43 protein-coding genes (2 of these 43 cut by a window edge) are annotated in these 57,671 nt (G+C 32.7%); 34 read left to right on the top strand and 9 right to left on the bottom strand.

The annotated features are described in order from the left end of the window. The 7 genes from IMX26_RS08765 to IMX26_RS08735 form a co-directional block, all read left to right on the top strand. Positions 1 to 313, top strand: partial view of a M3 family oligoendopeptidase gene (locus IMX26_RS08765; RefSeq protein WP_195161290.1) — the 3' portion only. The gene continues 1,469 nt to the left of window position 1, outside the view; 313 of the gene's 1,782 nt are visible here — the last part of the coding sequence; the start codon falls outside the window, past its left edge; its stop codon occupies positions 311 to 313. Between the two features lie 1,166 nt (positions 314 to 1,479). Continuing rightward, positions 1,480 to 3,297, top strand: a complete 1,818-nt coding sequence (locus IMX26_RS08760; protein ID WP_195161289.1) for an ABC transporter ATP-binding protein — start codon at positions 1,480 to 1,482, stop codon at positions 3,295 to 3,297. Further along, on the top strand, positions 3,290 to 5,113 hold the full coding sequence (locus tag IMX26_RS08755; protein WP_195161288.1) for an ABC transporter ATP-binding protein: 1,824 nt from the start codon (positions 3,290 to 3,292) through the stop codon (positions 5,111 to 5,113). The genes IMX26_RS08760 and IMX26_RS08755 overlap by 8 nt, the downstream gene beginning before the upstream one ends. 671 nt (positions 5,114 to 5,784) lie before the next feature. After that, positions 5,785 to 7,653, top strand: a complete 1,869-nt coding sequence (locus tag IMX26_RS08750; RefSeq protein WP_195161287.1) for a DEAD/DEAH box helicase family protein — start codon at positions 5,785 to 5,787, stop codon at positions 7,651 to 7,653. A gap of 64 nt (positions 7,654 to 7,717) precedes the next feature. Beyond that, on the top strand, positions 7,718 to 8,020 hold the full coding sequence (locus tag IMX26_RS08745) for a hypothetical protein (protein ID WP_195161286.1): 303 nt from the start codon (positions 7,718 to 7,720) through the stop codon (positions 8,018 to 8,020). 514 nt (positions 8,021 to 8,534) lie between these two features. Next, positions 8,535 to 10,328, top strand: a complete 1,794-nt coding sequence (locus tag IMX26_RS08740; protein ID WP_195161285.1) for an N-6 DNA methylase — start codon at positions 8,535 to 8,537, stop codon at positions 10,326 to 10,328. A gap of 248 nt (positions 10,329 to 10,576) precedes the next feature. Beyond that, complete coding sequence (locus IMX26_RS08735) at positions 10,577 to 11,659, top strand: topoisomerase (protein WP_195161284.1); 1,083 nt, start codon at positions 10,577 to 10,579, stop codon at positions 11,657 to 11,659. Positions 11,660 to 11,854: 195 nt separating this feature from the next. On the opposite strand, the gene IMX26_RS08730 is transcribed toward IMX26_RS08735, so the two are convergent. The 5 genes from IMX26_RS08730 to IMX26_RS08710 form a co-directional block, all read right to left on the bottom strand. Further along, positions 11,855 to 13,054: a hypothetical protein gene (locus IMX26_RS08730; protein ID WP_195161283.1), complete on the bottom strand. Its 1,200-nt coding sequence runs from the start codon at positions 13,052 to 13,054 to the stop codon at positions 11,855 to 11,857. A gap of 379 nt (positions 13,055 to 13,433) precedes the next feature. Continuing rightward, positions 13,434 to 14,861 (bottom strand): monomeric [FeFe] hydrogenase, encoded by a 1,428-nt coding sequence (locus IMX26_RS08725; RefSeq protein WP_195161282.1) that lies wholly within the window; start codon positions 14,859 to 14,861, stop codon positions 13,434 to 13,436. Beyond that, positions 14,848 to 16,035 (bottom strand): SpoIIE family protein phosphatase, encoded by a 1,188-nt coding sequence (locus IMX26_RS08720; protein ID WP_195161281.1) that lies wholly within the window; start codon positions 16,033 to 16,035, stop codon positions 14,848 to 14,850. Before IMX26_RS08720 ends, IMX26_RS08725 begins: the two co-directional genes overlap by 14 nt. 3 nt (positions 16,036 to 16,038) lie before the next feature. After that, positions 16,039 to 17,721: a [Fe-Fe] hydrogenase large subunit C-terminal domain-containing protein gene (locus IMX26_RS08715; protein WP_195161280.1), complete on the bottom strand. Its 1,683-nt coding sequence runs from the start codon at positions 17,719 to 17,721 to the stop codon at positions 16,039 to 16,041. Positions 17,722 to 17,744: 23 nt separating this feature from the next. After that, the gene (locus IMX26_RS08710) at positions 17,745 to 17,987 is read right to left on the bottom strand and encodes a (2Fe-2S) ferredoxin domain-containing protein (protein WP_195161279.1); all 243 of its coding nucleotides are present in this window, start codon (positions 17,985 to 17,987) and stop codon (positions 17,745 to 17,747) included. A 165-nt stretch (positions 17,988 to 18,152) separates the two neighbouring features. Between IMX26_RS08710 and IMX26_RS08705 the strand changes: the two genes are divergently transcribed. The 3 genes from IMX26_RS08705 (at position 18,153) to IMX26_RS17865 (ending at position 20,819) form a co-directional block, all read left to right on the top strand. Then, complete coding sequence (locus IMX26_RS08705) at positions 18,153 to 18,986, top strand: AraC family transcriptional regulator (protein ID WP_195161278.1); 834 nt, start codon at positions 18,153 to 18,155, stop codon at positions 18,984 to 18,986. A 498-nt stretch (positions 18,987 to 19,484) separates the two neighbouring features. Next, a complete protein-coding gene (gene ltrA / locus IMX26_RS17870; protein ID WP_243259109.1) occupies positions 19,485 to 20,348 on the top strand; it encodes a group II intron reverse transcriptase/maturase in 864 nt (287 codons plus the stop codon). A 45-nt stretch (positions 20,349 to 20,393) separates the two neighbouring features. Continuing rightward, the gene (locus IMX26_RS17865) at positions 20,394 to 20,819 is read left to right on the top strand and encodes a group II intron maturase-specific domain-containing protein (RefSeq protein WP_347707862.1); all 426 of its coding nucleotides are present in this window, start codon (positions 20,394 to 20,396) and stop codon (positions 20,817 to 20,819) included. 198 nt (positions 20,820 to 21,017) lie between these two features. Here IMX26_RS17865 and IMX26_RS08695 read toward each other — a convergent pair whose 3' ends face one another. Then, entirely contained in the window at positions 21,018 to 21,935 is a 918-nt protein-coding gene (locus IMX26_RS08695) for a hypothetical protein (RefSeq protein WP_195161277.1), read from the bottom strand. Between the two features lie 559 nt (positions 21,936 to 22,494). On the opposite strand from IMX26_RS08695, the gene IMX26_RS08690 reads away from it, so the two are divergent. From IMX26_RS08690 to IMX26_RS08650, 9 genes are all read left to right on the top strand, one after another. Then, positions 22,495 to 24,207: an ABC transporter ATP-binding protein gene (locus tag IMX26_RS08690; RefSeq protein ID WP_195161276.1), complete on the top strand. Its 1,713-nt coding sequence runs from the start codon at positions 22,495 to 22,497 to the stop codon at positions 24,205 to 24,207. 27 nt (positions 24,208 to 24,234) lie between these two features. Continuing rightward, positions 24,235 to 25,191, top strand: coding sequence for an aminoglycoside phosphotransferase family protein (locus tag IMX26_RS08685; protein ID WP_195161275.1), 957 nt, complete (start codon positions 24,235 to 24,237; stop codon positions 25,189 to 25,191). Positions 25,192 to 25,535: 344 nt separating this feature from the next. After that, the gene (locus IMX26_RS08680) at positions 25,536 to 29,426 is read left to right on the top strand and encodes a leucine-rich repeat protein (RefSeq protein ID WP_195161274.1); all 3,891 of its coding nucleotides are present in this window, start codon (positions 25,536 to 25,538) and stop codon (positions 29,424 to 29,426) included. A gap of 11 nt (positions 29,427 to 29,437) precedes the next feature. After that, the gene (locus IMX26_RS08675; RefSeq protein WP_195161273.1) at positions 29,438 to 31,090 is read left to right on the top strand and encodes a copper amine oxidase N-terminal domain-containing protein; all 1,653 of its coding nucleotides are present in this window, start codon (positions 29,438 to 29,440) and stop codon (positions 31,088 to 31,090) included. 357 nt (positions 31,091 to 31,447) lie between these two features. Next, positions 31,448 to 31,879 (top strand): NUDIX domain-containing protein, encoded by a 432-nt coding sequence (locus IMX26_RS08670; RefSeq protein WP_195161272.1) that lies wholly within the window; start codon positions 31,448 to 31,450, stop codon positions 31,877 to 31,879. A 371-nt stretch (positions 31,880 to 32,250) separates the two neighbouring features. Beyond that, positions 32,251 to 32,706 (top strand): NUDIX hydrolase, encoded by a 456-nt coding sequence (locus IMX26_RS08665; RefSeq protein ID WP_195161271.1) that lies wholly within the window; start codon positions 32,251 to 32,253, stop codon positions 32,704 to 32,706. A 53-nt stretch (positions 32,707 to 32,759) separates the two neighbouring features. Further along, positions 32,760 to 33,683, top strand: coding sequence for a hypothetical protein (locus IMX26_RS08660; RefSeq protein ID WP_195161270.1), 924 nt, complete (start codon positions 32,760 to 32,762; stop codon positions 33,681 to 33,683). 369 nt (positions 33,684 to 34,052) lie between these two features. Next, a complete protein-coding gene (locus tag IMX26_RS08655) occupies positions 34,053 to 35,489 on the top strand; it encodes a hypothetical protein (RefSeq protein ID WP_195161269.1) in 1,437 nt (478 codons plus the stop codon). A 273-nt stretch (positions 35,490 to 35,762) separates the two neighbouring features. After that, positions 35,763 to 36,347, top strand: a complete 585-nt coding sequence (locus IMX26_RS08650) for a hypothetical protein (RefSeq protein WP_195161268.1) — start codon at positions 35,763 to 35,765, stop codon at positions 36,345 to 36,347. On the opposite strand, the gene IMX26_RS08645 is transcribed toward IMX26_RS08650, so the two are convergent. Both IMX26_RS08645 and IMX26_RS08640 read right to left on the bottom strand, forming a co-directional pair. Further along, positions 36,340 to 37,203 carry an IS3 family transposase gene (locus IMX26_RS08645; protein WP_195161372.1) on the bottom strand — a complete coding sequence of 288 codons (864 nt, stop codon included), beginning with the start codon at positions 37,201 to 37,203 and terminating at the stop codon, positions 36,340 to 36,342. The genes IMX26_RS08650 and IMX26_RS08645 overlap by 8 nt on opposite strands. Before the next feature lie 8 nt (positions 37,204 to 37,211). Further along, entirely contained in the window at positions 37,212 to 37,502 is a 291-nt protein-coding gene (locus tag IMX26_RS08640) for a transposase (RefSeq protein ID WP_195159611.1), read from the bottom strand. A gap of 164 nt (positions 37,503 to 37,666) precedes the next feature. Here IMX26_RS08640 and IMX26_RS08635 point away from each other — a divergent pair, with 164 nt between their 5' ends. Continuing rightward, complete coding sequence (locus IMX26_RS08635; RefSeq protein ID WP_195161267.1) at positions 37,667 to 37,843, top strand: hypothetical protein; 177 nt, start codon at positions 37,667 to 37,669, stop codon at positions 37,841 to 37,843. 380 nt (positions 37,844 to 38,223) lie between these two features. On the opposite strand, the gene IMX26_RS08630 is transcribed toward IMX26_RS08635, so the two are convergent. Further along, positions 38,224 to 38,955 carry a PHP domain-containing protein gene (locus IMX26_RS08630; RefSeq protein ID WP_243259333.1) on the bottom strand — a complete coding sequence of 244 codons (732 nt, stop codon included), beginning with the start codon at positions 38,953 to 38,955 and terminating at the stop codon, positions 38,224 to 38,226. Positions 38,956 to 39,132: 177 nt separating this feature from the next. Between IMX26_RS08630 and IMX26_RS08625 the strand changes: the two genes are divergently transcribed. From IMX26_RS08625 to IMX26_RS08560, 14 genes are all read left to right on the top strand, one after another. Continuing rightward, entirely contained in the window at positions 39,133 to 40,002 is an 870-nt protein-coding gene (locus IMX26_RS08625; protein ID WP_195161266.1) for a hypothetical protein, read from the top strand. Positions 40,003 to 40,042: 40 nt separating this feature from the next. Next, complete coding sequence (locus tag IMX26_RS08620) at positions 40,043 to 42,247, top strand: DUF3160 domain-containing protein (protein WP_195161265.1); 2,205 nt, start codon at positions 40,043 to 40,045, stop codon at positions 42,245 to 42,247. A gap of 87 nt (positions 42,248 to 42,334) precedes the next feature. After that, complete coding sequence (locus IMX26_RS08615) at positions 42,335 to 43,360, top strand: CapA family protein (RefSeq protein WP_195161264.1); 1,026 nt, start codon at positions 42,335 to 42,337, stop codon at positions 43,358 to 43,360. A gap of 262 nt (positions 43,361 to 43,622) precedes the next feature. Next, positions 43,623 to 44,744: a C45 family peptidase gene (locus IMX26_RS08610; protein WP_195161263.1), complete on the top strand. Its 1,122-nt coding sequence runs from the start codon at positions 43,623 to 43,625 to the stop codon at positions 44,742 to 44,744. A gap of 316 nt (positions 44,745 to 45,060) precedes the next feature. Next, positions 45,061 to 45,690: a PHP domain-containing protein gene (locus tag IMX26_RS08605; protein ID WP_195161262.1), complete on the top strand. Its 630-nt coding sequence runs from the start codon at positions 45,061 to 45,063 to the stop codon at positions 45,688 to 45,690. A 2-nt stretch (positions 45,691 to 45,692) separates the two neighbouring features. After that, positions 45,693 to 46,760: an ABC transporter substrate-binding protein gene (locus tag IMX26_RS08600; RefSeq protein WP_195161261.1), complete on the top strand. Its 1,068-nt coding sequence runs from the start codon at positions 45,693 to 45,695 to the stop codon at positions 46,758 to 46,760. 79 nt (positions 46,761 to 46,839) lie between these two features. Then, entirely contained in the window at positions 46,840 to 48,510 is a 1,671-nt protein-coding gene (locus IMX26_RS08595; RefSeq protein ID WP_195161260.1) for an iron ABC transporter permease, read from the top strand. Continuing rightward, a complete protein-coding gene (locus IMX26_RS08590) occupies positions 48,500 to 48,979 on the top strand; it encodes an ABC transporter ATP-binding protein (RefSeq protein ID WP_195161259.1) in 480 nt (159 codons plus the stop codon). Before IMX26_RS08595 ends, IMX26_RS08590 begins: the two co-directional genes overlap by 11 nt. A 28-nt stretch (positions 48,980 to 49,007) precedes the next feature. After that, positions 49,008 to 49,532: a TOBE domain-containing protein gene (locus IMX26_RS08585; protein ID WP_195161258.1), complete on the top strand. Its 525-nt coding sequence runs from the start codon at positions 49,008 to 49,010 to the stop codon at positions 49,530 to 49,532. A 510-nt stretch (positions 49,533 to 50,042) separates the two neighbouring features. Continuing rightward, entirely contained in the window at positions 50,043 to 52,460 is a 2,418-nt protein-coding gene (locus tag IMX26_RS08580) for a S8 family serine peptidase (RefSeq protein WP_195161257.1), read from the top strand. Between the two features lie 231 nt (positions 52,461 to 52,691). After that, positions 52,692 to 53,417 (top strand): TraX family protein, encoded by a 726-nt coding sequence (locus IMX26_RS08575; protein ID WP_195161256.1) that lies wholly within the window; start codon positions 52,692 to 52,694, stop codon positions 53,415 to 53,417. 375 nt (positions 53,418 to 53,792) lie between these two features. Then, positions 53,793 to 54,509: a TraX family protein gene (locus IMX26_RS08570; protein WP_243259351.1), complete on the top strand. Its 717-nt coding sequence runs from the start codon at positions 53,793 to 53,795 to the stop codon at positions 54,507 to 54,509. Between the two features lie 328 nt (positions 54,510 to 54,837). Continuing rightward, positions 54,838 to 55,083, top strand: a complete 246-nt coding sequence (locus tag IMX26_RS08565) for a phage tail protein (RefSeq protein ID WP_195161254.1) — start codon at positions 54,838 to 54,840, stop codon at positions 55,081 to 55,083. Positions 55,084 to 55,140: 57 nt separating this feature from the next. Then, positions 55,141 to 57,671 carry the 5' end (the start) of a stalk domain-containing protein gene (locus tag IMX26_RS08560; protein ID WP_195161253.1) on the top strand. 6,838 nt of this gene lie beyond the right edge of the window, so the window shows 2,531 of its 9,369 coding nt (coding positions 1-2,531); the start codon lies at positions 55,141 to 55,143; its stop codon lies off the right edge, out of view.

Genomic DNA, 57,671 nt, shown 5'->3' with positions numbered 1-57,671 from the left:
TGATTCACTAGATGAGTACCATCCATACTTCTGGGCATCATTACTACATTTTTATTTAACAAGAGTACCGTTTTATCACTTCCCTTATACTTTTGGGTTTTTATTTAGCGCTGGTATATATGCTCAATCTAAGGCGCAAGGAGATGAGTTTGAGCAAAATTATATTAATCTTTTACGTGATACGGGCAGAATGAGAGTTGAAGACTTAGCTATGAAGTATTTGGGTGTAGACTTAGAAGAAGAGAAGTTTTGGAAAGATGCTATTGATATTGTTTTGAGTGGCATAGATGAGTTTATGGAACTAACCAAGTAAATGAGCCATCCAAAAGATAATATAAAGAACATAATATTGTGCTGCATAAATGTAAAAATTTCAAGTGCAGTTTTAAGATGAGGAGAAGGGAGTAACTAATACTGGTGCCTTAGTAGGTTGCGTTGGTTCTGTGAGGTGTGCTTAGTCTTAATCTACTCACGTAATATTGAGAGAGAATTTAAGAAACATTTGGGAGAGTTACTATAAACCGTTGAAGTAATGTTCTTAGAAAATCGCAATGATAATAAGGAAAATAGAGTCATAATTAAAAACTCTACTACTGAAATATTGACTGTATATGTATTAAATACAGATTCTTTTGAGGAGCAATCTACATATGAGTAAATCCATACCGCGGGTATCAAACTAGTACTACCGAAAGCCATGTAGCAAGATTGAGCTTCGTACTAAGCTTAACCACCACTCTATCAGAGAAAACTTGTTTTTTGTGCCAGGAAATATGCAATACGTAAAACATAAATCTAAATTAAACGCTAAAAATAATAGATTAGCATACGCTGTCTATATAAAAAACCTTAATCAGTCAATTAATTGGTTGAGGTTTTTTAATGAAGTTTGCCTGCGACAAGTGAAGTGTACTACCCACATGAAGGCGCTATCGCTATGATGCTAGAATTTAAATCTAAACACGAAAATCCTTAAAGTAGATATAATTAGAAAATCAGATAAGGAGAAAGAGAAGATGGGTAAAGTTTTATTCGTAGTAAGCCACTCTTTAGGATAATGCATGCATAGAATCCTTTCATGCTTATTAAAAGAGAGTGGCATAGTTTGTTATTAAGCATATTAACCATGCTCACTAATTAGTTTTTGAATATATAGAATGCATCTATAATACTACTAAAATTCATAGTCATTGCAATATGAAGGCACCACATGAAGAACAATATTGTTACCTAATTTTAAGGATTTTTGGCTGAGTTGTACTTTTTCTTAACCTAGGACAATACTTCTGCGTCCCTGTGTTATAGTTAGCAGTGCCCATATCGGTTCTTCTTTCTATAAGTGCTTTCTTAAATTACATCTTATCACAGAAGACTTCGCTATGGACTTTATGTTAGATCAACTTCATTTTACTATTGAACGTTTATTTATAATAGAAAAAATTTTCATCATTGTTGATAATTGTGTAAAGGAGTTGTTTTATGAAACGTATTTTTAAAGCATATAGTGAATTGCTACGCATCCTGTATTCTGAAAGCCCTTTTGTAGTTATATCAATTTTTGGGTCAGCAATTATAACTGGTGTTGTCACACCAATTTCTGTTTGGGTGAACAGTCAAATTTTAAATCTTGGTTTAGCTGTGGCATCAGGTAATTTGGAATTTGTTAGTTATGTTCCATATTTAATATTATTTGTTGTTTTAGCCCTGTTGCCGGTCGTAGTCGGTGATTTATTTAATTCATCGTATATAAGACCACGTTGCGAGCTTATCATACGAACAGCATATAAAGGCAAAATGCTACAAAAGTTAAAAAAACTGCGCTACGAGCATTTAGAAAACGAAGCTTCAATGAAAATAATCGACAATGTCTACAGAAAAGATAATGGTGCTGAAGAAGCTGCCAGTAATATGTCCCGAATTTATCTAAGAAATCTTATTTCATCAACAATAGCATCAATCGGTATATTGTATATCATTGCTTCTATAAAATGGTGGTTGCTTTTAACCATACTTTTACCCTTTGCATTGGATACCTATATCTCTTTAAAATTCTCTCAAAACATTTACTCTGAGATGAAAAAATTCTGGAAAAAAGACCGTCAATACGGAATTCTCGGGAAGATGCTCATGTCACGGGGATTTATTAGGGAAAACATTCTGCTCGGAGCTTCCAGGTTTTTAATTGATACCTACCGAAAAAGATTTGCCTTACGGAACCGAGAATATGAACATTATTTTATCAAACATATGCGCCAAAAACTCTTAGGAAAAATTATCATAAGTATTGCCCAGATTGTAAATGCTGCGATTTTACTAAGGCTGTATTTAAACGGCAGCTTGAGTATCGGCATTATGATTTCTCTTACTCTTGTAATATTTTCTGGCTTATTCAACGCTTTAAAAGGAGTCACTGATTTTTTCCAATCAAGTGGATTGCATATAATTACTTTTGAATTCTATGAAAAATATTTTGCATTGTCTGAAGATGAATATGGTGACGATAATGATTTTCCGGCCAAAATGACCATTGAGTTTGATGACGTACATTTTACATATCCGGGTACTGAGAAAAAAGTTTTAAACGGGCTTAGTTTTAAAATCAATCATGGTGAAAAGGTTTCCATCGTTGGGGAAAATGGCGAAGGCAAGACCACAATGATAAAATTATTACTCGGTTTATTCCAGCCAGATAGTGGAAAAATACGTATTGGCGGCAAACCGCTTAACAACTACTCTCAAAATGTACGAAGGCGGTTGTTTGGTCCGATATTTCAAGATTTTATAAAATACAGTATGACAATTGGTGAAAATGTTGGGATGGGCGATATAGCAAATATTGATGATAACGAGGCGATAATTACCGCTATGCGTAAAGCCAAGGTTGATACTTTTGCAAAAGCTCTTGCAGATGGAACTGACACTCTGCTCGGACGTGATTTTGAGGGGGGCGTTGACCTGTCAGGCGGTCAATGGCAGCGCATCGCCATAGCACGGGCATTTATGGGTAATAAGCCTATTCTGATACTTGATGAACCCACAAGCCAGCTTGACCCAATGGCAGAGAGCCGAATTTATTCTGAATTTGCTGAAATGTCGAAGGATAGAACAGCGATTTTTATTACACATCGGCTTGCCTCGACTGTGATAACCGATCATATCTTTGTTATTGCGAACGGGCGGGTAGCTTTAAGCGGCTCACATGATGAACTTATGAAACAAGGCGGATTATATGCCGATATGTTCAATTCACAAAAACAATGGTATATAAAAAGTGAGGAGAAGGTCGAACATGCTTAATGATAAAACAAGAGGTATTGAACACGATGTACAATCCGAGCAAAAACCCAAAGCCAAACACCTTTTTAAGTTGTTCTTGTACGTATTTTCTACTACAAAAGCAATTAGTCTTATTTATCTTGGCTTATATATTGTCTTATCATTACTGCGTCCGGTATTAGCTTTTATGTGGGGTAGGTATATTCAAACAGCTAAAGGACTTACTCATGTAGACAATATTTTTCCTGCCATTTTATTGCTGCTGTCATATTTTATTATAAATTTTATTATAGGTTTAATTGATCGTTACGTTGGAGTATATGAAAGAATTGAAATGCTCAATATTGTACAAGCAAATCACCAAGCTGAGTTGTTAAGGTCAAAAATGTATGAAAAGTTTGCATCAATTTCGCCTGAGTATTATGAAATTCCAAAAATAAATGACAATATGACGCAAGTCTTTAATTTTGTTAGTAGCCAATGGAGAGGAATAAATACAACAGTTATGATGCAGGGTTATATCGTAATAGCAAAAGCCATTTCTATAGTAACTATTGCAGCATCGCTATATATATTCAATCCATTGCTCTGTTTAATTGTACTTGTCGCTCCGCTGCCAACACTATGGTCACTCACAATAGGGCAAAAGATACGATTTAAGTTCGTTAAAGATAATGTTAAGCTGAAACGAAGAGCAGAATATTTTCAAGGTGTAATGCTCTCATCTGCAGGGAAAGAACTCAAGGTTCTTGGCCTGCACGATTTTTTCTACAAAAAATGGAAAGATATAGCTGATGAATACACCCTTAAAGAAAAGAAGTTAATCCGAACCCAAGCTATTTTACAGATAATCAATTACTTTTTATTGAGTCTTGCAAATGTGGGTGGCTGTATTTTTGCAATTGTCTTGATGGCTATGGGCAGATTAACATTGGGCGCTTTAGGAGCGGTGCTTTCACTTGTATCTACTTTGGTAAACGATACAAAAGAATTACTAGTTGGGTTTGTTACGGTATATATGAAAAAAAATGAAGCCGCGCAGTTCTTTGATCTCATGGAATTACCGGAGCAAAAAAACGAGGGTGAGGACTTGGGCAAATTTAATGTGATAGAAGCAAAGCGACTGAAGTACCGTTATCCGCTGACCAAAAGATATGTTCTTGATGACATCAACTTGCGTATCCGCAAAGGTGAAAAAGTAGCTTTCGTTGGTGAGAATGGAATGGGCAAGACTACTTTTGTAAAATTGATTACCGGAACGCTCACACCATCAGACGGTGAACTGTTAATAAACGATGCCTTAATAGAGCAAATCAATCCAATCGTTTGGTATAACAACATTAGTGCTGTCGTGCAAGACCCTGCGCGATATATCACCTTTAGCATAGCCGATAATGTTTTTCTCGGAGATACAGTGAAGCCTCGGAATGAAGTTGATATCGACAAAGCTTTGTCTTTTTCAGGATTAAATGGTGTTGAAAGGAACAACCTGCTTGGTAAGGATATTGGCGGAACGGAACTATCCGGTGGACAGTGGCAAAAACTGTCGATTGCACGGGCAGCATATCGTAATAAGGATTTTATTATTTTGGATGAACCGACCAGCAATCTCGACCCATTAGCCGAAACGGATGTTTTTCAAAAGTATATTTCATTGGCAAAAGATAAAACGGTTATTTTTGTAACGCATAGGATAAGTGTAGCCTCATTAGCTGATCGGATCGTTGTTTTTGCTGATGGCAGAATTATTCAAGATGGAACTCATGAAGATTTAATAGCTCAAGGGGGAGAGTATTCACGATTATATAGGGAACAAGCAAAATGGTATAACAGGTAGAGGAAAATCGATAGTGAAAGCTTGTTTTCTCGCCCGTTTTTTTCTGTGGAGGTGGTATGGGGGTCATAATAAACAGAAATGTTGAGGTTTTTAGTTATATGAATTGTACCAGTTTATGATATTTCTCCATAGTCGAGTGATATGCACTTTGTGCGTGATATACGCTTACGCGTGTTGTGTTCATATAATATCATTTAACTACATGTAGTTAAATATCACTATGGCTTTGGCAATAATAGCACAGAGCGAAAGCTGTATAATTAAAACACTATTAAGTAAATAACAGACTCAGCCAGAAATGGTCGGTTTTTTTTAGTTTATATGGAAGTAGTCAAACCCAAGGTGTGACTGCAACTTTCTATATGGTAATACAGTCTATCTTTTAACGGTTGGTTATGATTATTAACTAGTAAGACAATGCTCAGAATATGTTCGTTGATTTTTTACGTTAATTAATTAACGCAAGAGGGGGAGAGACCATTTTTTCAATATTGCAGAGGGTTTTGAGAATGATCTAATTATTTATGTCACTTTTATAAAATTATTATTTCAAAGTATAGTATTTATAATTATATAATGATAAAATTGTAAATACAGGAAACTGTTTTCGTCTAGTTTATCTAGAAAAATTAATTTTAGTATAAAATAATTATACATTTTAGGAGGGTACAATGAGCTATTTTATTTCTACTGAAGTAAAAATTAATGATAACCCTTATTTACGAAAGCCTCAAAAATATGGTTATATAAGACTTAATAATCATTTTGTATCAGAAAAAAAAGATAAGCATGCGTTAATTGTACTTCCAACTGGTGTTGGTAAAACTGGTTTAATGGCTATAGCTCCATACAATATTTCTGAAAAGAAAGTACTCATAATTGCTCCCCAGACAACTATTAGGGATGGTTTAGAAAAATCGCTAGATCCAAGTAACCCTCATAATTTTTATTTAAAGTATAAAGTAATTGAAAATCCAAATGATTTACCTTCTTTAATAGTATATGACAGTAAAACTACTTTTGAAGAACTGTGTATAGCGGATATTGTAATCATAAACATTCAAAAACTGCAACAACGCCTTGATAATTCTTTAATTAATAGATTACCAAGAGATTTTTTCGATATGATAATAATTGATGAAGCTCACCATTCTCCAGCTAAAACATGGGTTGAAACGTGTAATTATTTTTTAGATGCAAAGGTGTTAAAAGTAACTGCTACACCTTTTAGGTCTGATGATTCTGAAATAGCTGGAGAACTAATATATAGATATACTCTAGGACAAGCTATGGAAGAAGGATATGTTAAACAGTTAAAAGACATAACATACGTACCAGATAAATTATATTTGACTATTGAAGAGGAAGGTCGACAATATACAGTTGATGAAATCTATCGGTTAGATTTGAAAGATTCAGAATGGATATCTAGATCTGTGGCATATAGTAATGATTGCTCAAGAAGTGTTGTAGAAGCTAGTATTAGCATGCTTCAAGAGAAGAGAGATAAATCAGATGTTCCTCATAAGATTATTGCTGTTGCATGTAGTATGAAACATGCTGAAGAAGTATGTGAAATATATAGAGAATATAATTTAAGAGCAAAAGTAATCCATAGTGACTTAAATAAGAATGTAAAAAATGAGATTTTAAGTGATTTAGAGAATCATAGAATTGATGTAATTGTAAATGTACATATGCTGTCTGAGGGCTTTGATCATAAGTATTTATCCATAGGTGCTATCTTTAGACCATTTAGAAGCTTGTTACCATATTCCCAGTTTGTTGGACGTCTACTTAGAGTTATCCCAGATGATGAAATTAGTGATAAAGATGATAATGTAGCATGCATTATATCTCACAATAATCTTTACTTACATAAGCTATGGGAATTATATCAAAAAGAAGTACAAGAAGCAGAAATTATTAAACACCTTAAAGAAATTGATGATTTAATTACTAATATAGATAACGAAGGAAATTCTATAAATCAAGGAAATGTGATTGACTTTGGTGAAGCAAAAGAAACTGGTTATGGTACATTAACAATTAGGGATTATTTTAATGACGATATCCAAGAGAATGTAAAGCAAAGGAATCAGTTATACGAAGAAGAAATCAAAAGGATTATGGAAGAAAATAAAACAGATCAAGAAACTGCTATCAAGATTTATAACATCCTTAATAAAAAAGATAAAAAAATACTTAGACCAGATTTACTTAGGAAATTCAATCATAGTACTTTAGATGATACAATAAGGTATAATTATGTTCCAAGTATTATATCAAGCCTTAATCTAAATCTTAAGGGTAGAGATATCCAAGGATGTAAATTATTTATCAAGAATTTTTCATGGATAGGTAGAGATCCAAAATTTGACAATTCTGCTATGTTAGCTATATACTTTAATCAACATCTAAAACAATATATTAATCGGTCAAGAGATAAATGGGTAATTAGTGATTTCGAACGTGCGTGGAATTATTTAGATGATTTAAAAGAATTTATTTTATTAACATTGAAACACTATAAAAAATAATAGATGTGTACTATAATATACTTGAGGTGAAAATATGAATTCATTAAATAAATTAATTGAACTTATGACATCTACACAAGTACATCCATATTGGTTAGTTGATAATATTAAAGTTGAAAATTATAAGTCTGTAAGTTTTTATAAGCATAATGATGGAATTAAGTGCATCATTGTATATGAAGAAAGTTATAAAGATATAGAGTTCCATTATGTTTTTGATTCAAACGATTGCCTTCTTTCTTTATACTCAATAGACGATAAAGAAACTAAATTATTGTTTGATAGGGATTATGAAATTAATATTGAAACTGGCAACTATATTATGGATATGATGGATAGTAACAAAGTATGTAAGAGAGCAATGTAAACTGGGTAAATCAAGTATATTATAAGTTAAAATAATATATTGTGTTATTTATACTGATACGGATAACTAGTATTAAATTGAAAGATCCTTCTCTTAGTAGGGTCTTTTGTTGTTTGATATGGTTGAAGGTTATAGATTATAGAGCTAACTGCATAAAGATTTTAAAGGTATTGGATAATTTTAAGACGCAAACGGAGTACACTTGTCATTAGTGTCGGGAGTTATGCACCCGTAAAACATAAACAATTAAGAGATCGTAAATGAGGGGAGTATGTTAGCTGAGTAAAATGATAACTTAATTAATAATACTTATACAAGAATTGAGTGACCTCTACTAGTTATTATTATATCTACGAAAATATACTAGAACTCATAATATACAATCTCAAAAAAAACTTTATTATGTATTGACATACATAATAAAGTTTGATAGTCTTATATCAAGAGCAGTTAATCTGCTTATTTTTAATAAAAATAATATTTAATTATGTGCATACATAGAAAGGATGGTTATATGTATAACATGTACGAGAGGTTATTGTATGAGATGGAAGATAAACTAAGAGGAATAGTTAGTAGTCATGATAGTAGGAATGTTATTTCAAGTATCCTATTAATAAAATGGTTCATGTTTTATGACGCAATTATTCTTGACGTAGGGAATAACTTTAAAAATAGTTTACTTTACGTAGTTAAGGATATTGAGCAAACCTATACTCATTTAAATGGAGTATTAACAACATTGTTAATAGAAAAAATTGGTTATAAAAAAGATAATTATAATGTGATTCGAGAAATATTTAATACACTAAATCATTATTATAGTCTATCTGCACAAGATGTTAAATACATGATAAATCATCTTCTTACTGAAATTGATTTAGATGATGATCTATTTGTTACTCCTGATTCAATTAAGGAAATAATGATTCAATTAGTAGAACCTGAAGAAGGACTAAAAGTGGCAGATTATTTCACAGGTATTGGTAGTATTTCTTTGAGATTAAAGCAAATATTTAGCAACTATGATATATGCTTATATGGAGAGGAAATTAATCGTGAAACATATTTAATATCTCAATTATTAATGACTGTTAATGAAATTCAAGGATACTGCTTTCACAATAAAGATGTATATGATTTTAGCAATGTTAAGAAACATCAATTTGATTTTGTCTTTATGGATGCCCCTTTCTCGTTTAACAAGCAATTATATCGAAACGAAGTACTTTCTTATGGAGTGCCAAAAAAACAGGCAATTGATTGGGCAAATTATCAATTAGCATTGTATACATTAAAAGATATGGGTAAAGCCGTTGTTACTACAACAACAGGTGCGCTATTCAGAACTAGAGATGAAATCATTCGTAAAGGAATTGTAAATGACGACAAAATTGAGGCTGTAATTCAATTACCAAATAGCTTATACTCAAACACTGCTATTGAAACAGCAATAATACTTTTTAATAACAATAAAAGAAGTAATAGAAAAAATACAATAATTTTTATTAATGCTTCAAAAGAGTTTCTACGAAAAAACAGAAGGCAAAATACCATACCTAAAGATGTTTTAACAAAAATAATAAGCTGTATTAAACTAGGCAATGAAATTGAAGGTTTTAGTACAATAATTGATACTTATAAAGTTTTAGAGAATAATTGTAATCTAATACCTAACTATTATATTAATTCAAAGATAATTGACAAAAGACTTAAAAATGGATTGACATTAAAAGAAGTAGCTAAAGTGTTACCTGGTGTTCAAATAAGCAGTAAAGATATGAAGACATTAAAGCAAGATCCAACTCATTATTATTTAAATGTTAAGAATATTCAAGATAATGACATTTTATATGACGATACTGAAAAAATAAGAGAAAAAAAAATAAATTGGTGTGGTAAATATGATATTAAAGCAGGAGATATTATCATTACAACACGTGGTACATTATTAAGAATGATTGTAGTTCCGGAAGATTATAAAAAATCATTTATTTCAGTTAACTTAACTATTATAAGGATAAATCCAGATAAGTATAATCCGTATGTACTAGTAAAATATCTTGAAAGTGACATTGGTAAGCTTGTTCTAGAGAACATCACATCAGGAACTACAATTAAAGTTATAAACGCCAAAAAGCTTGCTAATATATTAGTTCCTAATTATGATACTGTAACATTACAATCTTTAGGCGAGAGAATAAAGAGGAACGAAATGGAGCTTAAGCAGATGATAAAAAAAGCTAATCAAGAGTATCATGGAAATAATACTAAAATTATAAAAGCTTTGAATCTTCATAGGCTTTAAGGTATACATTTTACATTGTTAATATCAACCTCAATACAATACTTTTTCTAGTGAAGGGCATATTATTTTAAGAACAAGATATATGTTAACTAATAAGTATATTGATTCATATATAAGACTCTATAGCACAAAAGAAAAATGTTGAAAATTACACTGTCATGGTATAGTGAGAGCAAAAATAGTTATTAATCATATATGTGTATAACAGTTTTTATTATAATAGATGAAATTATATGGAAGGAAAGGAAATGGCTAAAAAAGATAGAAGAAAAACTATTAGAAACAAAAGAATCAAAGAAATTACAGATGAGTTAAATGAAATTGTTGATCAGGTACTTGAAATCACAGGATATAATAACAAGCTATCGTTAAACGCAAAGATAGGTGGTAAGCATGCAGATTTTTACGATGTTAGACATGAAGTTATTAAAACTCCAGAGCAATATATTTCATTATGGCTTGATGGGCTTATGCACTACCTAGATAACTGTTGTTCTAAAGAACAGAGTAATAACTATAAGCTATTAAAGTATATGCAAAATAATAAAGTTGTTATGAATTATGTAACATTATTTTTAGAACGGACCTTTTTACGGAAGTATGAACAGTTATCGAAAGTTAGACCTAGGCCAGAAGAGGCTACTATATGGATAGGACAGGAAAATGCAAATTATGGATTATTAGTGTCTCCTAGATTTAGAGATGGAGCATGGGAAAATGATGGTAGTGAAATAAGAAAATTCAAAGCAAACTATTTTACTATTGGCCATATACTTGAAACAGGGTTAGTAATACCTCAGGAAGATGATAAAATTACTTTTGATAATGTAGAGTATTATATGAATTTTTTCAAAAATGTTCTAGTAAGAAGTTCAGGGTCAAAATATGAAAAGAATATTGCAAAATTATACTGTGAACTTGTGGAAAATAGTGAAAATCCAAAAGATGTACCGTTGTTAATTCCAGAGTTTAGATATGGAGGTATTGAGAGAAGACACAGATATAGACTTGATTTTACTGTGATTAACCCTTATACATTAGATAAATATGGATTTGAGCTATCTCCTTGGTCATCACATGGATACTTGGGTGGAATTAAGGGAAAAACTCAAAAGCAAGTTAATGAAGAGGCAAAGAAAAATTTTGAAAAAGAAATGAGAAAACATAAGGACTACTATAGAAAATATGGAGTTTACTCTTTTATATATACAGATTCAGATTTAAAAGAAATTGAAATAGTGTTTAATGATATAAAAAAATACCTTGAACCTCCTAAGATGCATATACAGCTTAAACTACATACTTTAGATGAATTCTATAATTATAATTAAATCATGAAATCTTTATTATTTTTATTTTAAGAGTACAACTAACATACTATACTTATATATCAATATTTCTTAACATAATATCACTAAGAAGCGTACTATACGTAAAACACCAGACTTATCAATGTATTTTTTTAGAACTAAGTACTAAAAAAGCGGTTTTAAACATAGTTCCAAAACCGCTTTTTTACTGAATAATTAATTTTCAACAACTGATAAAAACTTATAACCATCTTCTTCTAAAAGTATTTCATAAACTTTAGTGTAAAGGAACTCAAATTTGTCAAAGGCATCATAAAGCTTAACGCTTTTAAATAGTGTATATTCTTTTGTATCATAAAACTCAATTTCAAGTGTTAGAATATTATCTTTAATATTTCGATTAATAATTTTACCTCTTATACCAGAGTCGTCAGGTAACATAAAATGAGCGGTATTAGATCTCTTAATTATTAAATCTTTTTTTGGATCATAATCAGCATAAGTAGCAGTGTCAAAGTTATATTCACAAAAATATCTATCAAGAACACGTTTTACTTCATGAAAAGGTACATTATAGTATCTATTATGATCAGTGTACCAATATTTTATATCATGGAATATCTTGATATCAGTACTTTCCCTTTCAGAAAATATCCTATATAACATATCATTGGAGAGCTCTAAAGGATTATTAAATAATAACTTACCATTAGTATGTATTTCTAGTAGTTCTAGACCCAAATATTTTAACAATTCTTTTTCTGTAAGAGAATTTATATAAGTAATTTGGTCATTTAAGCTATCTCCTTGCTTTTCTTTTTCGGTTACAGATAAGAACTTATACCCATTTTCTTCGATTAAAATTGTGTATGTCTTTATACCCCTATAGGGATAGGACATATCACAATAAAACTCTACTTCCAAAGTTAAAATATTATCTATAAGTTGCTTACTTAAGATATTACCTGTAAAATAACCACCCCAACCAGTTATGGTAGGGGTTATTATAGAGTTTGAATTTTTGTCATAGTTCTTAATTTCTTCTGGACTGAAATTATACTCTATTAGATAAGTGCTAAGTATTTTCTCTATATCACTAATTGGGATATGAAGATTATTATCATTATAATTATACCATGTTTGGCATAAATTACATTCAGGATCTATTGCATCCATTCTCTCAATAAAAAATCCATATAGAGTTTCTGTTGTTAAGTCTAAAGGTGTTTTAAAGAGAAAGTCAGCAAAAATATTACAAACATGTTCGGCATGAGCTATATGAAATTCTGTTAATAAATCCTCATTGCTCATTTCATTAATTCTTTCAAGAAAAGCTGGTAACTGGGTGTTTTTATCACAGGCAGAAAAACACCCAATAAAGACAACTATTAATAATAAGAAAATTATTTTTTTCATATGATATCCCCTTGTATAAAGTAATTATATTTAACTATGTACATTATATGGAATATTATAACATGCTTTTAAGGTAGGTTTTAAGATATTACTTATTTTATTATTTTGTATTTCACTTATCTAATAGAATATTTTTTAGTATCTTGTTTACATTATAAGAAAACATCTCTCTTTATATTATAGAGGCTGTGCACATATCAATGAAACTGATTAAGAAGATAATGTAATGTTTACTGTGAAAGTATAATGATTGATAATAAGTCTGGAAGGCTCTCAATAAGGGCTGGTTGTCTCGTTTAGGTACGAAACAACCAGCCCTTTTTTATACAGGTAGTAAAACTCTTTCTTTCAGTTTGTGAAAACTGCAAAACGACACTTTTTATTGCCTGTCTAGCGGAATCTCAGCGGTAGAAATAATTCTCACTGCGGTATCTGGACTTTCTTCCGTAGCTTGGCTGCAATACTTCTCCAATGCTTTTTTGTTGGTCTTTCCGTAGTGAATGCTAACGGGACCTTTAACACAGCCGCCTTTACAAGCCATGCCCTCAATGAAAGCCCGTTTAATCTTTCCTGCTTTTAGCAGTCTTAGAGTCTTATCAATTTCTGCAAAGCCATCACAAACAATAACTTGAAAAGGACTTATATCGTCACGGTCTTTTAGTTCGTTTTGGATTGCTCCCGCAACACCACCGGTGGCTGCAAATCTTCTGCCGAAATACGATGCATTATCGAGTGGGGAGGGCTCGAAGTCATCAATTTTATCTAGGTCGATCATTCCGCTGAGTTCTTCAAATGTTAATACATAATCAACGCAGCTGCCTTTCATCTCTTCCTTTTTAGCTACACAGGGCCCAAAAAACACAACTTTACTGTTTGGCTCAACTGATTTAATCAGCAAGGCAGACGCTATCATGGGAGAGACTGATTTTGAGATATACTTACTCAGCTCAGGGTATTTTTTATTAATGTAGCTTACAAAAGCTGGGCAACACGAGCTGGTCATGACGCCGTCTTCTTTTAGCACCTCTAGAAATTCACGTGTTTCATGCTGAATAATCATATCTGCACCCAGTGCCACCTCAACAACATCCTTGAAGCCGATGCTCTTTATGGCACTTACAACTTTGCCCACCTCTGTATATCCAAAGGAGTCGGCAAGAGCAGGTGCAACCATCGCAATAACGGGCGTATCAGGCTTTTTTAACTGTTCAATAACTTGAACAATTTGAGATTTATCCTGAGCTGCACCGAAGGGACAAATGTAGACACATGCTCCGCACTGAATACATTTTTTTTCATCTATTTGAGCCTGGTTGTTTGCAGTGACGGTGATAGCGCCAGTAGGGCACACCCTCATACACGGACGCAAAATATCCGCAATTGCGTCATACGGACAGGCAGCCTTGCACCTCCCGCATTCAATGCATTTTTCACTGTCAATCAGAGCTTTATTGTTGACAATGCTTATTGCACCAACTGGGCAGCTTTGCTGACATCTGTGGGATATGCATCCCCTGCATAAATCTGAAACGGCATATCGGTTCACCTGACATCCATCACAGGCACTGTCCAGAATATCAATTATGTTGCTGCTTTCATTTATGCCTGAGATGCTCGATTTAACCCGTTCATTGGTAACCGCTCTTTCATGATAAATACAGCATCTAAACCTGGGGTTGGGGCCTGGATCAATTACTTTTGATATATCTGCCTTCTTATCCTCCAATTCATCTGAAAATGCCAGTTTCGCAACTTCTGTATATACTTCGTTCTTAACCTTTTGAACGTGATTTTCAAATACTCTCATAATTTACCTCCGAAATATACTCGATGGTGATTTCTTTACCTAGACTTTTCAGTGCTGAAATCAATTGATTTACAACATTAATTTTCAAACTAAGAGTTTGAGGAAAGCCAAAGTGCTGATGGGCACCATTTACCGATTTTCCGAACCAGATTTTAATATTAGTGCTCTCCTCCAGAAACATTCGCAGCATTCTTGTTGCGCCGTCCTGAAGCTCGAAGTTGACCTGTCTATAATCTTCTTTAAACTTTTCGATCAGCTCCACACATTTTGACATGGTAACAATTCCTTCAGTAACCAGATTTACTCCCTTAATTCTTGCGGTAACGGGGATCTCGGGATTAATATATTCTAATTCTGTAATAAGCTTTTTATTGGTTTCTCTGGCGTATATTTGGGCTGCAGTACCGCCACATATCATTTTTTTACCGTTTAGATTGTTAAAATACTCCACAAACGGTTTGTCCAAATCTTTTACAACAGGCGGACCCGTAAAGATATGGAGATTCTGTGGATGACGGATTTTCACCGCCACAACCGTGGTATCGTCATCGGGCATGTCTTCATACAGCTCGTTACAAGCATTTAGCAATTTATTGCAAAGATGAAAAGATGCCAAAGCCTGCTGACCAATAAGGTACTTGCCGACATCTTCCCATTGCCAGCCAAAAGGCAGATATCTGCCGACTCCGGCATGTACAACACCGTCGCTGCACAAATACAGAACATCGCTGATTTCAAGCTTAAACCTACTTACAAAAACTTCTTTGTTATGAATTATAATAGATTCTTTTTCGGGCTTCATTATTTTGTAGTTACGGATGAAAAAGAAAGCTGGATTATCATATTCATAAATTTGGCAGTTAAGATCTTTGTCGATTTCCACAATACTAAATGTAGAATAGGCGATTTTCCGCACGCTGCAAACCGGCAAGGTGTGGATGATTGTATCAACAACTTCGTGGATGCTGGCATTACGTTTCAGCATAGTCAAAGCAATCTGGGATGTTAAGGTAGCTAAAATATTAGCTTTAACACCACTTCCTAGTCCGTCTGCGAGAACGATTATAGTGCGATCTTCGCCTTTGTATAGCTGTACTTTGTCGCCACATAGGTTCTCATTCTTTTTATTCAGATAATTATAGGAGACATCTATATAGTTCATTGATGACATCATACATTACTCCCTAATTATTAAATCGCGAAGCTCGTTGAGGCTCATTTTGGTTTCAGCGGTGGTCTCACCAAGCAAGCCAGCAATTTTTTGTACAACACGCATTTGTTTATAGATTACTTCACTGGTTTTTTCCAGTGTGTCTTGTTTCATACGTTCCAGTTCCATCTTATTCTTTTCATGGGAGGATATATCCGTAAAGAATACAATGGTTTGATTCTTAGTAGAATCATGAATTGTGTTTACCAAAAAGTACTTGTCTAATGCTTTTTCGTAAATTTTCTTTGATGAAATATTTTTGCCTTTACTAAACAAGGTGTCGATTTCATCACTGCTTACCATGAAATCAATGGGCAATCCAACAGAGCTAATGCCGTTGATTCGGTTAAACAGCAAATCAAATTTTGGGTTAGTTAGTTTTACAATGTTCTCAGCGTCTAGTACACAGATGCCATTAGGGCTGTTTTCGATTAGAAGCGAGTGTTCTTCCTCAGCAATCTCCCTTAGATACGGCATACAGTCTGTACAGTTTGAAGCTTCATTAAACACGGATATAGCTTTATTGACGCAGGTGTCATAGCCACATGCACCGCAGTTGAGTTGGTCTTTTTCTGAATACTTTCTCATTTTTCTAAGAATTGCGTTAAGCTCTTCTTCAGTGGGCATGTTTGTACGGATATCCCTACGGTGAAACACTCTAGTTAAATCCAAATCATTAATCATGATGTCCGTATTGATTTCGCGCTGACTCAATGTTTTTAAGTGTTTTTGCATTCTCAATTTTTTTACATAATGACTCTCCTCGGACACTGGCATCTCAGGTCCGTTGATGCAGCTACCTTCACAGATATTCAGTTCTATGCTTAATCCAGAAACCCGTTGCATGATAATGTCATCCAAAATTTTTTTGCAGTTTTCTATGCCATCTACATGAAGGTATTGATATTTTTCGTTTTCAACTACGCAACCTAGGGGAAAAGCCTTTCCAGTAAGGGAACCGTATCTATCACATGGTACCGGAGTCTGGCTCTGCAGATCGATGTTTTTTGCTTTCAGCCAATCATCCAGTTGGGCAAAGGTTAACACAGCATCTACATCTCCTGCACTCTCGTGTGCTTCTACAATTTTGGCAAGGCAAGGGCCTATGAACACAACGAAGCAGTCATCACCATAGCGCCGTTTTATATCTTTACCATGCGCTGTCATAGGTGAAACAACTTTTAGCATAGAATCGATTAAATTGGGGTAATGGCTCTCCACCAAATATGTTGCTGATGGGCAACAGGTGGTAATAACATTAGGAGTTGTGGATTTCTTGATTTCTTCACTGTACTTTTTATAGACAATTTCAGCTCCAATAGAAGTTTCCTCAACATAATCAAAGCCAATTTCTTTTAATGCAGCTACAATTTTATACGGTTTGTCAATATCAAAAGCTGAAACATATGAAGGTGCAAGAGACACTACCGTTTTTTTAGCTGATGCTATAGCAGATTTTACTACGCTGTACTGATCGACTACCTCCAAGGCATTCTGTGAACATTGTGAGTGGCATAATCCACATTTAATACACATATCATCGTCAATGATTCGCTCGTTATTATGAAATTTAATTGCCTTTGTAGGACAGACTCTTAAGCACTTAAAGCAGTTATCACACAGGTTTTTGTTAATTCTTATTAAGTTCATAGTAAGTTATCTCCGTATTGCGGTTAGCTTAATTTTTCCAAGAGAGATTGGAAAAACTGTTCGCAGTTATCGGGTTTAATCCATACTAAATCTTTATTGTCAATTCGCAAACTGACTCCGTCGCCACAGTGACCCATGCAGAAACAAGCCTTTAATTCAATCTTAGATTCAAGGCTGTGTTCTTTTATTAATCGCTTTAGGGTTTCCACAACATCGTAGGCTCCTTTAATATGACATGAGCTCCCGATACAAATCTCGATAGTCATTTCAAACACTCCTTTTTAAGGCCTTTGGCCCAATGGTTGACTGATTGATAATTGTGACATATAATCCACATGTAATAGGTAAAATTATATCGATAAAAAAATACTTAATCTACTCAGAATTTTACATAATGCTTTGTTTTTTATACAGAAAGGTGGTGGAATATTATGACTAATATTGTTCATGACAGTCTTAAGAATAGGCACTCTTACAAGATGGGCAATTCCTCAATAACATATTACGAGTTGATGCAGAATTACAGATGCGGCTACAAAACCAAAGATCGAATACAACTGATTGCTGTTCTGTGGGGGAAGATTGAATATTTGTTTGGCAGTGAAAGCATATGCCAGAAGAATACGGAGATGATGTTGCTGCCTTTCTATTCTGATTTAACAGTGCGTGCGCAGAAGCCCACCAAAATGATGGTTATTGAAGTATGCGATGAATTGACTAAGTCGGTTTTCAGCAATATTGAGAATAAGCAGCCGTTTAATAATGCCATATACGATCCTAGGCCATATGTTCCCATTAAGTATGACAGCATACTCTACAAGAGCGTGCAAAGTATCCACAGTGAATATGTCGAGAATTCTGAGAATCCGTATTTAGTGGAGCTTAACATACGTAGGCTGATTTACAATCTGCTGAAAACCGAGTATTCAAGCTATTTATTTTCTATTAAAGCCAAACATCCAATGGAGCAGGTAAAGCAGTATATAGCTAGGAATGTAAATCGTAATATCAAAATCAGTGATTTAGCCGATTTGGTAGGCATGCACAGCTCAAATTTTACCAACACGTTTAAACGCAACTTTAAAATGACACCTATGAACTATATTCATGAAGTGAAAATGAAATTAGCTGAACAGTTGCTAAAAGAGAATTCGGTAACAGAGGTGGCTTATGAACTGGGATTTGAAAATGTCTCGTCGTTTATAAGCCAGTTCAAAAAAATCTACCATATTACGCCAAAACAATATCAGATAAAGAATTTATAACCATAAAAAACCTCAACAGAGACGTTGAGGTTTTTAGTTAGTGCGCCTGGCATATTCACAATCTATAGGGTGAAAGTCCCGAGCGGTGAAGTTAGTATAGCCGTTAGCTGAAAACAAGGGTGTCCTTCGCGAGGAGGAATCTGAAGGAAGTTGGAGGCAAATTTCTGGTCTGAGGAACACGAATCACATGAGGCTAATGCAAACTGGATGAGTTTGCTAATCAAAACAAAATCCGTACTAACCGAAGGGTGTGTTAGTAAATGTGGCAGATATATGGAAAGAAAGAGTGTGGACTTACCCAGGGAGGTCTCGCATCCTAAACCAAACGCTACTCAGTGATGAGCAGAGGGGATGAGAGAAGTCAGCAGAAGTCATAGTACTGAAATTATTTTTTTTTCAGGAAGGGCTGAACAATAACAGTTTTGTAAACTATGAGACCTAAGAGTACGAAAAAAAAACTAGACAACCTCGAAAGAGGGCTTATCTCAGGAGGATAAAGTGGAACTTAAAAGTAATGAGAGAGCAGTTAGTGCTCAAGGGATTCAACAAGAGCAAAAGCAAAACACAAATCAACTGATGGAAGAAGTGGTATCGTATCCGAATATGATGAAAGCTTATGGTCATGTTAAAAGTAATAATGGAAGCCATGGGGTAGACGGTATGAAAGTTTCTGAGTTCTCAGAATGGTATCTCAGGTACTTAGAAAACCTCACCCAAGAGCTGCTAGAAGTGACGTACAAGCCTAGTCCAGTAAGAAGAGTGGAAATACCAAAAGACAATGGTAAGACTAGAAAACTAGGAATACCAACGGTCATAGACCGAGTAATTCAACAAGCCATTAATCAAGTGCTATCGCCAATATTTGAGGAGAAATTTTCAGAATACAGCTATGGATTTAGACCAGAGCGTAGTGCCCATGATGCACTTCAACAATGCAAACGGTATATAGAAGCAGGTTACACGTGGATAGTAGATATAGACTTAGCATCATACTTTGACACAGTCAACCATAACAAACTTATGCATCAAATGTACCTAGAGATAGAAGATAGCAGAGTTTTAAGACTCATCAGGAAATATCTTCTATCAGGAGTTGTAATAGATGGTAAATATGAAAAGACTCGACAAGGGGTTCCACAAGGAGGTCCATTATCGCCATTGCTTAGCAATATAATGCTTGACAAGTTAGATAAGGAACTAGAGAGAAGAGGGCATAAGTTCGTTAGATACGCTGATGACTGTTCAATCTATGTAAAAAGTAGAAAAGCAGCAGAGCGTACCTTAACGAATGTAACCAAATTTCTTGAAAAGGAATTAAAGCTTGTCGTCAATCGAGATAAAAGCAAAATTAGTCGACCCTGAAAGACCAAATTTCTAGGGTACTCCTTTTACATATCTGCTAATGGTGTGCAATTTAGAGTGCACCAGAAAAGCAAGAAGAAACTCAAAGAGAAAATCAAGGCACTGTTAACAAGTCGAAAAGTACAAAACATCAAAACTTTGTATATCAGACTGAAAAGAATGTGCCAAGGTTGGATTAATTATTTCATACTTGCAAATATGAAGCAATTCTTAATGGAGCTAGACCAATGGATAAGGCGAAGAATAAGAATGATATATTGGCGGAGATGGAAAAGGATAAGGACTAAAATTCGGAACTTAACAAAACTAGGGTGTCCTCCTCAGAAAGCATACGAGTATGGAAATACTAGAAAGGGAGCATGGCGGACAGCTAAAAGTCCCATACTCCATAAAACGATAACAAATAAGAGACTAGCAAAAGCTGGTCTCTTATCACTGCATTCTTACTACATTAGTAGGCTTGGTTATTGAACCGCCGTGATACGGATCCGTACGTCCGGTGGTGTGAGAGGTCGGCTAATCAACTAATGATTAGCCTCCTACTCGATTATTAAATGTACCAGTTCTTGATATTACTCCATAGTGGAGTGATATGTACTTTGTGCGTGAAATACGCTTACGTGTGTGTTTCAAGGCAGGTAGGTGGAAGGGGTACCGTATAGATTATCTTCAATTCTTTGATTTCTCCCAATTTAAGCTATCATCTAAAAAGATAATATTTTTGAGCCAAAGTGCATCAAGACTTTCATCATGTTTCACTTGTATTAAATTATAGGGAACAGATTTATGTTCAAACACAAACTCTTTGTTATACTCTTTCCGAACAATTATATCAAAAGTTTTTTGACTTATTGAAGTAGCTGGTGTTACTATCTCTTTTCTCCAATCTATTGCATCAATAGTCACATTAAAAGGAGGTTCTCCTTTTTTACCAGCAATTATAATATAACTAGTTTTTTTATTATTTAAGCCAGATGGTTTACAGAAACCTTTTACATCTCCCCATTTCATACTGAAATCATCATCAATAAATTGAGGTAATTGATCTTTAGAATATATAACTTCACAGGACCATTTCTTACTTTGAAATAACCTTTTATCATCACCCCACCAGCGATTTACATTCAACGTTTTTTTACTATTTATTTTAATCCAGTATCTCTTTGCCTTACCAGAAAGTTTAAATACAACAAAGGGATATTGAGAATCATCACAATATTCATATGTGGTAGAAGAGTCTTTTTCAGTAATATCTAGCTCATAATAGCCATATATTGGTTTTTTCTCTGAATCCTCAACCACAGAATAATACTTATGACTATTAATATTAACATCATATCCAGTTATGTATTCCTCTCCTGCACAAATTACTACATATGTATCTCCTTTGGTAAAAGTATTTGAAAAAAAGTAGACACCTCTTTGCAAATCATATTCAGCTAAAGCATTTTGTATTGTAGTTGGTAATTTTGAGGCTTGTGTAATTTTTTCATATTCAAAATCAATAACTGCATCTCGTAATCCTAAAAAAATAATTATAAAAAAAGCTATTATTATAATTTTATTTAAATAGTTATTTTTTTTCATTTTAACCCCCTATTTATAATGATACCATATAAAATGTGTTATGTTGAGTTTGGTATATTTTAGATAATATAATATTAAATATATTAAAATCTCACAGTAATATTTTTACAAAACAATTAGAATATATTATTATACAGTTATAAACCTTTTACCCTAGATGTAATCAAGATACTTTGCAGCCCTAAAGAAAAATACTATAATAAAGTTGCAAAATGCATATATACACTTTACTATATTTATAGGTTAAATAAAGACAGTAAATGTTAATGTAGGTATATTATAATAAAAATTAATGATAGTGTAGTAAATGGTAATTGAGGTTAGCTCAAAAGATTAATAAACAAAATAAGTAAAATATAATTATTATGATTACTTCTGAACTTAAGAAAATTAATATAATAACACTTTTACGACTTTTTTAGGTATTACATATGCTTATAAATATTCTACTAATTATGACTATTGTTATGATGTTTATTTTAGATACTTTTAACAGCTTACATTACAATAAGAATTATATCTACTATAACCAGTTTGTTATCTATAGGGAGAAAGTTATATGAAATTTCTAAAACGAGTAACATCTTTTTATACAAAATCTTATTTTTATATTTGGCTATTAATATTAATAAATATAGTGTATATTCCAATAGCTCTTTTTGAACCAAAAATCGCTAGTAAATTAACTAATATAGTAACTAATAACGTAGATATGTATTTAATTAAGCGTTTAAGTATCTTATTTGTTTGTTTACTAGTTATTCGTTTAGGCTTAGATATTTTTCGTCAATCTATAGCATTAAAAATAAAGCTACGAGTCTGGAAATATGTAAGACAGAGATTGTTTAATAAGCTTCTGCGTTTAGAAGTAACGTATTTTGATACCACGCCACCAGGTTATATACTTTCTCGTCAAGTTAACGATAGTGAGGGAATTGAAGGATTACTACCAGATTTTCTTATAACTGTTGCAGCATCTTTAATCGAAAGTATTCTGATATTTGTTTTTATTTTTAACATTGATTGGCGCTTAACATTTGTTACAGCAATTCTATTAATCTCTACTTTTTATGTGCAGTTTGTTTTCCCCTTAAAAAAACTATATCAAGAACATAATGAAGCAAGAGCTATCGTAAGCTCTTTTATTCAGGGTCAAATTGACAAGATAAACCTTATAAAAGCCAATCACAGATATAAATATCATGAGAAGGAATATGAAAGCATAATTGATACATATCTTAGTGCTAGAAGATTGAGAGATAAAGCGAACATAATGAGAAGTAATGTTAGTAAAGCAATTGCTGCTATGTCGTATCCAATTACATTATTATGTGGTTTAGTGCTAATCTCTCAAAATCAAATTAATATTGGACAGCTTATTGCTTTTACACTATATCAGTCTCGTTTATTCTCAAATATTACACCCTTAATAAATGCTGTTCCTTTAATTACTTTAGCTAATGTTAGCTTTAAAAGAATATTTGCAGTTCTTGATTTGCCAGAGGAAAAGAATGGGCAAAGAGTTGTTGAGTTAAATGAACAAGCTGTTGAACTTAAAAATATTTATTTTTATGACAACGAAAATAAAATATTAGATAACATAAATTTAAAAGTTAAATTAGGAGAAAGTGTAGCATTGGTTGGCGAGAGTGGTAGCGGTAAATCTACTATAATGAAATTATTAATTGGGTTTTATAGACCAAGTGAAGGGGATATACACATTCATAATATCAGCAGTAGTACTCTTAACCTAAAAGATTGGCGAAAAAATATAAGTTATTTATCACAAAAACCAGTTTTGTTTAATAAAACTTTAAGATATAACCTTAGTTATGGAAACCCTAACATAAGCGATGAAGATATAATTAAACTATTATTAAAACTACGTTTAGGAGAAGTACTTAAAAGGTTGCCTTATGGGCTAGATACAACCATAGAAGTTGATGGCAGCAACTTCTCAGGTGGGGAGCAACAAAGACTATGTTTGGCACGTGAATTACTGAGAGAGACTTCAATTATTCTTTTAGATGAAGCAACCTCTGCATTAGATAAAAAAACAGAAATTGCAACCTTACAGACCATACAGAATTATGCTAAGGGAAAGAGTTGTATCTTAATTACACATAGGTTAGAGTTGTTAAGTAATGTTGATAAAATAATAGTGTTGTCGAAAGGCAAGATTATAGAGGTCGGTTCATATAATGAACTTAATACGCCAGGTAAGCATTTTTACGATTTAAATATTAAGTGTGTAACAGAACGGGTTAAGTAAGAATCATATTTAAAATAGGAGAAATGCATGAAAGATATAAATTATATGTTAAAAACAGCATACGGAATAAACTGTCGATCCATTGTTTTACAACAAGGAGGATGGTCAGCTTTGGCGTATAAAGTATTCGATGGGGCAAAAAACTACTTTCTTAAAGCATATGAAGTTAGCAGATCCTCTACTTCCAAATTAACCTCTATGATTGATATATATGTTCCAGTAACTATGTGGTTAAATCAAAACCCAAATCTGTCTGGCAAACTTCCAATGTTAGTATTAACAAAAAACGGTGATTTTAAATATAAAGACAAACATGCAATTTACCTGTTGTATGAGTATATTGAAGGTGAAACTATAGGTAATGGTACTTTAACAGAAAAAGAAGTGGAACAGTTTTGCAACATGATTGCAGAGCTTCATTGTTTTAATGAAGTGAACATGTTTTTTGATGTTAAGAAAATAAAGGAGACTTTTAACTTACCATTTTTACAGCCATTAAAGGAAAATCTAATTCAATATTGTGACAATCTTCCAGAAGATTTAAAAGCATTGCTTATTAATCATTTAAATATTGTTGATAGACTAATACACAGCACAGAAAAGCTGGCTTTATCCCTTATTAAGAATACACCCAGAATGGTCTTATGCCATACAGATCTTCATAATTGGAATTTAATGCGAACCAAAAATACCCTGATATTAATTGATTGGGAAGGATTGAAGATCGCACCGCCCGAAGCGGATATTATGTTTTTGAAGGATAAACCTTACTATCATCGTTTTTTAAAAATCTACCAGAAGAGACATCGGGATTTTAGAGTAAACCCCGATGCATTACAGTTTTATATAGCGAGACGTAAACTGGAGGATATCTGGGAATTTGTTGAACAATTATTATTTGATTCTCAAGATAAAGAGAGCCGTTCCCAAACCTTTCAATACCTAAAAATGGAGTTAGAAGATATAGTAGCAAATCCATTATAGATATTAAATAAACAAATCAAAAGTTAGCAATAGTTGTTTTTATAAGGTCTTACCTATATTGCTTTTATTACTACTTTTCTCACATAATTCTCTACTATATAGCTATGTTACAATATTACCTACTTCTCTAAAAGTTCTTAAAAAAAAAGACTAAATAATATGAAATATCATTTTAAAACCTCCCATTTAACAAAACCCAAAGCAAAAAAATCAACTATTATTTACATAATAATTTTAAAAAACCATCCGTTTGGCACATGTAAACCTAAAAATTTCTCTCTATACTCAATAACTAGAAGGCTAGGCATATGTAAGTATTAAAAAAAGTGAGAGAGGGATAAAAAATGAAAATCAATAAGACAAAGTGTTATAAAAGGATTTTAGCTTTAGCTACAGTTGTAATATTGTTAGCTCAGCTTTTTAATGTTGTGTTAGCTGAACCTAACGCACCACTTGAGGTGTATGTATCTACAGCAGGTGATGATAATAATGATGGTTCAGCAGGCAATCCAGTTGCAACAATAACAAAGGCTATTGAACTGGTTGCTGAAGGTGGTACTGTTTATGTTAAAGCAGGAACCTATCAAGAAAACTTAAGTATAAATAAAAGTGTAACTCTAGAGGGCACAGATCAAAATACTACTATTATAGATGGTGGAAATATAAATAGAGTAATATCAATAACAGACGGTAATGTAGATATTTTAAAATTTACAATTACAAAAGGTAAAGCTGAGGATGGTGTACTTAATAGCCCTTTTGGTGAACATGGTGGAGGTATTTTTATTACTGGTAATGGAGTTGTAAATATTAGTGATTGTAGTATTACAGAAAATTGCGCTGGAAATGGCGTGATTAGTGTTTTTTATAACAAATCTAATAAAGGTGGTAATGGTGGTAATGGAGGGGCTATATACTATAGCGGTAGCAGTACAATAAATGTTAATAACTGCATTATAAAAAATAATAAAGCAGGTAATGGTAGCAATGGCGGTGATGAGATTAGTACTATTACTTTTGTGGAATTTAATGCCGGAAATGGCGGTACTGGTGGAAGTGGAGGTGCAGTCTATATTGAAAATGGAACAATGAGTATAAGTAATTGTCTATTCATGAAGAACAAAGTGGGTAATGGAGGAGCAGGTGGCAAAGGTAAAATAAAACCTAATGGTACAGCAGGTGCTGTTGGATTAGAAAATAATATATATAATAATAATGCAAATCTAGTTAAAAATAATATTTACATATATAAAGAATCCGGCATGATAGAAGAGTGCTATACAACAGATAGTGAGGTAGAGATTCCAGCTACTTTAGGTAGTAGTACAGTAACAAGCATAGGAGAGCTTGCTTTTAAGAATAACACTGCATTAACTAAAGTTACATTACCTAAAAGTATAATACATATTGGCAAAGATGCTTTTACTGGCTGTACTAACCTTACTAGTGTCTATTTTAAAGGCAATCCACCAACCTCTTATGGTGATAATATATTTCCATCAAATATTAAAATATATTACCCCGAAGGGAATACCATGTGGACAAACCCATGGAATAATTATCAAACATTATCATATAAAATGCCTTTAACTGTAACCTATAAAGTAGCTGAGAATGGAAGCTTCTCTGGAAAATTAATTGAAAACGAAATCGTATATTATGGATTAATGTCAGCTAATATACCTACTCTAACACCTAATACCGGATATGTTTTTAAAGAGTGGCATGATAAGTTAGGCAATAAAGTAAACCCTCAGCAACAAAAAGTTTTTGAAGATACCACTTATACAGCAATATTCGAACCCATTGCTCATAATGAACCAGTAGTTTCTGGAATATCTTTAACGAATGATACAACTCCAACATGGTCTTGGCTATCAGGCAGTAATGTAGGCAGTGGACAATATCGATATAAATTAAATAACAATGATTATGTAATAACAACATCTACAAGTTTCACACCTGCAGAAGCATTGTCAAATGGCTCTTATACTTTATATGTACAGGAGAGCAATTTAGAAGCAGTTTGGTCTAATAGTGGTAGCTTTGAAATTACTATAGACCAAGTAGTTCCTCAAGTTGTTTCGTTTGAAAACACTAGTAATACTGCGTTAGTAGAAGTAGCTGACAATTTACTAATAAACTTTAATGAAAAAGTGGTAACAGATAGCGGTAGTATTAATATTAAACTAAAAAGCGATGATTCATTAATAGAAACCATAGATGTTAATAACTTAACTGGTGCCGGAACAACTACTATTGAAATAAACCCAAACAATCTGGTTGAAGCAACTGAGTATTATGTACAAATAGATTCTACAGCAATAAAAGATTTAGCAGAGAATTACTTTGCAGGAATCACAGATAAAGAAACTTGGAGCTTTAAAACAGCTTTAGGCTTAAATTCTCAAGTAAATAGCGTTACAGACTATAATGGGCTAGATGGATCTATAACAGCTACAGCATCAGGTGGAACAGCTCCATACCAGTATAAATTAGAGGGTATAGCAGACTTTACAGATAATAACCAATTTTTTAACTTGGCGGCAGGTAACTACCAAGTACAAGCACAAGACAGTTTAGGAAATTTATCTAATATCCACTTAGTTACAGTAACCCAACCACCATTAGAGGTATATGTTTCAACAAGTGGTAAAGATTCAAATAATGGAAAACAGGACAATCCATTAAAAACAATTACTAAAGCAATTGAAATAGCTGCTTCTAATGGTACGGTGTATATAGAACAAGGTATTTACAAAGAAAACCTTACTATATCAAAAAATATTACCTTAAAAGGTGCAGCAGAGAGCAGTACAATACTTGACGGAAATAAACAAGATAGAGTTATAAATATAGGTGCTGGAAATAAAGTTAACATCGATTCAGTAACAATCACTAATGGAAAAACCAGTGTTCGTCAGTCAGGTGGTGGTATCTTAAATAGAGGAGAATTAAGACTAACCTCATGCTCTATAATAGGTAATAGAACTGGTGATGGTACTCCAGGCCAAACAGGAGTTATGTTTAAAAATGGCACTAGTGGAACCTCTGCTGGTTCTGGTGGAGCAATAATTAATTATAATAAATTAACAATTATTGATTGCACCATTATAGATAATGTAGCTGGTAATGGTGGCACAGGTGGACAAGGTGGATTCTCGGAGGGATCTAGAACTCCTAACTTGGGCGGCAGTGGAGGCAATGGAGGTTTTGGTGGGGGCATTTATAACGTTGGTACACTAAATATAGAAAATAGTACTATAGCAGGTAATCGTGCTGGAAATGGTGGTGCTGGTGGTCTTGGAGGTTTTCATTTTAAAGATGGTGGAAGAGGCGGAAACGGTGGACAAGGTAGCCATGGTGGAGCCATATATAATCAGGCGGGAGCAATTACGATAAGAAACAGCACAATAACAGGTTCTGCTGGTAAAGGCGGAATTGGTGGTTTCGGCGGAAATCGTACGTATGATAATATTGGACCTAACGGTGCAAACGGTGGTAATGGTGCTGGAGATGCAATTTTTAATGGCTGTAGTACAGCCATTGATGCCAAAAATAACTGGTGGGGAACTACTAACCAGCAGTATATAAGTAGTAAAATACATGGTAATGTAGACACTAGCAATTGTCTTACTTCAAAGCCATCTACAACACAACCACTAGAAATATTAACAGAACACCTTTTTGCAGGAATAATTAATCATAATTATAGTGTGGCATTACAAGCTAGTGGAGGCACAGGTCAGTATAATTGGCAGGCCAATAACTTGCCAAATGGACTCAATATTAGTAGTACAGGCAACATCACTGGTACTGCAACTACTAAGGGTAGCTATAACGTAGATGTTACGCTTACAGATGGAGAAAACACTTTAACTAAAAGTTTTAAAATAATAATAGATGAGCCATGTGGTAATGGAGGCTATATAGTAATTCCTGAAAGCAATTACACTAATACAAATGACATACCAATTATAACAGTAGGGCAAAGTACGGGGTTACAATATTTTACCGCAAATATCTATGCTGTAACTGGGCATAGTGGAACAGAGGTAGCAATATTTGTACATATGAGAGATGGAGTACAAATAGGACTCTCTGCTACTCAAGCAGATTTTGAAACAATAAATATTGCTAAAGCAGCTTTTAATGTACTGCCAGGTGATGTTATAAAGGTATATATAGTAGATAGTTTAAATAACGGTAGCAGTAGTAACCCTAACTTATTGTAGGGGGTGTTGAAATGAATAAAAGAATTTATATTATAATTTCAATCTTACTACTTTTTATCACAGGAAGTGTGTATGTCTCAGCATCCTCTATTTCTTTGATTATAAATACCAACAATGCAGTAGTAGGAGAGCGTGTAGAGTTAACTGGTGTGGCTAATTCTAATGCTAATATTATTGTAAAAGTAACAGACTGTAATGATGCTGTAGTGTATTTCAGTACTATTAAAACCAGTAGTAGTGGAGACTATAATCATAGTTTTATAGTTCCATATATGTCAGTAGGTACAGCAAAGGTCGTTGTAGGTTATGGTAGTAATGTAGCAAGTGAAGAGCTAAATATTACGCTACCACCAGATACAACACCACCAACAATAACTACAAGTTTAGTAAATGGTTTTACATATAGTAGTAGTAAAACCTTTACTATAAGTGTTACAGACAATATAGATACTAACCCAAGAGTTACAGTTAAACTAGCAAACAACACTATCACTGCAAATAGTGATGGCTCATACACAGTTAATTTAACAATGGGAACTAATTTAATTAATATTATAGCTACAGATATATGTAATAACACTAACACAGAAATTATTCAAATAATAAGAGAGAGTAAGCCAGTAGTAGATGATGATGGACACGAAGAAGAGTCAGATAATACAATTGTTAGCGAAGAACAGCTTCAAAAAATAGCTATTAAAGAAACCGACCAGATTAAAAAAATAACTGTAGATATAACAATAAAACAGGCAGTATTAGGGGGCTCAATTAGAGCAGCTAAAAAAAAGCAACAACCAGTTTATATAATTCTACCTAGTATAGAGCCTCAAGAGGTTAATGCAGAAAGCGTAAAGCAAGTAACAAACTTAGGTTTTACAACTCATCAGGTGAGTCAGGTAAAAGAGGTTGGTTTAAAAATAACAGGTCCGCAGGGCACTCAGATAGAGCTTTCTAAGCAACTCCTTGAAACAATGGCTAAGGCCAGTCAAGACTTAAACCTCCAACTAAGTACAGTACCTGTTAAAGAGGTAAATGAGTACTTTAGTGAAAAAGATAGTGTTTATGAAGCCAAAGAGATAAATACAAACTTTAGTGGTGAAACAAAACTAAGGTTTAAGGCACCTCAAGATGTTGACTCAGCAAAACTAAAAATTAAGGTAATTCACAGTAATGGAACTATAGAAGAAATAATACCTATAATAGTTACTAATGAACAAGATAATACCTATTTAGAGTTTACAATAAATAGCTTTAGTACATTTATTATTTACAAACCAGCACCAAAAGCAAAAACAATAATTAAGCTAACAATAGATAAAGCCCTAGTTACTGTTAACAATACAGAAATAAACCTAGATGCTACTGCATTTATAAAAGATACAACTAACCGAACTTTAGTACCAGTACGTTTTGTATCAGAGGCACTAGGCTCTAAGGTTGAATGGTTGCCTAAAACAAGGCAGGTAAAGATAATAAATAGTAAAGAAATATTACTAACAATTGACTCAACTGAAGTACAAGTAGCAGAAGAAATAATAAAGATAGATAGCCCAGCAGAAATAGTAAACACCAGAACCTTTGTACCATTAAGATTTGTAAGTGAATCACTAGGAGCTGAGGTCAGCTATAATGCTAAAACAAGAGAAATAACTATAATAAAGTAGAAAAAACTCCTTCCCTTAAACAAAAAAGTCTGCTAAACATAGTAGGCTTTTTTGTTATTTGATGAATTAAGTTTGCCTGTGGCAAGTGAAGTATGCCTTAAGAGAATGAATTGAATGAGTCATATAAGTTAAATGTATTTTTGGTAATTTATATAATAATGGTTATGCTTAAACATTATTATATCGATATTACTAAATTAATATTGAATAAAGATAAATTGTATAAAATTTTAGTAATATGAAGGTAATAACAAAGTGTTACCGAAATTGTAAACGTTAAATATACATACTATATCTAAAGTGAACTATAGTTTTTTATATGTGTAATGTAGAAATTTATATTTTCGGAGGTGAAACATGGAGTTTAAAGTGCATCCTTTTAATACATTTAAGGATTATTTTTGTGTGGATATTATGGCATTGTATAAGGGTAAGTGGATATTTTGCAAGCACAAAAAAAGGAATACGTGGGAAAATCCAGGCGGACATATTGAAGCAGGCGAAACATCACTCGAAGCTGCAAAAAGAGAACTATATGAAGAAACGGGAGCAATTAATTTTGATATTGAACCGCTTTGTGATTATTATATTAACGGAGAAGTAGACGGCAGATATTTCAAAGGAAATGTGCAGGTTTATTTTGCAATCGTTCATATTTTGGGTGAATTACCGTCCAACAGCGAAATGGAATTAATAAATTTTTTTGATTCGTTTCCTAACGAATTAAAATTTCCAATGTCACGCGATTTTTTTCCGATAGCCTTAGAAAAGAAACAGCGAACAGTATAGGCATTCATAACATACTAGACCTTGCAAGCAAGGTTGTGTGGCAGGGAGTTGCCTGCAACCCTGTTTTTTAAGCGAACTGCTGCAAATACTCTTAAACATCTTGTCATCTTCTTTAGGAGGACATGCTGTAATTGGAGTTGATTTAGATTACACTTAGTTTTCAAGTAACCGAACTGCAATAATTCTTAGTGGTATGGTAGTTAAACTTAAAAAGCATTTATGTAGGTAAAATAGAGTAGGTTAATTAGTGTTCTAATTCTTCATGATAGATATTGTTAATACTTGTTGTTTATTAAATGGTAAAATTTATTTGGTTAGGAGAATTTAGATGAATAATATAACAAAGCGTTTAAAAGGGTATGTAAAAAATTATGAGTGATACCTATTGCTTATTTAATATAAGGGTAACTGGTGTATTAATTGATAAAGGGAAAATATTATTAGTACAACAGTATGTTGATGATAATAGAAAATGGTCTTTACCCGGGGGAAGAGTAGAAAAGAGAGAAAGTATTCAACAAGCATTAGTTAGAGAAATGTTTGAGGAAACAGGATTGCAAATAAAGTGTGATAAATTACTTTACATTTGTGAAAAAATTGATCAAGAACCAGCATTAATACATATAACATTTTTAGTTAAGAAAATGTCTGGCGAGATTACTCTTCCTTCTAATGCGTTTGATGAAAATCCAATAAACGATGTGAAATTTTTTAAGTTCAAAGATTTAGCTAGAATAGGTTTTACTAATAAGTTTATTGACATCTTAGAACGTGACTTTCCATTAAAAGGATCATATATGGGAGATAAAAAAAATATAGGTTTATAATTAGGGATTATCAAAAAAACAGCTAATAATAACATGGAGACAATACAATACATATGATAAACGTAGTTAAGCAGAAAAGTAATGATAATAAATTGCGAATAACTAAAGTTTGGATATTATTCTTGCTATTTATGGTATTGATTAACTTGGTATGTTTATGTACACAAGCTAAAGTAACCAAAGTACTTAAAGTTGCAGAGGTACCCCAAAAAATACTTGAGGAAGTAAAAAACATGCCTTTAGAGACTGGTTATTACTTTTTTGAGGCTAGTTATGCAGGCAAAGCCATTTTATTACTATGTGGTGAAAAAGACCAACCCTTTGATATAGAAATAGATAACGTAGAGTATGTTAAACTTAATGAGAACAAATATAGGTTATATATAGAGCTAAGCAAAGTTGATAAATTAAGAACAATAGATACACAGGAGTACTCACTACCTGTTGTTTTTTTAGCTATTGATAATAGAACAGAATTAATTAGTGAAGTCAGTTGTGACAGTTTAAAATTTAAAGGCTGGCGTTCTACTGAGCTTGCTAATACTAGTGATAGTCGGGTAGATGTGCAAATTATTCAGCAAGAGGCAGAGATACCTGAGGAAATATGGAACTACATGATTGAACATGATTTAGATAGAGGGGTATATGAAATTCTTTCAGAGAACTCTAAATTAGATACACAGTACTATATTATAAGTGGAGGTGATTTTAATCCACAGTATTGTAATGCTAAAATTTATGCCTTTGATGTCTTAATGCGTAATTTAACATATGAATGTGTGGAATTTGGACTTGGAATTCATTTTCTTACTTCAACATCTGATTCAATTTCTTATTCTCAAACACTGAATAAACCATATGTTGTATTTAGTGTAATTGATAATGAGGGTATGGATGTTGAATCACAAACAATTAATGGACCAACTGTTCTTGATATAAAGGGAAGTATGCAGAAAGAAGTTTTAATTATAGAGTGATTCTTCAAGTTACACTTAAATAGTGTTTTAGGATTAGTAATAAAAGCGATTTTAAAGAAAGGTGTAAAATAAAAAAAATTCTCTTACAAAAATTATACTAGTAATATTAATAATAACTAATTACATAAATAACCTACTCTCACAACAAAGCATATATAACCAACCTCAATCTCAGATATTCCTATTTATTCTAAATTAAGCTAATATTTATAAATTTATAGATAACTTATATGAATACTACTAAAAGAAATGTGAAAATTAAGAATAAGTAAACAATAAACTAACCCTGTAGTAGCCAGTTTTGCTCCAGAGCTATGATATAATAAAAATAGTAATTAAATAAAAAGTATTATTAGGGAGGGAACACTTATGTTAAAAACTGATATTTTTACCCCTTCTCGATTTACGGGAGAAGGAAGCATTATTTTACGTGGTCAGGAAATACCCTACCATACTGTGAGTGAGGATAATGTTTTTTATGATGATGAAGGTAAAGCATTAGCCTCGATTTTTTCTTATTCATATTTTCGTTCTGATGTAGAAGACACAAAGTCACGTCCGGTTTTATTTGGTTTTAATGGTGGACCAGGTACATCTTCTATGATGGTGCATGTTGGTTTTTTGGGTACCAAAAGGGTTAAGTACGGCGAAGCCGATGATGGTGCTTTACCACTACCACCTTATGAATCTTGCGATAATGACCAATGCCTACTAGACATAGCCGATTTAGTGCTTATTGACCCTGTAGGAACAGGTTTTGGTCGTTTATTAGATGAATCTAAAAAAGATATGTTTTTTGGAATTGAGCAGGATGCCGAAGCAATTCTTACCTTTATTCAGGCTTGGCTAGCTCGTTATAATCGCTGGCAAAGTCCTAAATACTTAATGGGTGAAAGTTATGGATGCACACGTGCAAGTACAGTTGCTGGCATGGGTTCTCTCTCTGGTTCAGATCGTGCATACAGCGTAACTTTTGATGGCCTAATTATGATTGGCAATACTGTTACTTTAGGTAAATCTTTTGGAGATAAACCCCCTATTTATCCAGCTGTTTTGGCTTTTCCAACTTTGGCTGCTGTAAATTGGTATCATAATAAGCCTTGTAATCAAACTATAGATGAATTTGTGGCAGAGGCCAAACAGTTTGCTGATACCGAGTATTTACTTGCTTTATATAAAGGAAAAAATTTAGTAGGAGAAGCTCGTGAACATATTATTAACCGAGTAATCTACTATACTGGAGTTTCTCGAGAGTATTTAGAAAAAAGAGCCCTATTTTTGGATGCTGTTGAGTATCGTAGTGAAGTTGCACGCAATAAAAATAGTGCAGTATCACGTTTAGACGGACGTATTACTCGACCATTACACACACCAAGTTTAAGCGAAGAAAAATGGGGTCCTGGTGATGATGGAGCTGAAGGTAAGTATAATCCCTTCTTCCAAGCAGTGCTTTGTGGTGAAGTATTTCCGTTACTAGGTATTCACTGGGATCGTAACTTTGTTAATTCTCACACCCTATGGACCAGTTGGAATAACGATATTAAAGGACAAAACACATCCGAGAGTTTGAGTTCTGCCATGCGCCGAACACCAACCATGCGTACCTTCTTTATTAATGGCTGGTATGATATCTGCACTCAAATTGGTATTCTTTATTATACTTTAGATCATAGTGATTTGCCTATGGATAGGGTTTTTGTTAAAGGATATGAAGCCGGTCATATGGCATATTTGGGGGAAGAAAACATTCAAGCTGTAACAGATGATATGTATGCCTTTATTCAGGGTGAAGACCCCACTAAATAAATAATATTTAATGATAAAAACCTGCTTATACGGCAGGTTTTTTTACTTGGCAGATTAAAATACTCTTTATTTTGTACTATAAATCTATGAGCCATATATTTTGGGTAAAAATTTATAAGGAAAATAGTTCTTATTGAAATATATTAACGAAAACTATATTTAATATATTACATTTATTATTTTTAACTATTAATATACTATTAATTGGAATATAATAATTTTAATACTAAAGATTTTGCAATAGATTAAATGTTAAAAAGGGAGTAAAGGTTTATGGATTATAATTTACTGATGCAAGTAATAGTTAGTGAAGCCAATAATGCAAACTTAAAACTTAATCAAGAAATTGGTCATATGGATTATATTAAAAAGCGTAAAAATGGATATAAGTTTAATTTTAGTGAACATGTACGCGGTATGATTTATTCTTTTCTTACTAATCAGCGACCTTGGTATAAAATTGTGCCCCAATTAAGTAAAATTGATGATCTGTTTTTTTATTATGATTATAATAAAATATTAAAAAAGGATTCACATTACTATGTTGATGGAATACGTTCTCTTAAATGTGGCAATTTAGCTATCCATAAACAAATGGCATCTCTTGAAAGTAATATTAATAGACTTTTAGAAATTAAAGAAATGCATGGGAATTTAGATGAATTTGTAACAAGTGATACACCATATAATATTGCTAAAAAATTAGCGAGTGAAAAAACATATAAAATTAAATTCTTTGGAATAGCTTTAGCGCTGGAGTATTTACGTAATGTTGGTATAGATGCCATAAAACCAGATGTGGTCCTAGGTCAAGAAAAAGGACAACTTAAAAGCGAAAAAATCCTTAATATTAGATAGCTATATTATTTTCAAAGTCATGTGGTGACATCATATTGCAATGGCTGTGAATTCTAGTAGTATTATAAAAGCACTCTATATACTCGAAAACTAATTTGTGAGCATGGTTAATATGCTTAATAACAAATCTATTAAGCCACTCTCTTTTAATAAGGGCATGAAAAGATTCTATACATGCATTATCCCAAGGGGTGGCTTTTGCAGAATAGCTGCGTATAAAGCTACTTGATGGAGTTTCAGCAATGTAAGCATCAGAAATATATTGGCATCCACGGTCACTATGAATAATTACTGGTTCATCAATCTTACGGCTAATTTTGGCTTTTTGAATTGCTTTAATAACACCAGATGTACATAAGCTATTAGATATATGCCATCCAATTATTTTACGTGAAAATAAGTCCATTATAGATATTAAATAAGCAAATCCTTCAATTGTATATACATATGTTATATCTGTAACCCAAACTGAATTAGGCCTACTAGGGTTAAATTGCCTAGCTAAAATATTCTTTAGTTTAGAATCAAAGTCAGGGTCAATTGTCGTTTTTATATATGAACTTACCCATATAGCTTTTATCCCTGCTTCTCTAATATAATTACCTACCGTCTTTTCAGCTATCTTATAACCTCTAGCATTAAGTATAGTAGTTATCTTTGGAGCTCCATATATCTGTTTGCTCTCATTGTATATTTGTACAATTTCTTCAGTGATCTTCTTTTTTCTCTCTGCTTGTTTTGAAGGAGTTCTGTTTTTCCAACTATAATAACCAGAGGTTGAAACGCTTAGTAATCTAAGCACACCGCTAACTGAAATCTTGCGTTTCTTTGATGTCTCAAATGTTTGAGTGTATATTACTTCAGTTACTTGTTCAGTATGCCTATAGCCTTTTTTAGTATTTCTAAGGCATCCTTATGGTCTCTTAATTCTTTTTTTAGTCTTGCTATCTCTTTTTCAGCATCTGTGCTATAGTTCCCCGACCCTCTATGCACTACAGCTCCATTATTTTTCTCTGCTTTTGCTATCCATTCATGTAATGTTGTTAATCCTACTTTAAGTTCTCTTGCTACCTCTGTCTTTGTTTTTCCTGATGATTGATAATAGTCAACTGCATCTTGCTTGAACTCTGGTGTGAAATATCTCTTTTTCCCCATCTTCTAGTTCTCCTTATCTGATTATCTTATTATATCTCATTTAAGGATTTTCGTATTTAACCTGTCTGTTTTAAATTCTAGCATCAGATGTTCATATAAAACGAATCTTAAGTTCACATAGATTAGGCATTTGTTGCTCTAAAAATCCAACTGAAAAAGAAGCAGTGAATGCAATAAGTGTAATTTCAAGTAAAACGGGGTACTCTGTTTCAGAAATTGATGCTTATTTATGGATGTATTGTGCTAAAGGCTATTTAGATATCTGTAATGCAAAGCCAAAATGTACATTATGTTTATTAAAAGAGTTATGTTTAAAAAATAATTCTAGTTTACAAAATTAACGTAGTATTTTTTAAAACCACCAAGTATACAAAGGGAAAAGAAATATGTTATACGTAATAAAATGAAGTATAGGCATTACCTAAAAATATCAATAAACAGAATGGGGCAGGTTTATCATAATCCTTACACCCCAGCACCTTCATCTGTGGTTTTTTATATGTTTATATTAGTTTAAATAGATCTTTTCTTTGTAGAGTTAGTGGCTATAGCCCCAAGCTAACACTAAAAAGATTGACATTTTAATTCAGATATCCAGCTTTTTAGTATTTTAACTGGAATATAAACTCCAGGTATACTTTCACCTAGTTTAACAGTTGGTTTTAACTTACCATGATAATCACTGCCACCTGATGAGTATAGGTGTTTTTCGTTGCAGTAATTAAGTAGATATTTTGTTTTTATCTACTGAATGAAGAGAATGATAACACTCTAAGCCATCAAGTACATTTAATGAGGTGACTGAATTTAATAATTCACTATAATCGTTTACTAAATAACCATAGAGATGAGCAAGAAATGCTTTACCACCAGCATTTTTTATTAAGCTTGTAACTTCATTTACAGTTGGATAATTTTCAGTTTTATTTATGTAAAAAGGATTATTTTCGTTACAAACACATAGTCTATAAAAGGCATTGACATTATCCCATATTTTCTTAGCGAAGTATTTTTCATTTTCAGGATATTTCTTTAAGTCAGAGTGTAATACTTGTGTTGCAAAATATTTACTACCTTTTATTGATAAAGTTTTACTATATGTAAGATTAAGATTTTGACATACCTTTAACATTTTTTTTAGATTCTTGTTTTCTCGCTCAAAAAAATTCTCATCAGAAATAATTCCCATTGAATCTATTGCTTCAATATCTATACCATATCCCAATATTTCAATTGGTCTTCCATTATGGATAGCAGCAAACTCACAACCAGGAATAATTTGACCATTATAATAACTCTTCAAGTTAATGTCTTTTAACTTTTTATAGGCCCCAATAGAGTTATGATCTGTAATAGAAATATACTTAAGTCCTAATGACTGTGCCTTAATAAGAATGTTTTTCGGTTCATCTGAACCATCTGATGAAGTTGTATGAATATGTAAGTCTATCATTTTACTCACCCCCTGTGTCATTGTACAATAGTTTATGTTTAGCGACAAAGTTTTTAATAACAACAGGTAAGTAAACAAGTATTATTTGAGCTTGTATTAAAGGAGTATTAGATAAAATGCAGAACTATAAATTGATATAATTTAGTAATATGTGGTATATGATAAGGAGACAGTGTATTGAGACATAATAGCTTAATTCTCAAAAAAGTATTAATCATTTTTATAGTAGCTTTATCACTTGCTTTAGTTTTAAGCCTTAACCTAAAAAATATAATAAAAGCAAACAATATACTAGGCAAGTCTAAAACAATACATATTAAAGATAATGACTATGCCTTAACGTGTTCGGCAGAAAGTTTAATAATTACTTCTTTAGATGGAAAACAAACTATATTAGATTCGGTGAGCGTAGTAGCAGATAATGAGAAAATTATAAGTTATTGTATAGCAGATATTAATAAAGATTGTACTGATGAAATACTAATGATTATAGGGGCTAAAGGTAGTGAATTTGGCAGGAATTTTGTTATTTATTCATTCAATAGTGAGTTACAAAAAACCTACTCTAAGTCTTTTAAAGAGATGAATCCTTGGAAGGTACAAACCTGTGATGTAGATGGAGATGGCAATTTAGAGATATCAATTGCTATGTATAAAAAAACTAAATTCTATCCAGTTTTAGAAAAAAGACCGTATATATATGACTGGATAGATAATAGCCTTTTTCCCAAGTGGAGAGGTTCAAGACTTTCAAAACCTTTTGATGATTACATTTTTTTAGATATAGATAAAGATGGCTCTGATGAATTATTAGCTATTGAGCTATTACAAAATGGCAATAAGGTAATTAACTCTTATAAGTGGATAGGCTTTGGCTTTGAAGGCTTAGTGGAGAGTAAAGAGTATGAAGATATATTCATTATTAAAAAGTCTGAACACAAGAGCGATATCATAAATGTACATATAAAAGCTAGTTCTAAAAGCAAATGGATAGCAATTAAATATGATAGTGGAGATTTTTTAGAACAAGCAATAATAAAGCAATAGAATAAAGCTTAGTAGTTAAAAATAATAGAGGTGATTAAAAGTGTTTTTAAAAAAAGTAGTTAGTTACATTTTATGTTTTACTATTTTAACATCTGTTCTGGTACTGCCAACGGGTTGTACTAATAGATTTAATAACATTTCAAGCAAAGACAATAATAATCCAGTACATAAAATTGATAATGTAAAAGAGCAAGACTTAAAACCGCAAGAAAAAGTTCAATTTGCCAGTAAAAGAAAAGAAAAAAACATTAACGTTCCGTATACTGCTTCAAGTTTTGAGACTTTAGTTAAACCCTATAAGGTAAAAGAAGATTTATCAAATATCGAAAACCTTGACCAGTTTGAAGGCTTAACTGATAACCAAAAAAAGCTTATTTGCCAAAACGGGTTTGTGGTTATGCCTAGCAAAGAAGAACAGCTATTTTACATATATGAGAATAATGAGTACCGTGAGATACCGTCATTTATTACCACAGATTCTGTACTTCAGGTGTACCATGTTTTTTATAATTACTCACTAAGAACTTTAGAAAAGGATACGCTAATAGGTTACACAGAACAGCTTACAGAGAGCATGATGCAGAAATCTGTATCGTTATATATCAAAGTAATTAATAAAGAGGTTAAGCAAGCCCTACTTAAAAATATATCTTTTTTTGCAACAGCATGGCTTACATTAGAGAAAGAACTGCCTGATTATATACCTAAAGAAGCCGCTAATCTTGCTACTGCAGAGTATGAACTAATACTTGGCGAAGGTGGATTTTTAAAGTCAAAAATATTTCCATTTGAGTTGGATTATAGCCAATATAAACCAAGAGGGCATTATACCAGAGATAATGATTTTAAGAGATATTTTAGAACTATGATGTGGTACGGTCAAGTGCCTTATCCTTTATATAATATTAAAAGTAATGGCGAAAAAGAGCGAAATGTAAAGCAAACTCTTCAAGCGTTACTTATAACATACACTGTGTTTTTAGAGAATAAAAACTCAAATGATATAGATTTATGGGAGGGTATTTTTGAGCCAACTAATTTTTATGTGGGAGCCTGTGACGATTTAACTATCTATCATTACAAAGATTTATTAACAAATGTTTATGGAGATAGTCCAGATATTAATACACTTACAGATGAAAATAAACTTAACAAACTGTATTTAGAAGCAAAAAAATTACCTGAACCCAAAATTAGAGCTAAATACACAAGGGTGTCTACTCCGGTATCAAAACAAATGAGATTTATGGGTCAAAGATATGTTCCAGATTCCGAAATAATTCAACAGTTAGTAAAGCCAATTCAAAGACCAGTTCCTTCTGGTCTCGATGTAATGGCAGCTTTGGGTTCAAGTAGAGCACATGATATTCAAATAGAAGTTAACGAAGAAGATAAAAAATGGTCAAAGTATCCAATCATTTTAGAAGAGCTGAAAGATAAATTTAGTAAATTAAATCAAGATGAATGGCAGTCAAATATGTATTATGGATGGATGTGGACACTAAAGGGATTATTAAAAAAACATGAGTCTGGCTACCCCTCATTTATGACTAATCAAGCCTGGCAAGATAAATCTTTAACCACAGCTTTAGCAAGTTGGTCTGAGCTAAAGCATGATACAATATTATATGGAAAATTTTGTGGTGCAGAATGTGGTGGAGGATATACCCCAATTACTAAAGGATATGTTGAACCCAGTATTGAGGTATATGATAAGTTATTATGGTTAACAAAGTATTCAAGAGAAAATCTAAAACAAAGAGGTATTCTTTCAGGGGGTCTTGAAAGTAAGCTGCAGAGATTTGAAGATTTACTACAATTTTTAATTACTTGCTCAATTAAACAGCTTAAAAATGAACAACTTACGGAGCAAGAATATGATAAAATAATGACTTATGGTGGTACTTTAGAGTACTTAACTAGTTCCTTTGCCGGAGATGGTATAAGATGGTTTGAAATAACTTCTGAGACCGATAAAAATATGGCTGTAATTGCCGATATTCACACCATTGCTCCTAATGAGTTCTCAGATGGGGGTTATTTAGAAGTTGGGGTTGGTCCCGCTCATGAGATATTTGTGGTTGTACCGATAGATGGTAGTTTATACCTCACTAGGGGTGCGGTATTTAGCTATTATGAATTTTTATCAAAAGTAAGACTTACAGATGAAGAATGGCAGAAAACACTAAAAGAAGACAATCAACCAGCTCAGCTTGAGTGGATGAAGCAGCATATAGATTACTAATATCAGCAAATACTTAATCAGTAGAGCCTTATTCTCAATACTGCATAAACTATAAATAATGATACAGACACTCATTGGGAGTATCTTATGAAAAAGCTATTAATATTTATAATTTTTACTATTGTAATGTCTATGACAGTTTTTTGTGCGTTAAAAACAACTGAAAATGAAATACATCTGGTGGCAGTTGGAGATATCTTATTATCACGGGATGTTGAGAAAAAAATGATCAAAGAAGGACTAAATTATCCCTACAAACAAGTTGAAAAGTGCTTTATTAAAAAAGACATTGTACTTGGCAATCTGGAAAATCCAATTTATGAAGGCAATAATCCAGTTTGTAAAAACTCTAATTTAATTTTTAAGGCAAAGAACGCAAATGCTACAAAACTAAAAGAAGCTGGATTTACAATCCTTAATCTTGCAAACAATCATACAATGGATTATAAAGAAGCTGGTTTAGCTAATACCATGCAAGCCCTACATAATAATGGCATTAGTTATATTGGTGCAGGCGTAAAAAATAACGAAGCAAGAAAACCATTAGTTATAGAAAAAGAGGGGTATAAAATTGGGTTTCTTGGTTATAGCATGTTTTCACCTAGGGGCTATATTTACAACAAAGATAAAGCAGATATATGTAGGGTAAAAGATAATATTGCTATTGAGATAAAAAAAGCGAAGGCGCAGTGTGATTTTTTAGTAGTAACAGTTCATTGGGGAAATGAGTTTGATTTTTTTCCTAGTGAAAAACAAAAAAAATTAGCTCATGAAATTATAGATAGTGGAGCTGATTTAATACTTGGACACCACCCTCACGTACTTCAAGGCATAGAGCAGTACAAAGATAAGTATATCTTTTATAGTCTTGGAAATTTTGTGTTTGATAAACAAATACAAAAAGGAACTGATGAATCAATTATTCTTGATTTAACTATTAAAAATAAAGATATCAAAAAAATTAAACTAATACCTATAAAAATAATTGATTGTCAGCCCACTTTAGCTACAGGAGATGTGGGGGGCTATATTCTGCAAAGGTTGCAGAAGTACTCTAGTGAAATGAGTATAGAGATTAAGATTAAACAATGTTTAGGTGAAATAATACCCTAATACGATAAATAAGAGTGAGTTATAGTCAGATAAGTAAAAAGAAACCATGATAAAATAAATCATCATGGTTTTTTTAGATACATAGATTAAAACTTGGGTGAATATTAAAACTACTGCTTAAAGATTTAGATATTATTAAAGATTATAAAACTAGCTAATATAAAATTGAGTTTAATAATATGACATGCCGTTGGCATATTGACTTTATTATAATGTAATTAGTTCTTAACTAAACTAAATTTATATTGAAAGGAAAGTTAAAATGGATAATATTAATAATTACAAACAACTCAAATTCGAACATATAGTTATGCAAGGAACTCATTATGAAATTGGGCAGTTTAGAGGTGAAACAATTAAAAAATATGCCAATGAGGTTGATTTTTTTACTTCGCCATTTAAAGGTGAAGAATTTTTATCCTTAGCTGAAGTAAATAAAATTATGAAAGTATATGATGAGTTTTGCCGTGAGTTAAACCAAGAAATTTTAGGCTTTGCTCATAGCTTAGGTATTGAGCAAGAGAAAGTAGTGTATTATGCTAATTCATTTGGTACATCATGTAACTGTAGTCAAATGGTTGTTATTCCTGCTATAACAAAAAATCACCATACCTATGTAGGGCGAAGTTATGAATACTTTATTAATGATGAACTAAGGCTTTGTACTACACGAGTAACAGGAAAAGCCGCACATATAGGTTTTTCGTTGTTTCTTTTTGGCAGGTTTGATGGAATAAACGAACATGGTTTATGTGTTACCATGTCAGCCTCAACACCTGGTAAACTACCACAGAGTAAAGGCTGTACTTTTTGGGTTGTTATTAGAAGTTTGCTCGATAATTGTAAAGATGTTAGTGATGCATTACAGCTAATAAAAAGCATGCCTATATCAGCTAATACAAACTTCCTGTTGGCTGATAAAAGTGGACAGGCTGTGTTAGTTGAGGTTGCTTGTTTCAATGGAAAAACAATAATTGGAATTAAAAATAGCAAAGAATATTTAGTTTCTACAAATCACTATACTTCTAAAAATACCATGCCATATACTGTAAATAAAATGTGGCAATCTGAAAAGCGCTACAATATAATGGACTCAACAATTAAAAATAATGTGCAAAATATCAATAAAGAAACATTAAAAAATATCTTATCGAAAGAAATGCCAAATGGTGTTTGTTGCCATCAGTATGATGATGGTCTTGGTACACTAAGGTCAATGTTGTTTGATGTTACTAACCAAGTTGTTGATATCTGCTTTGGCCCCCCAAGTATAAATAAGTGGAAGTCGTTTGGATTTAATGATGCCATTGGTACTAAACAATATTCTGCCAACTATTATAATGAGTCTGCTCAAAATCCAGAAACATTTTGGAGTAAAATGTAAATGTTGAATCTTAATCATATTTTTTTATTTACAAATATAAATGCTGGCGATGTATAAAGCGGTTGTTGAAACTGCTTTTTTTGTTTTAAATACTACCGTAAAAAAAATTAAAAAGAATGAAAACTGATAGGTTGCTAAAAGTATGGCAATAATCCTCAATAATAACTGGTGTCTCTATTTATGTATATTTTAGATGTATAAACTTATACAATTTAAGATTAATTTTAAGTATTTATAGAAAACACAAAAATACTTCTTGATATAAAAATAATTTATTGATAAGATAAGCAAAGGTTTTTATAGATAGGAGGTAAATATGTTAATAGATTTACATCTTCACACATCAGAGTTCTCTACATGTAGCAGGGTTAGCTTTAATCAGATTGTTGAAGAAGCATTGAGAAAGGGTTTAAAAGGCATATGCATCACAGATCACGACACAATGGCGGCCAAGAAGTTTCTTAATGATAAACTGCCTAATGATTTATTAGTAATCGTTGGTACGGAGGTTTTAACATTAGATGGTGATATTTTAGTTTTTGGTGTGCCAGAAATACCAAAAAAGAGACTGACTGCTCAAGAGCTTGTAGATTATGTATCATGTAAAGGAGGGGCTTGTATAGCGGCTCACCCATATCGAAAAAACCTGCGAGGCATTGGAGATAAGATAAAAAGCCTCGATAAACTAACAGCAATAGAAGGATATAACGGTAATACTATAAGCGAAAACAATATAAAGGCCGCTCAGTCAGCAAAAAAGAAAAATAAGCCAGTTACTGGGGCTAGTGATGCACACTCTATTGATAGAGTGGGTTGTTTTGCAACATATTTCTATAACCGAATTAATAATGAGCAAGAATTAATAGCTGAGCTGAAAAAGGGTCAGTTTATGCCTATGTATTACGATGAAAATACAAATAAGTATAAGGAGATTAAGGGGCAATAAATATGAAAAAATTTGCAGTTTTATTATTAGTAGTTTTAACTATATTCACAGTTACAGCATGTACTAAAGATGCAAGCGGTGACGATGTCAGTAATGCAGATATCCAGCTCAAGTTTGAGACTGAGCACTATTCACCAGACATGAAAGGCACAACTCTAAGTCTATATGGTGTAACAGACAAAGTTAGACCAATTTTAGATGTGTTTGAAGAGGACACAGGGATTGTGGTTGAGCATTTAACAATGAAAAATGGAGAAATACTACAACGCCTTGGTAATGAAAAGCAGTCTGGAGTTAATATAGCTGATCTTTGGTTTACTGGCGGAGCAGATACTTTTATTAACGCCGCAGATAATGGCTTACTAGAAAAATACGTTACACCTCAGGCTGAAAACTTAGAGGAAAATATGAAAGATGAAGAGGGATATTGGCACGGTACATCTCTTACACTGGTTAATTGGATTGTAAACAAACAGTTAATAGAGGAGAAAAACTTAGAAATGCCTTCTACATGGGATGATTTACTTCAAGAGAAGCTTAAGGATGAGGTATCAATGCCTAACCCTACATCATCAGGTACAGCTTATAATGTAGTAACAGCTATTTTACAAACTAAAGGTGAAGAAAAAGGTTGGGAATATCTAGATAAGTTAATTGATCAGGTGCCGTTCTTTACAGCAAGAGGAAGCGACCCTAAAAATTTAGTTATTAACGGAGAAGCTATTGTAGGCATTAATGCTAGTAATGGTGATTTTGAAATTGAAAAAGAATATGATCATATTAAAGTTGTTTACCCTAAAGACGGCACTGGGTGGTGGCCACAGCCCGTAGCAATTGTAGCTGGTACAGATAATTTAGCTGAAGCAAAGGTCTTTATTGATTGGATCATGTCTAAGCGAGGCATGCAAGTAATTACTGAAAAGAGATATGCTGCAGTTGCAAGAACTGATGTAGATATACCTGAAGGTATTGTTGATATCAATGAAATCGAACTATTTCCTGCTGATTTTAAAGCTGGAGCTGAAAACAGAGATTCAATTTTAGAAACATGGTCATCAAAAGTGGAATAGATAGTATTGGGGCCTTGTAAAATAGAGGTTTAGAACCTTTTTTTACAGCCCCTTTGCTCCATTAAAGGATTGATTAATTATGAATAGACTCATTAAACATTTTAGCGTATTTAAGGTACTATATTTTGTAATTGCACTTTTTGTAGTATACTTCGCTTTTCTCCCTATCATTAGTGTAGTTACTTCAAGTATTGGAAGTGGCTTTGAGCTAAGTAGCAAACAATGGAGCTCTATTTTTAAACACTTGTATAGGAGCCTAAAGCTGTCAATTCCAGTTACTATGGTTGTAACAGCTCTTGGAACAGTCATTGCCTTTACCTTAAGACGAATCAGTTTTAAAGGTAGAAATTTCTTAAAGGTGGTTTCCCTAATACCTTTAATCAATCCACCCTTTGTGGGCAGTTTATCCTTCATTATGCTGTTTGGTAAAAGAGGGTTAATCTCTCATGATCTTTTAGGGTTAACAAGGAGCCCCTATGGCTATACGGGTATACTACTGTTACAGGTTTTAGGGTTAACATCATTTGCATATTTACTAATTAGCAGTTCGCTAGGTAGAACAGACACCTCTCTGGAGCAGGCTGCCTTAAATTTAGGTGCCTCACCAGGACAGGTACTTAAGGAAATAACTCTACCTTTAATGATTCCAGAAATCACAAGCACGGCATTGTTAATCTTCTTGTCCTCTATGGCAGATTTTACTACACCATTAATTATTGGAGGAAACTATCAAACCCTATCATCATATTTATACATACAAATAACGGGTTTGTATGACTTGAATATGGCTTCGTTATCGGGTCTTATTCTGTTAATTCCTTGTCTACTTGTTTTTTTTCTACACAGGTGTTTTGTAAAAAAGAAAAAATACTATAGTGAAAAAAATTATAATAGTGATATTGAGTTTAAACAGTTAAACCCTCTAACACGTAGAATTTTTATTATTATAACAGTGTTGTTTTTAAGCTTTGTAGTAGCTAAGTATGCCTTTATTGTGATTGGAGCTATTACTAAGCAATGGGGTTACAATTATACCTTAACTACAGCACATTTTGCCAAGGCCTTGTCCGAAGATATCACTCCTCTTTTTAACAGCTTAAAGCTGGCAATAACGATTGCTATTACCTCATCATTTATAGGAGTTTTGCTGGCTTACATTATAAAAACTAAAACAGTTCGGTTAAAAAAACTAATTGATTTAATTGCAACAATACCAGCAGCTGTTCCAGGAATATTGTTTGGGATTGGCTATTTGCTGACTTTTAAACACCCTTTATTTGGGGTTGGTAGGTATATATTAATTGGAGTTAAGCCCTTAATATTGTTAGGAACAGGAGTCATTGTCTATATTATATGTATTGCAAGGTACTTAAATATAGGACTAAAGGCAGGTTTTGCTTTACTAGAACACCTCAATCCACATTTAGAGGAGGCCTCGTATAACCTAGGAGTATCAGAATCAAAAACTTTTCTGCGAGTGTCCTTGCCCCTAGTTAGTCCAGCTTTTACAACGGCTTTTTTCAAAAATTTTACATCAACAATGACAACATTAGGAGCAATCATTTTTTTGCTGCTACCAAGTAATAAGGTGGCTGTTCAACAGATTTTTCAGAGAATTACCAGCTCAGAAATTGGGGTTGCAGCAGCAATGGGAGTGATTTTGTCATTAACTAGTTTAACATTTTTGGGTATTTTCTATTTAGTATTTAATTTTAAAGCACTTAAAAGGTGGTTCAAAAATGATGGTTGAGATAAAAAACATAATAAAAAAGTATAATAACATTAATGCTGTTAACAATGTATCTCTGGAGGTTAACCAGGGTGATTTACTAGCTCTTTTAGGGCCCTCTGGCTGTGGTAAAACTACACTGCTGAGAATTATTGCTGGCTTGGCTAAACCCGATTCAGGACGTATTCTTATTAATGGCAAAGATATTACTAACCTTCCCCCACAAAAGCGAAATACGGCTTTAGTATTTCAGTCTTATGCACTTTTTCCGCATTTAAATGTAGCAGAGAATATTGCCTACGGACTTAAAAATAAAGATTTGAGTAAAAAGGTAATAAATCAAAAATTACAGCAAATTGCAGATATTATTGAGCTAAAGGGGCTACTGAATAGGCAGATATTTGAATTAAGTGGCGGACAACAGCAAAGAGTAGCATTAGCAAGAGCCCTTGTGTTAGAACCAGATATCTTGTGTTTGATGAGCCATTAAGTAATCTAGATGAAAAACTCGGGTTAATATGCGGCAGGAAATAAAGAGAATTCAAAGCGAGCTTAATATCACCAGCATTTATGTAACGCATGATCAGAAAGAAGCCTTAGCTATTGCCAATAAAATAGCAGTAATGAATAGCGGTGTAATAGAGCAACTAGGTAGCTCTAATGAGATATATCATCACCCAGTTAATTCGTTTGTATCAAACTTTATTGGAGAATCAAATTTAGTTAAACCCCAAATAGTTAAGAGGTCTAAAAACAGCTGTATAATAAAGGTGCTAGACTTACAGGTAGAAATTAATACTGCTAGCGATGAGTTTCTGTGCCTAATTCGCCCTGAGGAGATTTATCCTACTCAGCACAATGGGATTGAAGTTAAGGTGAAGTGGGTCGAGAATATGGGAAATATAGTACGTTATACTTTAAGCGTAGGTAACGATATACTGATTATGGATAGACTAAACAAATTAAGCAATAAAAAATATGAAATTGGAGAAAAGCTAACTGTTTTTTTCGAAAAGCAGGCTGTGAAAATTGTTGAGGTGTAGACGCTGAGAGCATAATTTATGATTACTTTTATCCTTATAAACTAAAAGAGACACAATCAGTAATGATTGTGTCTTTAATGTTAATTAAACTATTAACTTGAAAAGTTCTCACCATAACTCATCATTCTTAATGAAAGATAAATATAAGCAACTATTCTCTCACCAAAAAGGCTGCCTAATTAGCTCCACCTGAATGTGTACTACACCCCCACTTTGATTTATCTATTCAAAAAGTTCCTTCTTTAATTATGTTCTGTTTAGCTCTCACTAGTCCAAAATAAATCTTTATTGCCAAAGTGAACCTATTCAATTTTTCTATAAATTGTAAATAAATATAAAAATAATGTAAAATATCCGAAAAATAAAAGGGTTTTTGTCTATAAATGTGTAATATATTCCATTGAATGCAATTATATATTGCAAAACAATAAATGAGAGGAGGTTTATGTTGTTAGCAGTTAAGTGTTTTACTATTTTGCGGATAACAATTAAAAATAAGGGGGTACTTTAATGAACAAGCAGATTAAAAGATTAATGATTTTAACGTTAACCTTAGTTTTTGTTTTTTCTACACTTACATTAGGGGCATTTGCCACACCCGAAGATACAGTTAGTATTTTCTCTGAACAGCCAGCTAAAATATATGGGGATATAGATTTATCATCACAAGATTTAATTACAGTAATAGTAGAATTAAAAGAAGTATCTAAGGCTGAGGCACAGTTTAAGGGACTAAGCAAAGATGTAAATATGTTATCACAAGTACGTAATAGTGCCATGAATGAAGTATTAGGTAAAACTAGAGGATCACAAATTAAAAGACAGTACGAGCATGTATTCTCTGGGTTCTCTATAAAACTTCCTGCAAATGAAGTATTAAAGATGTTAACTGTTCCTGGAGTAAAAGCTGTTTATCCTAACTTAACTTATACTAAAACTCAAGTTGGAGATGCTACTATTCTTAATCAAGAAGTATTTACACCAGATATGGTTAATAGTGGACCTTTTGTAGGTGCCAATGATGCATGGGATTTAGGCTATACAGGAGAAGGAGTAACTGTAGCTGTTATTGATACAGGTGTAGATTATACCCATCCTGATTTAGCTCATGCCTTTGGAAGTTATAAAGGTTATGACTTTGTAGATGACGATTTTGATCCCCAAGAGGGAACTTATAATGGAGAAAAACAACACCACGGAACTCATGTATCTGGAACTATAGCTGCTAATGGAGTTATTAAAGGTATTGCTCCAGATGCTAATCTATTATGTTACCGAGTATTGGGTGAACATGGTGGTACAACCGAAGATATAGTTGCAGCTATTGAATTAGCAATAATTGATGGCGCTGATGTTATGAATCTTTCATTAGGAAATAGCTTAAATTATCCAGATTGGCCAACAAGCATTGCTTTAGATTGGGCTATGTATTTGGGTGTTGTAGCTGTAACATCTAATGGTAACGCTGGACCAGCTAACTGGACAGTTGGATCACCAGGTACCTCAAGAAGAGCTATCTCTGCAGGTGCTACTCAATTACCATACGATATTTATAGTTCAGCTATTTTTACAACCGATTCCGTAACTTATGATAGCGCTAAAGTTTTAGGATATCGCTTAACTGATGAGATTGAGGCCTTAAATGGTAACACTTATGAGTTTGTAGATGCTGGTTTAGGTGGCGTAGATGATTTTACTGGTATTGATGTAACTGGTAAAGTTGCCTTAATAAGTAGAGGTTCTTATGCATTTGTAGATAAAGCCGCTAATGCTAAAGCTGCTGGTGCTATTGCAACTATAATTTATAATCACAGCGCTGGCGAAATTCCTTATGAAATACCTGGTATGGCTATTCCATCAATTAAGTTAACTCAAGAAGATGGCCAAAAAATGCTAACAGAATTAGAGAATGGTAACAATCAAGTTACATTCAATATTAATTATGTAGAAACACTAGGAGAGATAGTTGCAGACTTTTCATCTAGAGGACCTGTAGCAGGTACTTGGATGATAAAACCTGATTTATCAGCTCCAGGGGTAGACATTGTAAGTACCTTCCCAGATAATTCATATGCATCGCTACAAGGAACAAGTATGTCTTCTCCTCACATCGCTGGTGCTAGTGCTATCTTATTACAGGCAAATCCATTCTGGACACCTTGGGATGTAAAGGCAGCCTTAATGAATACTGCCGCAGACATGGTTGATGAAAATGGAAACGATTATCCACATAATACTCAAGGTGCTGGAAGTATGAGAATTGTTGATGCCCTTGAAACCAATATTTTAATCTCACCGGGTAGTCATTCATTTGGTAAGTTTGTTAACACTCAAGGCATAGAAATGAAACGACAAAGATTCCTCATAAAAAATCTTACTGACTCAATGAAAAAATACACATTTGATGTGAGTTTTGATGGAAATCCTAGTGGAATTGATGTAAGAATACCAAGACATAAGTATGTTTTACCTGGATTCTTTAACATAGTTTCGTTTAAAGTTATTGTTGATGCTTCACAGTTAACACCCGGATATTACGAAGGATCTATTAATGTAACCGATAGTGAGAGTGGTGAAACCGTAAATGTTCCTACAATTTTATTTGTAGGTGAGCCTGACTATCCACGAATAACTGGTGCATACATGGAAAAAGTAGATGATGGTTATGAAGTAGGCGCTTATTTACCTGGTGGTGCTGAAGCAATAAGCTATTATTTATTTGAGTACGATGCAGCAAATGGTGCTATTGGTGACTACGTAGATATGATTGGAAGTTATACAAATGCCGCAGCTCCTTACCATGAGTTTATCTGGGACGGCACAATTAGTGATGGCACAGAAGTAGCTAACGGAGACTGGGTACTAGCAGTTTACGTAGAGCAAGCTGGTGTAACAGATCTAAAATACTACTTGGTTACAAAGGAATAAATTACTTAATACTTAGTAATAACGGTATCATAAATAAAAGTATGGTGATTTATTATAAGCGTTTAGAACTCACCTAAAATCAACGACTCTATCTATATGATGGGGTCGTTGTTTATTTGAATTGTAAGTCACATTTACAAAAGTTTAAGAAAAACGTAATAAAAAATAACGGTTTTTGACTCTTTTTATTGATAATATTATTTTAAGTAACGCACTAGAGGAGATAGTGAAATGAAAAAAATAAATGCGTTTCAACTTAAAGTTGTTGCGTTAATAGTTATGTTAATGGATCATCTGTACTTTGCTTTTCCAAATATATTCCCCCAGTGGTTCCATCCATTATCAAGGTTTGTGGCACCATTATTTGCATTTTTGATGGTAGAGGGTTTATTCCATACAAGAAATAAACTAAAGTATAATATTAGATTATTTACGTGGGCTGTGTTTATGCATGTCGGAAATATTATTATTAATAATGCTTTTGTTTCAAAAGGTGTAAGTGTTCACAATAATATATTTATGACATTAGCATTAGGACTTACAATACTTAATTTATTTGAACTTAGCAAAAAGAGCCAAGGTAATAAAAAGTGGGTATATTCAGTTTTAGCTATTGTTCTTATACCATTAGGTATTTTTGTTGAAGGTGGAATAAGTATAATTCCATTTATTCTAATAACCTATTTCTTTAGACAAAATAAGAAAAAAGCCCTAATAGGATATGTTTTATTGTTTGCTCTTTTATTTGTTATGCATTACACGCCTTGTGAAACACTTAAAATGACGATAGATGTATTAATGTTTAATTGTGATTTTTTATTTATAACTGTAATACCATTTATCTTACTATATAACGGAGAAAGAGGAGTTAAAAATAAATTTAGTAAATATTTATTTTATGTTTTTTATCCCTTACATTTATGGGGCTTAGCTTTACTTAAGTTTGTGTTAAAATAAGGTTTTACGAGTGGTGCAGTGAACCCAAAAACTTGAACTATAAATATTTAATTGTTAAATAGATGATTCCTGTATTCAGCAGGGGTCATTTTTTTCTTTAAAATAATGCATTGATTATTGATTGTAATAGATAATATGTTCTTTAAGTCTAACTATAAAATCAGTAATTGGTTTAAACTTTTGAATGTGGTAAAAAGAAATCTAGAAATGTTTTTGAGCAAATTGTGTTAACAATTAATAGCAGTAAAAGTATATTTAAAATTAAAATATTGTAAGGTACAATTAAAGAAAAGAGTAAAAATATCGATTTTAAGGGCTTTTTAAATGATAGAATTAATAAAAAGTGTAACTAGAGGAGATGATTAAGTGAAAAAAATGAATGCCTTTCAACTTAAAGTAATTGCACTAATAGTTATGTTAATGGATCATATGTACACAGCTTTTCCAAATATATTTCCACAGTGGTTTCATGCATTATCAAGGTTTGTGGCACCATTATTTGCATTTTTGATGGTAGAGGGTTTATTTCATACAAGAAATAAACTAAAGTATAATATTAGATTATTTGTATGGGCTATAGTAATGCATGTAGGAAATATTGTTATAAATAATGCCTTTGTTTCAAAAAGCGTTAGTGTTCATAATAATATATTTATGACATTAGCATTAGGACTTACCATAATTAATTTATTTGAGCTTAACAAAAATAGCCAAGGAAATAAAAAATGGGCATATTTAGGTTTGGCTATTGCTATTATACCATTGAGCAAATTTGTTGAAGGTGGAATAATTATGATTCCATTTATACTAATAACCTATTTCTTTAGGGGTCATAAGAAAAAAGTAATAATAGGATATTCAGTATTGTTTACACTTTTATTTTTTATGGAATATACAACTTATGAAACACTTGAAAAAACAATAAAAATGTTAATGTATAGATGTAATTTTTTATGTATAACTGTAATACCATTTATCTTACTATATAACGGAGAAAGAGGAGTTAAAAATAAATTTAGCAAATATTTATTTTATGTTTTTTATCCTTTACATTTATGGGGCCTAGCAATATTGAAATTTGCATTAAAGTAAGTTAGAAAATAGGTACATAATTAAAATAATCTATTATGAGATACATACACTTATTTATAGTGTTAAAAATCCAAACTTCTATCTGGTACTCTTGATTTAAGAGAACTGGAGAGAAGCTTTTTTTATTTTTTAATAAACCCTTCATTGTGTATGCTACTTTACTATATTTATAACTGCAAAAAACAGACAATAAAAATAACAAACCTCCTAAATTTCACAAGAAAATTTTAAAAAATATAACTTTTGGCACATGTGAGTAAAAAATAAAATTTGTATACTGAGAAGCATAAAGTAATGGTTAATTTAGCACAAGGAGGGGGGTATTAGGGTGAATCAACTAATGGGAGAGATAAAATTGTTTGCTTATGATGAAGTACCTGAGGGTTGGTTGAAATGCGAAGGGCAAGCTTTACACATTAGTAAATACCCTAAGCTTTATATGCTTATTGGTACTAAGTTTGGTAAAGAGGGTGAACATTTTTTTAGGTTACCAAACTTATTAGATAAGTCATCTGAGGGTTTAATATATTGTATTGCTACTGAAGGGCAACTACCAAATTTTAAAGCGGTATAGCGTAAAGTTTATATCAAACCATATTACTTAAAAATACTTTTAAGGAGAGAACATAAATTGAATAAAAATAAGTATAAAAGAATAATTTCAGTAGCCTTAATGCTATTAGTAATAGTTGCATTTATGCCACAAACAACTTTGCAGGCATCTGCTACTAGCGTATGGGATGGTACAATTGCTACTTCCTTTGAGGGTGGAAGTGGAATAGAATCAGACCCATACCAAATTGCTACAGCAAGTCAGCTTGCCTATTTAGCTCAGCTTGTAAACTCAGGTGAGCTAGATGCTACAAATAATAGTGAGAAATATGCAAGTCTTAATTACTTGCTAACAAGTGATATTGACTTAACAGGTACTGAATGGATTGTTATTGGCATTAGTGATGTTAACAGCTTTAATGGTACTTTTAATGGAGATTGTAAGCTAATTTCAAATCTTACTATTGGCTCTGCACAAAGCCCTAACACAAACCACAATTATGCTGGGCTTTTTGGATATATAAACAATGCTACTATTAAAAATATTGGGCTTAACAATATTTATGTTAACACGAGTATTAGTGGTCACAATATAGCAGGTGGACTTGTAGCATGGTCAGTGGGAGGTAATATTACAAATTGTTATACAACAGGCAGTATAACGGCAGCTGCAGCAGTAAATTGTTATAATGCAGTGGGTGGCTTAGTAGGATATGCATTAGCTAATACTTCAATTTTAAATAGTTACTCATTGGTTAATAGTCATGCAATTCAAGCAGCAGGTGGTAGCCAACCAGGTTATATTGGTGGCTTAACAGGTATTATTCAATCTGGTTCAACACTAACTAATTGTTATGCCGCAGGTAGTGTATCGTGTAATACTGCTTATTGTTTTAGTGGTTTTGTGGGTAAAATCTGGCCAAGTGATAATAGTAAGGTAATCAATAGCTATTGGAATGGCGAATTTAAGCGAATAGATCATTTGGGATATGGCAAAGATGATACCATTTTTATATCACCTACTGAAATGAAAAATTCAGTATCGCTAATTAAAAACTTAAATGATAATGTTAAAAGCTTAAGTAATGCCTTACTAAAAAAATGGAAATTTGTTTCTGGCAGCAATGATGGTTATCCAATGCTTAATGGTATTGGCAATGAGGTAAGCAATAACATTGCACCTATGAGATTTAGTGCTTGCATAACTGGTGATCGCCTTGCTGGGCGAACTCTAACTGCAACATATTTGTATTACGATGTAGAGGGTGATATAGAAGAAGATGTATTAGTTTATAAATGGTATCGCGCTACAGATTCAAGTGGCAATAATGCTACAGAAATTATAGATGCTAATGAAAAAACATATCTTTTAACAAATAATGATGTAGATTTTTATATTTACTTTGAGGTTAATAGCAGTGAAAAAACATTAAAAAGTAGCTGTTCCCCAAAAATACTATCTGCTGACAATTGGGATGGTTCAATAGCTACTGCATTTGCAGGTGGAGAAGGTACTGAAAATAAACCATACCAGATTTCTTCAGCTAATGAGCTTGCCTATTTAGCGAACTTAGTTAATTCTGGCGCTAAAGATTCTAAAAACGAAGCATATGCAAATATGCACTATGAGTTAATTGATAATATAAAAATAGGAGATTTCTGTGACTTTACACCTATTGGAAATAGCGATATTAATAGTTTTAAAGGGACTTTAAAGGGCAATGGAAACCATATTGTAAACCTTACTATTGGTACCTCTATTACACCTAACTTATCTTTATCTGCACTTGGCTTATTTGGTTATTTGAGCGGTGCAACTATAGAAAATATTGGTTTAAAAGATATTGTTATTTGCTCGGCCAAAGACGAGGTTGTTGTGGGTGGGCTTGCAGCACATGCTAAAAACTCCACAAATATTACTAATTGTTATGCAACTGGTGTGGCTAGTAGAAAAGAAGCAACTGCCAAGTGGAATACGGTAGGTGGACTGGTAGGTGCAACAAGTGAAAATGTCACTATAAAGGATAGTTATGCATCAGTTGATGTTTCATGTAAAGGTGATGCAGCTGTTGTTGGTGGTTTAGTTGGATCTACTGCTAACAATACAATTATAACTAATTGTTATGCATTTGGTAATGTAGCTAGTGAGGGTACAGTTTTAAATTACTCGGCAGGACTTATTGGAGCGATCTTTTCAAATACAACAGTTAAAAATAGTTTTGCCTCAGGTGATATAACCTGTACTAAAGCTATAACATATGGTGGTGGGCTTATAGGGTTTATTGAAAAAGATAGCTTAGTAATAAACTGCTATGCATTAGGTAATATAACTAACGGTGGTGGCAACAAAAATTACTTAGGTGGAGTTGCTGGGTGGATTAAAACAAATATAACAGTTAATAATTGTTATGCCACAGGTGATATAACAAATGGTAATGATACTGCTTTAGTTGGTGGAGTTGTAGGGCGTAATGACTTAAGTACCATAGAAAACTGTTATTTTAATATTGATGCATTACAAAAAATTGGGGGCATAGAAAGAGAAGTAAGTAATAAAAAAGGCATAGGTACTGGTGGAGATGGAATAACAAAGATACTAGCAGAAAATAT

The organism is Clostridium sp. 'deep sea', assembly GCF_014931565.1.
GTDB lineage: Bacteria > Bacillota > UBA994 > PWPR01 > PWPR01.
Note: the sequence above shows the minus strand (reverse complement) of the source record. Positions and strands in the feature narration are given on the sequence as shown.

Excerpts from the sequence above, each read along its gene's own strand:
- IMX26_RS08640 (WP_195159611.1), bottom strand. The coding sequence starts at position 37,502 with ATGGGGAAAAAGAGATATTTCACACCAGAGTTCAAGCAAGATGCAGTT.
- IMX26_RS08735 (WP_195161284.1), top strand. The coding sequence starts at position 10,577 with ATGGCTAAAAAAGATAGAAGAAAAACTATTAGAAACAAAAGAATCAAA.
- IMX26_RS08750 (WP_195161287.1), top strand. The coding sequence starts at position 5,785 with ATGAGCTATTTTATTTCTACTGAAGTAAAAATTAATGATAACCCTTAT.
- IMX26_RS08680 (WP_195161274.1), top strand. The coding sequence starts at position 25,536 with ATGAAAATCAATAAGACAAAGTGTTATAAAAGGATTTTAGCTTTAGCT.
- IMX26_RS08605 (WP_195161262.1), top strand. The coding sequence starts at position 45,061 with ATGTTAATAGATTTACATCTTCACACATCAGAGTTCTCTACATGTAGC.
- IMX26_RS08705 (WP_195161278.1), top strand. The coding sequence starts at position 18,153 with ATGACTAATATTGTTCATGACAGTCTTAAGAATAGGCACTCTTACAAG.
- IMX26_RS08670 (WP_195161272.1), top strand. The coding sequence starts at position 31,448 with ATGGAGTTTAAAGTGCATCCTTTTAATACATTTAAGGATTATTTTTGT.
- IMX26_RS08715 (WP_195161280.1), bottom strand. The coding sequence starts at position 17,721 with ATGAACTTAATAAGAATTAACAAAAACCTGTGTGATAACTGCTTTAAG.
- IMX26_RS08730 (WP_195161283.1), bottom strand. The coding sequence starts at position 13,054 with ATGAAAAAAATAATTTTCTTATTATTAATAGTTGTCTTTATTGGGTGT.
- IMX26_RS08720 (WP_195161281.1), bottom strand. The coding sequence starts at position 16,035 with ATGATGTCATCAATGAACTATATAGATGTCTCCTATAATTATCTGAAT.
- IMX26_RS08710 (WP_195161279.1), bottom strand. The coding sequence starts at position 17,987 with ATGACTATCGAGATTTGTATCGGGAGCTCATGTCATATTAAAGGAGCC.
- IMX26_RS08595 (WP_195161260.1), top strand. The coding sequence starts at position 46,840 with ATGAATAGACTCATTAAACATTTTAGCGTATTTAAGGTACTATATTTT.
- IMX26_RS08695 (WP_195161277.1), bottom strand. The coding sequence starts at position 21,935 with ATGAAAAAAAATAACTATTTAAATAAAATTATAATAATAGCTTTTTTT.
- IMX26_RS08760 (WP_195161289.1), top strand. The coding sequence starts at position 1,480 with ATGAAACGTATTTTTAAAGCATATAGTGAATTGCTACGCATCCTGTAT.
- IMX26_RS08615 (WP_195161264.1), top strand. The coding sequence starts at position 42,335 with ATGAAAAAGCTATTAATATTTATAATTTTTACTATTGTAATGTCTATG.
- IMX26_RS08660 (WP_195161270.1), top strand. The coding sequence starts at position 32,760 with ATGATAAACGTAGTTAAGCAGAAAAGTAATGATAATAAATTGCGAATA.
- IMX26_RS08685 (WP_195161275.1), top strand. The coding sequence starts at position 24,235 with ATGAAAGATATAAATTATATGTTAAAAACAGCATACGGAATAAACTGT.
- IMX26_RS08740 (WP_195161285.1), top strand. The coding sequence starts at position 8,535 with ATGTATAACATGTACGAGAGGTTATTGTATGAGATGGAAGATAAACTA.
- IMX26_RS08650 (WP_195161268.1), top strand. The coding sequence starts at position 35,763 with ATGGATTATAATTTACTGATGCAAGTAATAGTTAGTGAAGCCAATAAT.
- IMX26_RS08580 (WP_195161257.1), top strand. The coding sequence starts at position 50,043 with ATGAACAAGCAGATTAAAAGATTAATGATTTTAACGTTAACCTTAGTT.
- IMX26_RS08665 (WP_195161271.1), top strand. The coding sequence starts at position 32,251 with ATGAGTGATACCTATTGCTTATTTAATATAAGGGTAACTGGTGTATTA.
- IMX26_RS08725 (WP_195161282.1), bottom strand. The coding sequence starts at position 14,861 with ATGAGAGTATTTGAAAATCACGTTCAAAAGGTTAAGAACGAAGTATAT.
- IMX26_RS08755 (WP_195161288.1), top strand. The coding sequence starts at position 3,290 with ATGCTTAATGATAAAACAAGAGGTATTGAACACGATGTACAATCCGAG.
- IMX26_RS08675 (WP_195161273.1), top strand. The coding sequence starts at position 29,438 with ATGAATAAAAGAATTTATATTATAATTTCAATCTTACTACTTTTTATC.
- IMX26_RS08585 (WP_195161258.1), top strand. The coding sequence starts at position 49,008 with ATGCGGCAGGAAATAAAGAGAATTCAAAGCGAGCTTAATATCACCAGC.
- IMX26_RS08745 (WP_195161286.1), top strand. The coding sequence starts at position 7,718 with ATGACATCTACACAAGTACATCCATATTGGTTAGTTGATAATATTAAA.
- IMX26_RS08690 (WP_195161276.1), top strand. The coding sequence starts at position 22,495 with ATGAAATTTCTAAAACGAGTAACATCTTTTTATACAAAATCTTATTTT.
- IMX26_RS08570 (WP_243259351.1), top strand. The coding sequence starts at position 53,793 with ATGAATGCCTTTCAACTTAAAGTAATTGCACTAATAGTTATGTTAATG.
- IMX26_RS08575 (WP_195161256.1), top strand. The coding sequence starts at position 52,692 with ATGAAAAAAATAAATGCGTTTCAACTTAAAGTTGTTGCGTTAATAGTT.
- IMX26_RS08600 (WP_195161261.1), top strand. The coding sequence starts at position 45,693 with ATGAAAAAATTTGCAGTTTTATTATTAGTAGTTTTAACTATATTCACA.
- IMX26_RS08630 (WP_243259333.1), bottom strand. The coding sequence starts at position 38,955 with ATGATAGACTTACATATTCATACAACTTCATCAGATGGTTCAGATGAA.
- IMX26_RS08610 (WP_195161263.1), top strand. The coding sequence starts at position 43,623 with ATGGATAATATTAATAATTACAAACAACTCAAATTCGAACATATAGTT.
- IMX26_RS08590 (WP_195161259.1), top strand. The coding sequence starts at position 48,500 with ATGATGGTTGAGATAAAAAACATAATAAAAAAGTATAATAACATTAAT.
- IMX26_RS08655 (WP_195161269.1), top strand. The coding sequence starts at position 34,053 with ATGTTAAAAACTGATATTTTTACCCCTTCTCGATTTACGGGAGAAGGA.